The organism is Lysinibacillus sp. GW247-5R2A (genome assembly GCF_059424475.1).
Window position 1 is genome coordinate 57,672 of record NZ_JBWKZL010000015.1, and the last position, 51,490, is coordinate 109,161.

General features: G+C 38.1%; 42 protein-coding genes, 1 tRNA gene and 1 rRNA gene (1 of these 44 running past the window's edge). 19 read left to right on the forward strand and 25 right to left on the reverse strand.

Annotated features, from left to right (window positions below; genetic code table 11):
* Positions 1–768: the 5' portion of a glycosyl hydrolase family 18 protein gene (locus tag AC07YC_RS20170; RefSeq protein ID WP_419719868.1), read on the reverse strand. It extends 405 nt beyond the left edge of the window; 768 of the gene's 1,173 nt are visible here — the first part of the coding sequence; its start codon is at positions 766–768; its stop codon lies beyond the left edge, outside the window.
* A 650-nt stretch (positions 769–1,418) separates the two neighbouring features.
* On the opposite strand from AC07YC_RS20170, the gene AC07YC_RS20175 reads away from it, so the two are divergent.
* Positions 1,419–1,838: a hypothetical protein gene (locus AC07YC_RS20175; protein ID WP_494920260.1), complete on the forward strand. Its 420-nt coding sequence runs from the start codon at positions 1,419–1,421 to the stop codon at positions 1,836–1,838.
* Positions 1,839–1,851: 13 nt separating this feature from the next.
* Positions 1,852–6,936: a DUF4132 domain-containing protein gene (locus AC07YC_RS20180; RefSeq protein ID WP_494920261.1), complete on the forward strand. Its 5,085-nt coding sequence runs from the start codon at positions 1,852–1,854 to the stop codon at positions 6,934–6,936.
* A gap of 47 nt (positions 6,937–6,983) precedes the next feature.
* On the opposite strand, the gene AC07YC_RS20185 is transcribed toward AC07YC_RS20180, so the two are convergent.
* On the reverse strand, positions 6,984–7,715 hold the full coding sequence (locus AC07YC_RS20185; RefSeq protein WP_336637168.1) for a hypothetical protein: 732 nt from the start codon (positions 7,713–7,715) through the stop codon (positions 6,984–6,986).
* Entirely contained in the window at positions 7,708–9,045 is a 1,338-nt protein-coding gene (locus AC07YC_RS20190; RefSeq protein WP_494920262.1) for an AAA family ATPase, read from the reverse strand. The genes AC07YC_RS20185 and AC07YC_RS20190 overlap by 8 nt, the downstream gene beginning before the upstream one ends.
* 119 nt (positions 9,046–9,164) lie before the next feature.
* Between AC07YC_RS20190 and AC07YC_RS20195 the strand changes: the two genes are divergently transcribed.
* The 4 genes from AC07YC_RS20195 to AC07YC_RS20210 all read left to right on the forward strand — a co-directional run bounded on the left by AC07YC_RS20195 (position 9,165) and on the right by AC07YC_RS20210 (position 15,974).
* Positions 9,165–9,719, forward strand: a complete 555-nt coding sequence (locus tag AC07YC_RS20195) for a hypothetical protein (RefSeq protein ID WP_494920263.1) — start codon at positions 9,165–9,167, stop codon at positions 9,717–9,719.
* 557 nt (positions 9,720–10,276) lie between these two features.
* Positions 10,277–12,025 carry a methyl-accepting chemotaxis protein gene (locus tag AC07YC_RS20200; protein WP_336637165.1) on the forward strand — a complete coding sequence of 583 codons (1,749 nt, stop codon included), beginning with the start codon at positions 10,277–10,279 and terminating at the stop codon, positions 12,023–12,025.
* Positions 12,026–12,156: 131 nt separating this feature from the next.
* Positions 12,157–15,324 carry a non-ribosomal peptide synthetase family protein gene (locus AC07YC_RS20205; protein WP_494920264.1) on the forward strand — a complete coding sequence of 1,056 codons (3,168 nt, stop codon included), beginning with the start codon at positions 12,157–12,159 and terminating at the stop codon, positions 15,322–15,324.
* A gap of 77 nt (positions 15,325–15,401) precedes the next feature.
* Complete coding sequence (locus AC07YC_RS20210; RefSeq protein ID WP_494920280.1) at positions 15,402–15,974, forward strand: 4'-phosphopantetheinyl transferase family protein; 573 nt, start codon at positions 15,402–15,404, stop codon at positions 15,972–15,974.
* Between the two features lie 102 nt (positions 15,975–16,076).
* Here the strand turns inward: AC07YC_RS20210 and AC07YC_RS20215 are convergent, their stop codons facing one another.
* From AC07YC_RS20215 to groES, 6 genes are all read right to left on the reverse strand, one after another.
* Positions 16,077–17,087, reverse strand: a complete 1,011-nt coding sequence (locus AC07YC_RS20215) for an ABC transporter substrate-binding protein (protein WP_089987152.1) — start codon at positions 17,085–17,087, stop codon at positions 16,077–16,079.
* 13 nt (positions 17,088–17,100) lie between these two features.
* A complete protein-coding gene (locus AC07YC_RS20220; protein WP_494920265.1) occupies positions 17,101–17,862 on the reverse strand; it encodes an ABC transporter ATP-binding protein in 762 nt (253 codons plus the stop codon).
* A gap of 4 nt (positions 17,863–17,866) precedes the next feature.
* The gene (locus AC07YC_RS20225) at positions 17,867–18,946 is read right to left on the reverse strand and encodes a FecCD family ABC transporter permease (protein WP_494920266.1); all 1,080 of its coding nucleotides are present in this window, start codon (positions 18,944–18,946) and stop codon (positions 17,867–17,869) included.
* 219 nt (positions 18,947–19,165) lie between these two features.
* Positions 19,166–19,702 carry a DUF6241 domain-containing protein gene (locus AC07YC_RS20230; RefSeq protein WP_494920267.1) on the reverse strand — a complete coding sequence of 179 codons (537 nt, stop codon included), beginning with the start codon at positions 19,700–19,702 and terminating at the stop codon, positions 19,166–19,168.
* A 337-nt stretch (positions 19,703–20,039) separates the two neighbouring features.
* Complete coding sequence (gene groL, locus AC07YC_RS20235; RefSeq protein ID WP_336637162.1) at positions 20,040–21,674, reverse strand: chaperonin GroEL; 1,635 nt, start codon at positions 21,672–21,674, stop codon at positions 20,040–20,042.
* A 128-nt stretch (positions 21,675–21,802) separates the two neighbouring features.
* Positions 21,803–22,087, reverse strand: a complete 285-nt coding sequence (gene groES, locus AC07YC_RS20240; protein WP_336637161.1) for a co-chaperone GroES — start codon at positions 22,085–22,087, stop codon at positions 21,803–21,805.
* A gap of 168 nt (positions 22,088–22,255) precedes the next feature.
* Here groES and AC07YC_RS20245 point away from each other — a divergent pair, with 168 nt between their 5' ends.
* Positions 22,256–23,020, forward strand: a complete 765-nt coding sequence (locus AC07YC_RS20245) for a CPBP family intramembrane glutamic endopeptidase (protein WP_494920268.1) — start codon at positions 22,256–22,258, stop codon at positions 23,018–23,020.
* 75 nt (positions 23,021–23,095) lie between these two features.
* Here the strand turns inward: AC07YC_RS20245 and tatC are convergent, their stop codons facing one another.
* From tatC to AC07YC_RS20260, 3 genes are all read right to left on the reverse strand, one after another.
* A complete protein-coding gene (gene tatC / locus AC07YC_RS20250; protein ID WP_036120945.1) occupies positions 23,096–23,920 on the reverse strand; it encodes a twin-arginine translocase subunit TatC in 825 nt (274 codons plus the stop codon).
* A 16-nt stretch (positions 23,921–23,936) separates the two neighbouring features.
* On the reverse strand, positions 23,937–24,122 hold the full coding sequence (locus AC07YC_RS20255) for a twin-arginine translocase TatA/TatE family subunit (protein WP_008176991.1): 186 nt from the start codon (positions 24,120–24,122) through the stop codon (positions 23,937–23,939).
* A 165-nt stretch (positions 24,123–24,287) separates the two neighbouring features.
* A complete protein-coding gene (locus tag AC07YC_RS20260; protein ID WP_012291935.1) occupies positions 24,288–24,923 on the reverse strand; it encodes a redox-sensing transcriptional repressor Rex in 636 nt (211 codons plus the stop codon).
* Between the two features lie 244 nt (positions 24,924–25,167).
* Here AC07YC_RS20260 and AC07YC_RS20265 point away from each other — a divergent pair, with 244 nt between their 5' ends.
* Positions 25,168–27,111, forward strand: coding sequence for an ABC-F family ATP-binding cassette domain-containing protein (locus AC07YC_RS20265; RefSeq protein ID WP_494920281.1), 1,944 nt, complete (start codon positions 25,168–25,170; stop codon positions 27,109–27,111).
* A gap of 436 nt (positions 27,112–27,547) precedes the next feature.
* Here AC07YC_RS20265 and tsaD read toward each other — a convergent pair whose 3' ends face one another.
* From tsaD to AC07YC_RS20295, 6 genes are all read right to left on the reverse strand, one after another.
* A complete protein-coding gene (tsaD, locus tag AC07YC_RS20270; RefSeq protein WP_336637158.1) occupies positions 27,548–28,564 on the reverse strand; it encodes a tRNA (adenosine(37)-N6)-threonylcarbamoyltransferase complex transferase subunit TsaD in 1,017 nt (338 codons plus the stop codon).
* Positions 28,564–29,016, reverse strand: coding sequence for a ribosomal protein S18-alanine N-acetyltransferase (gene rimI, locus AC07YC_RS20275; RefSeq protein ID WP_336637157.1), 453 nt, complete (start codon positions 29,014–29,016; stop codon positions 28,564–28,566). The genes tsaD and rimI overlap by 1 nt, the downstream gene beginning before the upstream one ends.
* Positions 29,009–29,716, reverse strand: a complete 708-nt coding sequence (gene tsaB, locus AC07YC_RS20280; protein WP_336637156.1) for a tRNA (adenosine(37)-N6)-threonylcarbamoyltransferase complex dimerization subunit type 1 TsaB — start codon at positions 29,714–29,716, stop codon at positions 29,009–29,011. Before tsaB ends, rimI begins: the two co-directional genes overlap by 8 nt.
* A complete protein-coding gene (gene tsaE / locus AC07YC_RS20285; protein ID WP_336637155.1) occupies positions 29,713–30,162 on the reverse strand; it encodes a tRNA (adenosine(37)-N6)-threonylcarbamoyltransferase complex ATPase subunit type 1 TsaE in 450 nt (149 codons plus the stop codon). The genes tsaB and tsaE overlap by 4 nt, the downstream gene beginning before the upstream one ends.
* Positions 30,163–30,495: 333 nt before the next feature.
* Positions 30,496–30,834 (reverse strand): hypothetical protein, encoded by a 339-nt coding sequence (locus AC07YC_RS20290; protein WP_336637154.1) that lies wholly within the window; start codon positions 30,832–30,834, stop codon positions 30,496–30,498.
* 470 nt (positions 30,835–31,304) lie between these two features.
* A tRNA-Asp gene (locus AC07YC_RS20295) sits at positions 31,305–31,380 on the reverse strand.
* A 150-nt stretch (positions 31,381–31,530) separates the two neighbouring features.
* Between AC07YC_RS20295 and opp3b the strand changes: the two genes are divergently transcribed.
* Genes opp3b through AC07YC_RS20315 form a run of 4 tightly spaced genes read left to right on the forward strand, consistent with a single transcriptional unit; the run spans position 31,531 to position 35,854 of the window.
* Positions 31,531–32,460: an oligopeptide ABC transporter permease gene (gene opp3b, locus AC07YC_RS20300; RefSeq protein ID WP_036145808.1), complete on the forward strand. Its 930-nt coding sequence runs from the start codon at positions 31,531–31,533 to the stop codon at positions 32,458–32,460.
* A gap of 8 nt (positions 32,461–32,468) precedes the next feature.
* Complete coding sequence (opp3C, locus tag AC07YC_RS20305; RefSeq protein ID WP_494920282.1) at positions 32,469–33,488, forward strand: oligopeptide ABC transporter permease; 1,020 nt, start codon at positions 32,469–32,471, stop codon at positions 33,486–33,488.
* A 12-nt stretch (positions 33,489–33,500) separates the two neighbouring features.
* The gene (locus AC07YC_RS20310) at positions 33,501–35,492 is read left to right on the forward strand and encodes an ABC transporter ATP-binding protein (protein ID WP_494920269.1); all 1,992 of its coding nucleotides are present in this window, start codon (positions 33,501–33,503) and stop codon (positions 35,490–35,492) included.
* A complete protein-coding gene (locus tag AC07YC_RS20315) occupies positions 35,489–35,854 on the forward strand; it encodes a DUF3899 domain-containing protein (RefSeq protein ID WP_336637150.1) in 366 nt (121 codons plus the stop codon). Before AC07YC_RS20310 ends, AC07YC_RS20315 begins: the two co-directional genes overlap by 4 nt.
* Positions 35,855–35,895: 41 nt before the next feature.
* Here the strand turns inward: AC07YC_RS20315 and AC07YC_RS20320 are convergent, their stop codons facing one another.
* Positions 35,896–37,578 (reverse strand): peptide ABC transporter substrate-binding protein, encoded by a 1,683-nt coding sequence (locus AC07YC_RS20320; RefSeq protein WP_494920270.1) that lies wholly within the window; start codon positions 37,576–37,578, stop codon positions 35,896–35,898.
* Between the two features lie 135 nt (positions 37,579–37,713).
* Here AC07YC_RS20320 and AC07YC_RS20325 point away from each other — a divergent pair, with 135 nt between their 5' ends.
* Together AC07YC_RS20325 and rpoN are read left to right on the forward strand one after the other, a co-directional pair.
* Positions 37,714–38,778, forward strand: coding sequence for a M24 family metallopeptidase (locus tag AC07YC_RS20325; RefSeq protein ID WP_494920271.1), 1,065 nt, complete (start codon positions 37,714–37,716; stop codon positions 38,776–38,778).
* Between the two features lie 179 nt (positions 38,779–38,957).
* Positions 38,958–40,244, forward strand: a complete 1,287-nt coding sequence (rpoN, locus tag AC07YC_RS20330; protein ID WP_494920272.1) for an RNA polymerase factor sigma-54 — start codon at positions 38,958–38,960, stop codon at positions 40,242–40,244.
* A 61-nt stretch (positions 40,245–40,305) separates the two neighbouring features.
* Here rpoN and AC07YC_RS20335 read toward each other — a convergent pair whose 3' ends face one another.
* Genes AC07YC_RS20335 through AC07YC_RS20355 form a run of 5 tightly spaced genes read right to left on the reverse strand, consistent with a single transcriptional unit; the run spans position 40,306 to position 45,817 of the window.
* Positions 40,306–41,787: an aldehyde dehydrogenase family protein gene (locus AC07YC_RS20335; RefSeq protein ID WP_494920273.1), complete on the reverse strand. Its 1,482-nt coding sequence runs from the start codon at positions 41,785–41,787 to the stop codon at positions 40,306–40,308.
* A 3-nt stretch (positions 41,788–41,790) separates the two neighbouring features.
* Positions 41,791–42,708 carry a 4-hydroxy-tetrahydrodipicolinate synthase gene (gene dapA / locus AC07YC_RS20340; RefSeq protein ID WP_494920274.1) on the reverse strand — a complete coding sequence of 306 codons (918 nt, stop codon included), beginning with the start codon at positions 42,706–42,708 and terminating at the stop codon, positions 41,791–41,793.
* A gap of 26 nt (positions 42,709–42,734) precedes the next feature.
* Entirely contained in the window at positions 42,735–43,607 is an 873-nt protein-coding gene (locus AC07YC_RS20345) for a proline racemase family protein (protein ID WP_494920275.1), read from the reverse strand.
* Between the two features lie 12 nt (positions 43,608–43,619).
* The gene (locus AC07YC_RS20350) at positions 43,620–44,639 is read right to left on the reverse strand and encodes a proline racemase family protein (RefSeq protein ID WP_494920276.1); all 1,020 of its coding nucleotides are present in this window, start codon (positions 44,637–44,639) and stop codon (positions 43,620–43,622) included.
* Positions 44,636–45,817, reverse strand: coding sequence for an NAD(P)/FAD-dependent oxidoreductase (locus AC07YC_RS20355; RefSeq protein ID WP_336637143.1), 1,182 nt, complete (start codon positions 45,815–45,817; stop codon positions 44,636–44,638). Before AC07YC_RS20355 ends, AC07YC_RS20350 begins: the two co-directional genes overlap by 4 nt.
* A gap of 174 nt (positions 45,818–45,991) precedes the next feature.
* Between AC07YC_RS20355 and AC07YC_RS20360 the strand changes: the two genes are divergently transcribed.
* The 5 genes from AC07YC_RS20360 (at position 45,992) to AC07YC_RS20380 (ending at position 51,365) form a co-directional block, all read left to right on the forward strand.
* Complete coding sequence (locus AC07YC_RS20360; RefSeq protein WP_494920277.1) at positions 45,992–47,677, forward strand: sigma-54 interaction domain-containing protein; 1,686 nt, start codon at positions 45,992–45,994, stop codon at positions 47,675–47,677.
* Positions 47,678–47,817: 140 nt separating this feature from the next.
* On the forward strand, positions 47,818–48,084 hold the full coding sequence (locus AC07YC_RS20365; RefSeq protein ID WP_494920278.1) for a (2Fe-2S)-binding protein: 267 nt from the start codon (positions 47,818–47,820) through the stop codon (positions 48,082–48,084).
* Positions 48,084–48,425, forward strand: a complete 342-nt coding sequence (locus AC07YC_RS20370; protein WP_036120995.1) for a (2Fe-2S)-binding protein — start codon at positions 48,084–48,086, stop codon at positions 48,423–48,425. The genes AC07YC_RS20365 and AC07YC_RS20370 overlap by 1 nt, the downstream gene beginning before the upstream one ends.
* Positions 48,415–49,635 carry an NAD(P)/FAD-dependent oxidoreductase gene (locus AC07YC_RS20375; RefSeq protein WP_336637140.1) on the forward strand — a complete coding sequence of 407 codons (1,221 nt, stop codon included), beginning with the start codon at positions 48,415–48,417 and terminating at the stop codon, positions 49,633–49,635. Before AC07YC_RS20370 ends, AC07YC_RS20375 begins: the two co-directional genes overlap by 11 nt.
* A gap of 278 nt (positions 49,636–49,913) precedes the next feature.
* Positions 49,914–51,365, forward strand: a complete 1,452-nt coding sequence (locus tag AC07YC_RS20380; protein WP_336637139.1) for an alanine/glycine:cation symporter family protein — start codon at positions 49,914–49,916, stop codon at positions 51,363–51,365.
* A gap of 44 nt (positions 51,366–51,409) precedes the next feature.
* On the opposite strand, the gene rrf is transcribed toward AC07YC_RS20380, so the two are convergent.
* A 5S ribosomal RNA gene (gene rrf / locus AC07YC_RS20385) occupies positions 51,410–51,490 on the reverse strand; the annotation flags it as partial.

Consider the following 51,490-nt stretch of genomic DNA (forward strand, 5'->3'; position numbering starts at 1 on the left):
AACGGCCATCGGTGGTCCCGCAGAATAACCCCATTCATAGGTCATTAATAAAACAAAGTCCACTATCTCACCATGTGCCCTATAATCATGCCCCGCAGTCCAGGGACCTCGATCACTTGCACTTGTTTTTGGAGCCAAAGCAGTAGATACTGTGTATCCTTGAGCATGGAATCTCTCCACCGCTCTTCTTAAAAAATTGTTATAGGCTTCTCGTTGATCACCTGGTAAATTTTCGAAATCAAAATGGATATCCTTAACGTCCTCTAGCTTTCTAGCCTCCGCAAGAATATTATCAAAGAGCAAGTCCTGAACAGCTGTACTTTGAAAAATATCTCTCGCCAGATCTCCACTAAAACTGAAATTCTCCAGATTCGTAACGACCATTGCCAAGGAAGCCCCAGTATCATCCGCAATTTGAGTTACACCTTGACTAGGCGGCACACGTAAGGTACCATCCCGTCTGGCCTCGTAGCTAAATAAAGCTAAATATGTTAAAGAGGGACCCGCTTCCCTAGCTTGATTTAAAAGTACCTCACTAACCGAAGTACCTCTTGGCTCTAAGTATGCTAATGTTTCTGCTCTTGTTTTTGGTGGTTGCGGAATATATAATCTCATCCCAACAGCTAATGGTTGATTTGGGTTTATACCGTTGACTTGCGCAAGTGTTACATAGTTAATACCGAAGCGTTGTCCAATTGACCATAAACTATCTCCTGGCTGTACATAATAAAAACTACCAACAATAGGTATTACAAGAGCTTGCCCCACGACTAAACGATTTGGGTCTGGAATTTGATTGGCATCTACAATACTTTGAACCGTAGTCCCATACGCCTGCGCAATACCCCATAAAGACTCGCCAGCCCGTACAACATGTATTTGAATGATCTTGCCTCCTTCTAGCTTGATAAATCATACCTATAAAGTTTATGAGATAATTAAAGAAATAATGTCTTTCTAGAAACCATATAAAAATCCATTCATCAAAGTGGCAAGGGATTTTACAGTGGTATATTTTCTAACCTTCTAGCTTTATAGATTTGGCGAATAAATGCTCCATTATAATATGTTTAACATCATTATTTCGTTATATTTTCCACACAAGCGTTCACTTTCTATTACTCATCAATAGTAAAAGTAGCCTGAAATTTTTTTGTGTAATATCCTCTGCTTTCCATAGTATTTATATTATAGAGCGCAAATTGATACATACCTCTATGAAATTAATCGTACAAACGTTCTAATTTCAACAAATTCTTTTGCAAGCCTACCCCCTCTTTCTACCTTACTAATAATCCGTAACATGCTATTTTTTGTTACACATTTCCCAAAAATAATTATGCAACTAGCGTCGGATGCCTTATTCTTTTCACAGTTATCACTCTTGTATAATGAAATTATTGTAAGGAGGTGTTAGATTGCGTTTATTTTACCAACAAAAAGTAATTGGTAAGAAATCACGTAAGCTTCAACAGATTCCATTTTTCATTGAAGAGCCTGTCATAAATTTACAAGATTTACTTATTAAACTTGTCACACAACAGGTACAACAATATAACGAGAAAATGGTTGATACGCCACTCCATCTCTATTTAACCGACCAGCAATTAGAGGATGCGGCTGAGCATGGCAAAGTCCATTTTGGAGAGAAAAAAAGCGATTCATTCCAACCAGTAGACCAAGCTGTCTCTACAATGCTTCAAGCTTTTCAAGATGAGCTTTTCTTAGTACTTCACAATGAGGAGTCTATAGATTCGCTTAATTCGCCACTAACTGTACAGGAAGACGATGTTTTTACATTTATTAGATTAACCATGCTTGCAGGACGAATTTGGTAAGGAGGAATGTCTCATGACACTATCACATGAACAAAAAACATATTTTCAAAGTATAGTTGACACAGCACCGTCAACTATACAGCCATTAGCAGCCGCATTATTAAAGTATATGGACAATCGTGATTACGATATTGAAAAGCTTATTACAGAACAGCACGTTCAATCACTAGAGGAGCTATTTAGCGGACCATTACTAGAAGTGCTTATATTATTTTCTTCACAGGAACGCGCTCTCCACATTAAGAAACTAGCTTTACGTTTTGATGCTACGATGTTCCAAACCGATATGTTACGTCGATCATTTCGTTCAGCACAGCCCGTACAAGATCATCTTTTTCAATGTCTACAATTAATAGAAGAAATGCTGACATTCGAGGAAATTAGTCTGGAGGATTTACTAGCACACCATAGCCAATATGAGCATGGTACCTACCCGAACTATAGCTCCTATGTATTGAAAAACGAAAATGAAAAAGTAATGGGCTTTCAAGTATTTGAGCAGTTGCTTGCTGAAGAGTTATCCTTAGAAAATCCAATCATTGAAGATAAAGTAGAAAGTATTTTATTTGATGAGCACCGCAGTAGCTTTTTCGGTCATCCACTCATTCGTGGCATTTTTAAATCGAGCAATAGTCGGATGCATGAAGCGCTTGGAAAATTATTAGTAGCGGCTGCACGTCAAGAAGGGCTTCGACAAGCAATTGTAGAAAATATTGACCACGGGAATCTAGATGCACAGCTCTACATGATGAAACTTATTCAGGAGCATCAACTAACAAGGTTCTCCTCTGTTATACGAGCGGTCGATACATGGATGGGGCTTGGCTATAGTAGCTTCGAAAATCAAAAAATAACGGAGGAAGTTTTGTCCTTAGCCATCCAAGCGATGGAAGATGAACATTTCACTGAACAGTTGCTAAAAAGTGAACGGACCATTGATATTTACGTCGCATTATGGGCGACTTCTACAAAAGATTATACAAAGCTAGATGTGCTGTTGGCCGAACTTTTACAGCGAGACAAGCATATTCAGCTTACAACGCTAGCTTTTTTGAAGAACCTATCAAAAATATCCTTTACAGCGCCTTTCGTGAAGGAATTAATTGTAACAACGAAGGATATAGAAATTTTTGCATTTGCATGGGATAATTTCCTTCATGCCAACCACTATATCAATAGTGAATATGCAAGAGATGATGAGTGGGATAAAACACTTCAAAGCTTCATGAAAGACAATACACAGCTACAGGGCATAGAATATGCATTATTTGAACAGCTTGAATGGGCAAAAAATGAAATGACCAAAGATGGGTTATCCATTACAGGCAAGCCTCTATCCTTTGTCTTTGTTCACTTGTCATTCGAAGACCTAATTTCAACACAAATTGTACTTGCGTATCATTTACAGGATGAAGCGTTATTCCAACGAATCATTGCGCATGCAGATGCTTATCCACCATCAAGTAGGATCGGCTTATTGAATATTTATTGTCTGGATCCAATCACAAAAGGACAGCGTGAGTTTCTATTCAATTCATTACGAGATCGAAGCTCTATCAATCGTTCCCTTGCATTAAAGAAAATACATGCATTGACACCAACTAAAGAAGAAATAGCAAAAATCGAGGATCTTTTAGCCAATAAATCTGGGGCTCTGCGGAAAGAAGCCATTTCACTCTTGAAAATTCAACCACAGGATCATGTATTGGAAAGTGCTGAACGTTTAATAAAAGACAGTAAGCAGCTAAAGAGACTTGGTGGTCTTGAATTATTGTTAGAGGCATCTAAGGACTACCATTTAGCGAGCGAGCAAATTACGACATTATGCTCCCTATTACCAAAGATAACAAAAAATGAACAAGTACTATTAGAACAATTAGTAGCAAGAGATGTACCCGAATATAACGAAAGCAATGGCTTTGGTTTATATTCACCACATGCTCCTATTCCATACGATCGCATTGCTAATAGCGCGATCAAAATGAATGGTGAAGAGCCTTGGCAACAGCTTATACCTTTATATGTACAAACACCTACGCCTATTGAAAAATTCTTTCAATATGATTTAGATAAGCTACTCTCCAAGCTAGAACAACTTATTCAAATACTTGATGAATATGCTAATTTTGAATATGAAACTTATCAATGGAATGACACTAAAATGATGACTACTTTAGGGCAAAAATACAGTATCTTGGCCTCTAAAACAGACAGTCAGCGAAATGCCAGTCTAGATGTTTATCCTATACCAGAGGCCATAGTTCAGTGGATTAAATCATCATCCTTTAGCACTGAAGACTTAGCTTATTTCAACTTTTATAATCATCTATCAGAATACCCTGCTGCTCAAGACCTTTCTGAAGCAGCCCATATTCTTATAAAACCTTTCTTTCAATATGAAGAAATGAAAAAATATATTGCCCAATTTAACTCGATGAAATATCACTATACGCTTCAGCAAATCTTTTCAGTTTTGTCGCAAGATATCAAAAATATTTCAGGAGAGACACTATTGCATAAAGAAGCAGTTTCATTACTAGAACAGCATGCACCAGCATTTAATAGCTTTGAACAGGCAACTGGTATTGTGCTTCAGCTATTACATCAAATCCCTGCTGATCAGTGGCGAGTGGAAGTAAGAGATAAAGGCTATTACTACTATCAATCTACCTCTACAATTGTCGACTTAGATATTATTGATGCATTTGTCGATCGACTATCTAATTATGCAACTTATGAAGGCTATGCTAAAATGCTTGCCATCAATGAAGAGCTAACAAAGCGTATGCAAAAAGAAAAATATAGCCCAAGTCTATACGATCTATCCTTATTCCAATATTTAGATGCATTTAAAGTTGGTTTATTGACGCAAGACCATTTATATGAAGCTATTTTTACGAACAATCTTGCCTCAGAAATATTTACTGAACCAAGTAAACTGTTGGATCGCTACCAATCATTTGAAGACTTAGCTGATTTCCTTGCCATTCGTAAACAAGCGATTGATCGCATCTTAGCTATCGAGCTAAAGCGTGGCGATACTCCTACAGCTGTTACCAAGCTTGCTAGTAGCATTTCTTACTTTGAGGGAATCGATTATTTCCTGAAAATTTTACAGGCACTTGATGGTGAAAAGCTTTCACGAGGTTATATATGGCAGGCAGAGACGAAAAAGGATGTCTTCTCTCGCCTTTTAACTAGCTGCTATCCTCAAAAAGGAGAAACCGCACAGCAGTTAAAAGAAGCATGGCAAAAAACAGAGATTTCTAAAGAACGTTTAATTGAAGCTATGATGTATAACCAGCATTGGATTGACCTTGTCAGCGAGGTGATTGGCTGGGAAGGACTAAAGGAATCTGCTTGGTATTTTATTGCCCATACTACAGATTCTTTATCAGACTTTGCCAAAGATCAAATTGCCCTCTTCTCCAGCATAACGGCAGAAGATTTTCGTGATGGCGCCTTTGATTTAGCATGGTTCCAAAGTGCTTATCAAACACTCGGCTCCAAGAACTTTAAACTTGTATATGATGCGGCGAAATACGCTTCAGAAGGAGCCAACCACCGTCGTGCTCAGCTTTATGCAGATACAGCCATTGGCACACTTAGTCCAAAGCCATTAATGAAAGAAATTCAGGAAAAACGCAATAAAGATAAACTACGTGCACTTGGACTGATTCCGTTAAAAACGGCAGATGACAAAGATGCTCTACATCGTTACCAATTTATTCAACAGTTTTTAAAGGAAAGCAAACAATTTGGAGCTCAACGTAGGGCAAGTGAATCACGAGCAGCTAGTATTGCACTAGAAAATTTAGCCCGCAACGCTGGAGACGGAGAAGCTACTCGCTTCATATGGCGAATGGAATTATCAGCCTTTAACGATATTCAGCATTTATTTAAAGCACAGCCTATCGAACAAATAACAGCGCACTTACGAATTGAAGAAGATGCCGCTATTACAATAATCGTTGAAAAAGATGGTAAACGTCTAAAAAACATACCAGCTGCTTTAAAAAAGCATGCGGACGTTATTACTCTTCAAGAAGCTCGTAAAGATTTACAAGAACAATATAAACGTGCACGTCCAGCACTAGAGCAGGCAATGACATTAGAAACCAAATTTTCAGCGGAAGAGCTAATTAATTTGTTAGCTCACCCGATTCTTGCTCCGCTTTTACAAAAGCTTGTCTTTATTAGCGGCGAGCATGTTGGGATGATTACATCAAAGGGTTTACAAGTACTATCAGGGAATGTCGTGAATCTTGCTCCGACAACACCCTTAATGATTGCTCACCCTTACCATCTTCTTGAAAGTGGTCAATGGAGACAATGGCAGGCCTATATGTTCGAACACAAAATACAACAGCCATTTAAACAAGTGTTCCGTGAGCTATATCTTATAAATGCAGACGAAAAAGGTCTAAAACAGTCATTACGTTATGCGGGACACCAAGTCAATCCATCCCAAACAGTAGCCTTGCTAAAAACACGAGGCTGGCAAATTAGTTATGAAACTGGACCTCGTAAGGTGTATTACAAAGAAAATATAGTGGCATCCTTGTATGCGCAGGCAGACTGGTTTACTCCAGCAGAAATCGAAGCGCCTGCAGTCGAAGGTGTTTATTTCTACGATCGTTTAACAGGAAAGCATATCGTCTTAGATGATATTCCAGCTGCAATCTTCTCTGAGGTTATGCGGGATATGGACCTCGTTGTCAGCGTTGCCCATGTTGGTGGTGTCGACCCTGAGGTTAGTCATTCCACTGTTGAAATGCGGACTATTATCGTTGAGGAATTGGCAAAATTATTAAAGCTTTCCAATGTAGAAGTGAAGAAACAACATGTCCTTATTGAAGGTAAATTAGCAAGCTATTCTTTGCATTTAGGCAGCGGTGTGGTCCATCAAGTCGGTGGTTCGATGATACCAATTGTCGCAGTCCCTTCTCAGCATCGTGGACGCATATTCTTACCTATGGTGGATGATGATCCACGAACAGCTGAAATTATGTCAAAGCTTTTAATGCTCAGTGAAGATACTAAAATGAAGGACCCAGCCATTTTAGCTCATATTCGTAGCTATGAACAAACGCATTAAAAGGTACAAAACAAAAACAGGTGACGAAACAACATGCGTCACCTGTTTTATTGTACATTTGTTTTTATCATTTCAAATAAAAGAGGTACATTCGTTCCTCGCTGTAATGAATGGCTTCCTTCCATTAAAAACGACCAGCTTTTTTTCATTTTTTCCCTATAAGGTAGTTCAGCATCGACTGGCAAATAAGCCTTTAAATATTCTTCAATCGTACCAGACAAATTTTCTATAAACTCATCTGCCTTGTGGATTTTCTCGGTTGGGATTTCATTACGTTCATCCCATAGTACATGCTCTAAGTTTGTAGAGAAATAAAATAATTGATAAGGCACTTTCAAGCGATTAATACTAAAGTGGTCATTCGCAATTAAGATTCTGGCATTCCTCGCCTTCATCTCATTGCGTTGTTCAATTTGCTCTTTACGCTTATCGGACTTCACTAAAATGGCATCCTCTGTATAAAACAATTTTTGCTCGATATTCTCATCGACCCTGACGCATTCTGGTGCAATAAAACAACCGTCTGCATCTGTTATATGAATGACAGCAGTTAAATCCTTCGCTAAAAATTTATATTTATCTAAATAACTCTGAATTACGCGTATAACACTGTTTTTAATATTGGGGATGCGTTTATGGGCATCCCATTTTGTCAACACATCCTCACGCTGGACATCAAAACGTATCGTTGTATCCGCGAAGTAAGTATCCAAATAATCCTCTAAAATAATTTGCTCTGTCTGCCCCTCAACAATGATTAAAAGTACCTTTTTAGTCATGCTGCACACCTGCTTTACGAAAAGCACGTTTAATTTTAAATGTTTTGGTCTCTTTATAAACCTCTTCATCCTGTCCACCAAGCTGAATAGCTCTCAAGTAGACATCTCTGGCATTATTTATTTCTTTAATACCCTTTAGCTGCATATAACGGTGATTCTCATTCGTTGTCGTGAACCATAAATTTTTAATAGCTAGCACCTCTAACACTCGTAGATTATGGGATGTGAAAACAAGCTGTCCTTTTCCTTCCTCATCTATCACTGTTAACAACTCACCTAGCAAATATTCAAAAACACCTGAATCTAATTCATCAATAACGACACAAGCATTTGGATTGTTATATACGGCAATCAATACACTAAGAATCGAAATGATCTTCAATATCCCCTCTGACTCTGTTCGCAAGGGTAATTCTTGCTCTCCACGCTGCGATAAAAATTCAAAACGGATGCCTTGTCCCCCATCATCCATTGTCTGCTTTGTAATAATATTGATCTTAATAGTCAGACCTGGAATAATAGCAGCCAGCACTCGGTTACTCTGTTCAATCACTTCACATAAAGCATAGAATTCATCTTCTGGCAATAAGGCAGGACCCTTTAAGTCATATGGAATTTGCCCTCTTGTTTTCTCTAAATGGATACTAAATGGCATGATCCGTTCTTCAAATAGCGGGGCAATATTTTGGTTATTCACTACATGTAAATCTCGATTAAAATCAATAGCTATATTTTTGATTAGCTGAATCTCTTGTTCGGTCAACCGTTCCTGTAATAATGGCTTCAAATCCTTATGGAAAAGAAAAGATCTATATTCCTTTCTTGCTAATTGCTGAATAACAAGCAATTGAATACGTGCTTGTTCACTCATATCAGGCAAATTTGAGTTACGTATTTGGATACCTTTCTCTGTCATAGCCATTAACACCTTTGACCGTTTTCCTTTATCATTTTCTCTATACGACAGTCGTTCCAGTGTTGTATAGAGCCGATGCTGATCCTCCTGCAGCTCCACATAATAATGGACAAAGAATGTACCAAATTGATTCTCAACTAAAAATTCAAAATCGAGACTGGCTGTATCCTCACCTGCTAAAATTAACCGCTTTTCTTGCGGGGGTAGCTTCACTTCAGCCAGCCAACCTGAAATAAGGGCCTTCAATAAACCAAATGCATCTACAATGGTTGTCTTCCCAGAGCCATTTTGTCCGTAAAGACCAACCACATTTGCTTGTAAAAAGCTCTCGAAGCTAACTGCTAAAGTAACCTCACCATGTCGTACATTCCGTAAATTTTTTAGTTTAATTTTTTTTACTTTTATGATTGCCATTTACTAAACATCCTTTAGCTCTTTTCCCCTATTATAATGAAAATTGTTATATTTTATAACAATCTCATACTTAATTATCAATTAGCCTATAGCCTATAACACTCATAGTAGGTAGGCATATGTTAAAGAAACATGAAGAAAGGTGTGTTTCATTGGTTTATCCTAGATTGGCTCCTGAAGATTTTAATAGTCAATTCCGTCCAGGTATGAAAATATGGGTGACACTTCCTACAGGGACTTATTCAGGTACATTGATTCGAACATTTGGAACAGGAGGAAGAACAGCTGAAATCCAATTAGATAACGGTCAATTGGTGACTGTTGATGTTAGCCAAATAACGGCTGCTGGTACAGGAACACCTCCTGGCAACTCCTATCCACCACCCTATCCACCACCCTATCCACCACCTTATCCGCCGCCCTATCCGCCACAACCGTACCCACCAAGACCCTATCCACCACAGCCTTACCCACCACAGCCACCGAGACCCTATCCGCCGCAGCCTTACCCACCACAGCCACCAAGACCCTATCCGCCGCAGCCTTATCCACCACAACCACCAAGGCCTTATCCACCGTTTCCAGGGGGACAATTCCCGGGCTTCCCACCTCCATTATTGCCGGGACTACCAAACATATTGCCAGGTATTATCGGCAACCCCAGACAGCCATAAAAAATAAAAGGCTTTCTCTTTGTTCTTTTACGAATAAAGAAAAGCCTTTTTTTACATATTTATATTTTATTTCCATAATAAAAACGAAGAAAGGCAATAGCATTTTCTAGCAGAAATGACATTCCTTAATAGGCAAAAAGACTTAAAGAGAAATAAAAAAATAAGATTTTAGCCAAATTTTAATTAAACTAAAATTGACTCAGTTTTGAGCATACTTGTTTTTTATATTATTTCCCTTTTGAATTTTCATAAAAATATTGTCTAAGCTACAAAATACATAGACTATAACACTAAATATCTTCGTTTACCTATTTAAATCTACACTGCAAATAGTAAGTTTTCTGGGTTGTGAATCATTTTTTTTGGCAGTATAGTAGTTTATTGTTAGGGGATAATTAGATTATTTTTCACTGGTACATATTTATTGAGAATGCATCTGGAATTCTATGAATGACATCTAGACTTTACATTGAATTAGCTTTTATTTCATCGATAACAATACCTATTTCTCATCCTTAACATGAATTAATCGGTATAATATAATTAGGAGGAAAAGCATGAAAAAACGTAAGAAGCAGCATATGTCCATTAGTAAAAAAATAACCGCTATAATGGTAAGTATTTTATTACTGTTTGGGTTAGTTACTTTAGGTCTTTCTTATTATATAGTAAGAAATAGTAATTTAACAGATATGAATCAATCGCTTGATGACAAAGGTATGATCTTAGCCAAAACAATTGATGTGAACACATTGAAATCTATCTTAGATAATCCTTCAGATAGTAACTCCGATGCAATTCGACTGACGAAGGAAATGGATGCTATTAATGATTATTCAGATAGCATTACCAATCTCTTTTTAATTACAGTTGATGGTGAAAATATTAATGCCCCTGTCCTATCTTCTAGTATACTTGAACTAGGTGCTGAGTATAATCAGGACATGATTGCTATGGGTTTATCACCTGATTTCCTAGCGAGAATTAAAGAAGTTTTTGAGACAAAAGAAGCTACAGCTACAGATATCTATAGCGATGAGTTTGGTAGCTATAAAACTGGCCTTACACCAATTTTAGATGATGATGGAACTATGCTAGCTGCATATGCTATTGATTATGACGTTTCGATGGTAACTGGCAAGGCTATGTCAGAGGCACTTTGGACATTGGTAGTAACGGTTATTTTCTTAATTGGTTCATCCATTGCTGTGTATACTCTTTTAAGAAAAAAATTAACACCGATTCAACAGCTTTCCCTACAGTCTAAAAAAGTAGCAGAAGGTAATTTAGAGCTTGATCCTCTACCCGTTACTTCAACGGATGAAGTAGGAACGCTTACGCAAAACTTTAATTCGATGATTGAAAATTTAAAAACTGTTATTAAGAGTACAACAAATGTATCTGCACGTGTTTCAAACACAGCCAATATTTTGTCTACGAACATGCAGGAAACTTCTGATTCCTATAATAATGTAGCATCTTCCATGCAAGAAATTGCAAGTGCAGCTGATCTTCAAGTTCAAAGAGCCAATGAAAGTACCATTACAATAGAAGAAATGAGTATTGGAATTCAACGTATTGCTATGACATCCAATCAAATTTCGGAATCTTCTATCTTAGCATCTGAGGAAGCTGAAAGAGGGAATGAATCAACTAATAAGTCTGTCGCTCAAATGAATGCGATTAGTCAGGCAGTCAATCAATCAGCAGCATCTGTTAAATTGCTTGGCGATCATTCTAATAAAATTGAAGAAATTGTCGGCATTATTACCGGAATTGCCTCTCAAACAAATCTCCTAGCCTTAAATGCAGCAATTGAAGCTGCCCGTGCAGGAGAAGCTGGCAGTGGCTTTGCCGTTGTAGCTGATGAAGTACGTAAGCTAGCTGAACAGTCTGAGGCCTCTGCCCGAGAAATTTCCACGCTTATTTCTCATATTCAGCACGATACAAATGAATCTGTGAATGTCATGGTTCGTGCGGTAGAGGAAGTCGATCATGGTATTGTCATGATAAACGATTCAGAACAATCCTTTAGTCAAATATTAACATCTATTCATCATGTAACTGGACAAATACAAGAGCTGTCCGCAACTATTGAAGAAATGGCGGCTGGCATGGAACAAGTGACTTCCGCAGTTAAAGATATGGAGGACTTCTCCATCAACTCTAAAGATAGTACAAGAGCAGTAGCTGCAACGTCTGCCTCTCAGCTAAATACAGTACAGCGAGTGTCTGAGGAAGCTCAAGTACTATCCGAGTTATCTGATGAATTATTGAATGTTGTCAATACCTTTGTAGTGAAATAATAAGAGAAAGGGCTGCCCTTATACGGTATTTTTGGTCCCTTTGCTTCTACAGAATACCTTCTGCTGGAGCTAAAGGACTTAAAATTTCCTACATAAGTGACTGCCCTTTTCTAAAATAGGAGTTGTAATGATTGAATAATAAACGAGAATTTGATTGTCCTACATCACAGTTTAAAAAGCATTTTTCTAAACAAAATACGCTACTATCCAATCATACAAAGCTATTAAATGAAGAGGATACTTTAGCTTATCAAACACTAAATCGTACAATGGCTGACTATGATAAAACTATCACGATACCACAAGTATTTTATAAAGTAGCACAGCAATTTGCAGGCCGTATCGCTCTTTCCTATGAAGATGGCAAGATGACCTATCGTCAGTTAAATCAAAAATCTAATCAAGTTGCACATATGCTAATCGCCAATGGTCTACAAAAAGGTGACTATGTGGCTATTATTATGGACCGTAGTAAGGAAACTATCATCAGTTTGTTAGGCGTGCTAAAAGCTGGTGGTGTTTATATTCCTATTGATCCGAGTTATCCAAAAGAACGTTGCCAATATCTCTTACATGATACTGGTGCACCATTTATCATAACGAAAAACGAATATAATGATTTATTGAATGACCTAATACATAATGAGTTCCAATCACCCACAGTGCTAACAATCAATCAAATGGAGAGTGGTCATTCACAAGAGGATTTACCATGTAACTTACTTCCATCCGATTTAGCCTATATTATTTATACATCTGGTTCTACTGGTAAACCTAAGGGCGTTTTGCTTAAACATACAGCCGTTATTAACCTAATAACAGATAATCAAAGAATTTACCATTCGACTGAAGAAGATGTATTTTCTCAGTTTATTTCTTACAGTTTTGATCCCTCTGTAACAGAGACTTTCACCGCTTTCTTTTCTGGTGCAAGACTCCATATGCTCGCAAGTATTGAGCGTCTTTCAATAGAGGCATTTGCTGATATGATTGCACGAGAGCAAGTAACAACTGCAACTGTACCGAACGCTTTCTTTACACAACTAGCCACACATTTACCTAGAGATTATCGGGACAAGCTGATGACGCTACAATATCTTTCGGTAGGCGGCGAAGCCCTATTGCCTGCGATTGTCCAAAAGTGGCAGGAAAAATTCGGATATTCTACTGAAATTATAAATGTCTATGGACCAACTGAATGTACAGTTTTAACCTCCTACTTCAAGATAAAAAGTCAGTTAACAGACATGCAATCAAGTATTCCTATTGGCAGACCGATTGCCAATTATGAAATGTATGTGGTGAATAAGGATGAACAGCTTTGCCCAGTTCATGTAACAGGCGAATTATGTATTGCAGGAGCTGGTCTGGCGGCAGGATATTTACATCAACCTGAAAAAACAGCAGAGGTCTTTGTCCCTCATCTATTTAAACCAGATCAAAAAATGTATCGAACAGGTGATTTAGTCCGGCTATTACCTAGCGGTGTCATTGAATTTGTAGGACGGAAAGATTCACAAATTAAAGTAAGAGGCTTTCGTATTGAGCTTGGAGAAATTGAGACCGTTCTAAGCAATCATCCTATCATTCAGGAATCTGTGGTCATAGCTAAGAAAATGTCTGACGGCCAAAACCATTTATTTGCTTACTACACAGCGGCAAATGGTATACAGCTAGAGGAACAAGTTTTAAGAGACTACTTAAACAATCTTTTACCAGATTATATGGTACCTGAACGATTCATCGAATTGCTAGAAATGCCACTATCCCCTACTGGCAAAATCGATCGCAAGCAGTTGGCTACATTGGATGTAACATTATCACGGAGTCATCTATACGTTGCCCCTGAAAATGATACACAGCTTTTACTAGCGAATGCATGGGAGTATGTACTTGGCAACAGTCCAATAGGCATTCACGATAACTTCTTTCACATTGGTGGACATTCATTAAAAGTACTTGAAATTCTTGTCCAAGTGAAGAAGCATATACCATTCCTAAAGATTCAGGATTTTTTCCAATATCAAACGATTGCTGAATTAGATCAATACATTGGCAACTATCAGCCTGAAGATTTGGACGTGGAAACAACACCTAAAAACTTTGTCTATAAGGATTTAATGGAGCCTAGTAAGCTTCCAGTTTCAGAAACGGTGAAGCCGTTACCGATGACTTCGATTTTATTAACAGGTGCGACAGGTTATTTAGGAAGCCATGTATTATACGAGCTGCTAGTGACAACCAAAGCGCATATCTATTGTCTTATTCGACCAAGTGAAAAGGCCACTTTAGAGGATAAGCTAAAGGATAGTATGCAATTTTACTTTGGACATACCATCACTAAACATATGGAGAACCGAATAACCGTCATTCAAGGAGATTTAGGAAAGAAGAACCTTCATTTAACTAGCGAAGATAAAAAGGTTCTAATAGAAGAAATCGATGCCATCATCCATTGCGGAGCCGATGTACGTCACTTCGGAGAGACGGATCATTTTAATAACGTTAATGTCAATGGGACACGTTATTTACTTGAATTGGCAAAGGGTAAGCCCGGTATTCATTTTCATTATGTATCAACAATCGGCATTCCAGAGGAGCTCGCTGCCATTCAATGGGGCCCAGATGAGGCAAGAGGCGATTTCAACTACGATATGCAGCTTCATAGTGTCTATACACAAAGTAAGCTGGAAGCAGAAAATCTCGTAAGAAATGCTGTACTTGACGCGATTTCTATTTCTATCTATCGTGTAGGTAATTTAAGTTGTCATTCTGAAACAGGAAAATTCCAACGAAATATCAATGATAATGCCTTTTACCGTATGATTAAATCTATGCTTTACTTAGGTAAAACACCTTCCGTGCAATGGCATGTAGACTTCACACCGATTAATTATGCTAGCCAAGCATTAGTATACCTAGCTAATCAGCCAGCAGCAAATGGACATATCTTCCATCTATGCAATCCTGTATCACTTACTTATTTAGAATTAATCGACATGATAAAGGAATTTGGCTATGATTTACAAGTCATGACAAAGCAAGAGTATACAAATTGGCTATTACATGATGACCATTCTATCGAAGTACAAGAATATTTAGCTTTAGCTATTGCACAGCTAGAAGGTGATGGAGCTAGTGACTCACCATTTATCTTTAACTGCAAAAAAACGATTGAATTTCTAGCAAACGCAAGTATTGAATGTGCTGTACCAAATACAGCATTTATTCATCAAATGATTGAATATGGGATCGAAACAGGTTACTTCCCTGAGCCCAAACAAGTCAATATGCGATGAACAGAAATGATATACAGCTTTTTGCACTCCCATTAGGGGAACAGTTATCTTCCGAAGAATGGAATGCATTTACTATAATGCTCCCTTCTCATGTCCAAAAAAATATCAGGCAGTACAAGCAGTGGCAGGACCGTCAAAGAGCCTTGTTAGGTAACACCCTTATCAGGTGGGCGCTCCTCCCATTCTTGAGTAAGGCTGTATGCCATATTACTCAAGACATTTATGGTCGTCCAACTGTAGCGAATCACAAACAATGGGAAGGCGATTTTAATCTCTCTCACTCTGGTGATTGGATTGTTCTGGCCCTAACAACAAACGGGCGAGTAGGCATTGATGTTGAAGAAATAAAGCCCGTGAATAAAGATATTATGCACTATGCATTATCTAAACAAGAGTTCCATATGTCCCTTCATCAGCCTCTCCATGCTTTTTATGAACTTTGGACATTAAAAGAGGCTCTTTTTAAAACAGGCTTATTTCCTAACCTATCGCCTCACTTGCTTGATACTATTGATATTAAAACGACAAGAGCAGATCTTTCAACGCAATTACTTTATCTTGATCAACGTCATCCTGTCACCATATGCTGGAACAATAGCTCTACCAATGTAAAAATAACAACATTAAATAGACAGCAGCTTCTACAGTAATCAAACAAGGAGGAGAAAACTATCATTTCTCCTCCTTGTTTATGAACAAAAAAGCTGCCTATTATGTCTGTTTTATAGACCAATGGGCAGCTCCAATACAGTTTATTTAAATAAATCCGGATACATTTCTTTCGCTAAGGCTTCCATACCATCTATTGTATTATAGCCATAACCAAACATATAATTGTAATCTACAATATAGATTTGTTTGTTTTTAATAGCCTTCATGCTCGAAAGCTTAGGGTTAGCATAGATTTCTTCACGAACTTTTGTCAGATCAGAACCATCCCAGTTTGGAAGAATTAACACATCTGGATCAGATGCAATTAATGTTTCCACACTAACATCTCCTGTTTCATCTTTGAAAATATTATCTAGCTTAACCATTTTAAATGCGTCATTAAAGAATGTTTCATCATGTGCTGGGTATACAAAAAGTTCCTTTGGATCATTTGTATGCAAATAAGCAAATGTTTTTTCTTCTTTAATACTTTCTAATTTAGAAGTAATGTCTTGTTGTCGATCTTTTAATTCTTTAATGAAGCTAGTTGCCTTGTCTTGAACATTGAAAATTTCACCGATATTTTCGATGTCTTTATAAATAGAATCATACGTGCCACCTGTGATTGATGATTCTAAAACAAATGTTTTAATACCCATTTCGTTTAGTGAATCTACTGTGCCTACTCCCCATTCAGCATTATCAAATAAGCCACCACGACCAAATACTAAATCTGGATTAGTTCCTAATGTAACCTCTTTCCCTACATATTCATCACTTAATATATTTAATTTTGAGTATTCCTCTTCCACAGATTTATCGACAGCACCAAAGTTTGCACCAACACCAACGATTTTATCGCCTAGTCCTAAATGCAATAATAATTCTGCTGCTGGGCGTGTGTTTGCCATAATTTTTTCAGGTGCCTTATCGAATACTTGATCTTTCTTGTCCCAAGTCGAACCACCTTCAGCCTTTGTAAAGTTTTCAATAGTTAATGGATAATGCTCTTTTGTTTGTGCTTCTTCTGAAGTATTTTTGCTAGTATTACCGCAAGCTGTTAACGTTAATAAAGCGGCCAAACCAATTCCTAGTAATAATTTTTTCTTCATGTTGTTGCTCCTCCTATAGTCCATATGCAAATCCTAATCCATTCGTCACTGGATTAGTAAACGTTTGACACTTAATATGATATAAAGCTTCTATTATTTCGGGTGTTAAAACTTCCTCGGGCGTACCATGCGCATAAACCTCACCATCTTTTACTGCGTAAAGATAATCACAGTAATGTGCAGCCATTTCTAAATCATGAAGTGCTGCTAACACGCCAATATTTAAGCTTCTCACACAAGAAAGTATTTCAATTTGATAACGAATATCTAGATGATTTGTTGGTTCATCTAAGATCATAATTTTAGGCTGCTGGGCAATTGTTCTCGCTAAAATAACCCGTTGCTTTTCGCCACCAGATAATGAAAGGAAACTACGTCCCTTGTAAGCTTGTAAGTTCGTGCGTGCTAATGCCTCTTCGACAATTTCAAAATCATTTTGATTATCAGACTCTAACATTTTTTTATGAGGTGTTCTGCCTAACATCACCATTTGCTGAACGGTTAAATCAAAATGCATTTCATTGAATTGCCCTACCACCCCTAAATGCTGTGAGATTTTCTTTTCTGGGCTTTTCAAAACGTCTAAATCATCTAAAAAAACCATCCCTTTTTGTGGCACTAAGCTTTTATAAATACTTTTCAGTAAAGTTGACTTTCCGCATCCATTTGGTCCGATTAAGCCCACAAATTGCTGCTTGTTTACATGAATGGAGATGTTTTTTACAATTTCCTTCTTTCCTATCTTTACTTCTATTTCCTTCGCTACTAATTCCATTGTTCTACCCTCCGAAGTTGTAACCTTTTTTTACAATCATATAGATAAATAATGGTGATCCAATGACAGAAGTAATGATGCCAATCGGTAGTTCAACATTCTCGATTAATGTTCGAGACAAAATATCTGCCCATATCATGAAAAGTCCTCCTAAGAGTAACGTTCCTAGCATTAATCGTTTATGATCCGCCCCGAAAATCCCTCTCGTAATATGTGGAATAATTAAGCCAACAAAACCAATCATACCTGCATAAGCAACCATCGTTCCTGTTATTAGCGATGTGAGAATCATATACAATTTACGGTAAACACTTAAATTGATACCTAATGTGATAGCAGATTCATCTCCAAGTAACATCGTATTCAGCACTCGATGTTGAAAAAGAAATAATGCAGCTCCTAATGCGATGACGATTGCTAAAATCGGTGTTTTATCCCAGCTTGCAGAGGCTAAACTTCCCATAGACCAAAAAGTAACGGTTTTTATGCCCTCAGCATTATTGGCAAAAAAGATAATAAGACTTGAAAATGAGCTACATAATGCACCTATCACAACACCAGATAAGACGAGCTTTACCGATGTTGCTTTACCACCAATACTAGATAAAATTAGCACGGCCATAGAAGTAAGCATGGCTCCTGCAAATGCGCCAAAGGCAACCCCGAATTGTGCCAGCAATGCACTGCTGCCAAAGCCAACTAAAATGGCAAAGGTTGCACCCAATGATGCCCCTGAAGAAATACCAAGTATGTATGGATCAGCAAGAGGATTTTGTACAACTGCTTGCATCACAGCCCCACATAAAGCAAGTCCAATACCAATGAGCAGTGCAAAAATAACACGTGGCATTCTGACCTGTAAAATAATATTCAAATAGGACTCACTATCCACACTATCGAGTGTGCCAAACTTTCCATTAGATACAGCATGCAACAAGATATCCATTGATTGCTTGAAGGGTATACTGACCTGACCAATTGATACAGAAAAAACGGCAGATATTATAATGGAGCCGATTAATAGCAAGATGATGACATAATATATATTGCCCATCCCTATTCTGTTAGCTTCCTGATTATCCAAAATGTCACCTCTATTATCCAAATTATCTCAAATGATAACGATTATCATTATCATTATCATTATCATTTCGTATTGTAAGGGATAATCTAAGGAAAAACAACAGGAAAATTTTTTTTATTAGATTTTTTTATTAAAAAACACAAAAAACTAGCTCTCCATTTTTTAACTGCAGACTGGTAAAGGGCCGACAAATAAAAAAATAACACCCTTTGCTGAGTGTTATTTATCACATAAATCTGCTTTTAAATTGTGTTCAATATAAGCTCGCTCCTCTTCGGGTCTCAATAGACGCGTCGCTCTTCCTGAATTTCTTGATTCTTCGCCACCTTGCATCTCCCAAATTGCGTTATGATCCTCTACGGCATGAGAAAAATCACCCTTCGACCATCTTTCCAATATTGAAATGTAAAGTTCTTTATATTTATAATCGTTCATTTTGCATACAGCCAACAATCGATCAACTTTTTCTTGTGTGATTTCAGTGTGGCCCCATTTTACACTAGCTTCAACTTTTTGGTGGGACATGTTATGAATGGCTTCGTTTACTTTGTGTTCTATTAAATTGTCAGGATAAAGCAATTCTTCTTTTGTAACAGGTTTACTTTCAAGAATTACACCATCATTTTCAACAATTGCTTTTTCTTTTTCAGGGACAGGCTTCTCCATATGTTCAGTGGATTTAATATAACCAAATGCTCCACCGAAAATGATGAAAATGACAATGATACTGATAACCGATTTTGTTGTTCTCTTCATGTTATAGCCCCTCAGTAATTTTTTATCATTATATATTGGTTTATATTATGCAATCAGGATAATAATAACAGAAAGTTGTAACAGGGTTCAACATCTCTAAAACGGAGAGCACTTACACTATTGCATGAAATCAAGTCATAGTTCATCAAATGCTGTCACATGATTATAAGTAATATCCTCAGGATTTCAGTGAAACCTATCATCTAAAAAGTATTGATAGGCAATGTTAAGCAACAAAAAAACCACTTCTCTTGTTTACCGAGAAGTGGTTATTGTGATTGAAATTAATTATTTACATGACCAGTAATTATTTCACAAGATGGAAGTGAATAATCCCTTACATCATTCCTGGCATGCCGCCCATTCCACTCATATCTGGCATACCTGCACCAGCTGGTTCTGGAATGTCTGCAACTACTGCTTCTGTTGTTAAGAACAGTGCAGCTACAGAGGCAGCGTTTTGTAGAGCTGAACGAGTTACTTTCGCTGGGTCTACTACGCCTGCTTCCATCATGTTTACCCATTCGCCTGTTGCTGCATTGAAACCAATGCCAATTTCTTCACGTTTCAGGCGATCCACGATGATAGAGCCTTCAAGACCTGCGTTGTTAGCAATTTGACGAACTGGCTCTTCTAAAGCACGAAGGACGATTTTCACTCCTGTTGCTACGTCGCCTGCTTCAGATTCAGCCACTTTTTCAACTGCTGCATATACGTTAAGAAGTGCAGTACCACCTCCTGATACAATCCCTTCTTCAACAGCTGCACGTGTTGAGTTTAAAGCATCTTCAATACGAAGTTTACGCTCTTTAAGCTCTGTTTCTGTTGCAGCCCCTACTTTAATAACTGCTACACCACCTGCTAATTTCGCAAGACGCTCTTGAAGTTTTTCTTTATCGAATTCTGAAGTTGTTTCAGCAAGTTGTGCTCGGATTTGGCCAATACGTGCTTCGATTGCATCTGCACCGCCTACACCTTCAACAACTGTCGTATTGTCTTTTGTGACAACAACTTTTGCAGCACGACCAAGTGAAGAAATATCAGCTGATTTTAAGTCTAAGCCTAATTCCTCTGTAATCACTTGACCACCAGTTAAGATAGCGATATCTTCAAGCATTGCTTTACGACGATCACCAAAACCTGGTGCTTTTACTGCTACAGCATTGAATGTACCACGAAGCTTATTCACAACAAGTGTTGCAAGTGCTTCTCCTTCAACGTCTTCAGCAATTATTAAAAGTGGACGACCTTGTTGTACCACTTGTTCTAATAACGGTAATACTTCTTGGATATTTGTAATTTTTTTATCTGTAATTAAGATATATGGGTTATCTAGAACTGCTTCCATTTTATCTGTATCTGTTACCATGTAGTGTGACGCATAGCCACGGTCAAATTGCATACCTTCTACAACATCAAGCTCTGTTGTGAAGCCTTTAGATTCTTCAATTGTAATAACACCATCATTACCTACACGCTCCATCGCTTCAGCAATAAGTTGTCCAACTTCATCATCAGCAGCAGAAATAGCAGCAACTTGTGCGATTTCATCTTTATTGCTTACAGGTCGAGAAATTGAGTGTAATTCCGTTAATGCTGCAGCAACTGCTTTATCAATACCTTTACGGATACCTACAGGGTTTGCGCCAGCAGTCACGTTTTTCAAGCCTTCACGAATAATTGCTTGTGCTAGAACTGTTGCAGTAGTTGTACCATCACCAGCGATTTCGTTTGTCTTAGAAGCAACCTCAGCTACTAATTTTGCTCCCATATTTTCGTATGGATTTTCCAGCTCGATTTCTTTTGCGATTGTCACACCATCATTTGTAATCAGTGGTGAACCGAATTTTTTTTCTAATACTACATTACGCCCTTTTGGACCTAATGTTATTTTTACCGCATTTGCTAATTTATCTACACCTTGTAACATTAATGAACGAGCGTCTTCTGAAAATTTAATATCTTTTGCCATGAGAATTTACCCTCCTGAAATGGAATATTCGTTAAGCTTCTTCAATATATTTATATCAATTTCATCTTATTGTCACTTTTCGATCAAGAAACAGTAAGCTTTCACCTTAATTTAAGGTGCATCAAATATTATTCAATAATTGCAAGAATATCGCTTTCGCGTAAAATTAGGTATTCATTACCTTCAAATTTAACTTCTGTACCAGAGTATTTAGAGAAAATAATGTGGTCGTCAACTTTAACGTCAAGCTCTACACGTTGTCCGCTCTCTAAAACACGACCTGTCCCAACTGCTACAACTTTACCTTCTTGTGGTTTTTCTTTTGCAGAGTCAGGTAGTACAATACCGAATGCAGATTTTTCTTCTACCTCGATTAGTTCAATTACAATACGATCTCCTAGTGGTCTTAACAAGTGAAACAACCTCCTAATAATAATAATTGTTGAATTTATTAGCACTCTATAACATCGAGTGCTAACACAATTATTATGATAATCAATCACACTTTTTTTTGCAAGTCAGAACTTCGAAAAATTTTGTTTTCTTTCCATATTCATCTACAATAGAAAGGAAGCCTATGAATGGAAAGGATTTTGACTGTGACTAATTCTCCAAAAGTAACAAAACATAAAAAAACAGCTCTATATGTTTTACTGATTTATATCCTTATGCAAATCTCAAGCAGATGGTTGCTCTTACCATTTCACAAGCTCGTTATGAAGATGACTGGCCTAGCCTCTGAGCAAGCAGCACCGATAACTCAAGGGTGGTATATTGCGCTTAGCTTTGCCGTGGCGCTCATTTTAAGTTTAATCTTAACATCCCGTGATAAAGCCTTTTGGAACGTCTATCAAGGAAAAAAAGAAACTATACCACTCACAATTGTTTGGGGTATTCTTGGTTTCTTCCTTGTATTTTTTGGTCAAATGATTGGAGCAGCTATTGAAATGGCCATTTTTGGTATTGAAGGAGGCTCCCAAAATACCGCTGATATTGTCGCTATAGCTAAAGAAGCTCCTATTGCCATATTAGCGATCGTTGTATTTGGTCCCATTTTAGAAGAGTTCGTCTTCCGTAGAGTTATATTTGGATCACTTGTCCAAACAACAAACTTCTGGGTGGCGGCAATAGTAAGTGCAATATTCTTTGCAATTATCCACTTCGACTTCTCTCATATTTTACTTTATACAATTTGTGGTTTGATCTTCGCCTTTTTATATCACAAAACAAAACGAATTTGGACTTCCATTATTGCACACGTTATGCTGAATGGATTTGTGACACTTGTACAATTCTATGCAGAACCATTGCAAAAGTTTCTTCAAGAACTAGAAAAAATGCAATAAATTTTTGTAAAGCTCAATAAAGTTGTCAACAATACAAAAGCTCGGTGCCTTTATGTAGGTACCGAGCTTTATCTATTACTGTTTATTTAATTCTTCTATTTGTCGTCGTTGTTGCTCAAGTGCCTCTTCAATCTGGCGCTTTTGCTCCGCTTCCTGCTCTTCTTTTAATCGAATTTCCTCTGATTTTAAATATTTCCTATAACCTACTCGAGATATCATAATACTAATTTCATACAGGATAAATAGCGGCACTGATACCATTAAGTGAGACGCCAATTCAGGCGGTGCAATGAGAGCAGCACATACAAATAAACCAAAGTATGAATATTTACGAATACGAATTAGTAGATCTGGACTCAATATTCCTATCCGTGAAAAGAACAACACTACAATAGGTAATTGGAATAGAAAGCCGAATGGTATTGTGAGTTTAAATAAAAATGTAAAATACTCATGTATACCAATTGTTTGCTTAATATCTAAATCATTTGATAAATTCATCATGAATTTGATGACATACGGGAATAATAAAAAGTATGAAAAAGATAACCCTGCGATAAACAATAAAAATGAATATGGTATATAGCTTAAGGTTGCTCTTCGCTCTACTTCCCTTAATCCTGGACTAATAAACGACCACAATTGATACATTAATACTGGCGATGAAAGAATAAATGCAATTAAAAAAACAACTTGAATATAAATTGCTAGTGGTGTTACTACATCAAATGCATGGAGCTCAATATTATATTTTGCTCCTGTGGTTTGAAGGTATTTAACAAGTGGCTTTGCGACAAAAAAGGCGCCAGCCATAGCGAGAACAAAGAAAACGGCAACAATGAACAGCCGTTTTCTTAATTCTTCTATATGCTCAATGACAGTTAGATCTTTTGGATTCATTCCTCAACATCCTAACTTACTTATCTAGTTCTTTCTTTTTCTTGTCATCATCATCTTCGTCGGCTAAACCTTTAGTAGCATTTTTGAATTCACGTAGTGTTGAACCAAATGCTTTACCAAGCTCTGGTAACTTTTTAGGACCAAAAATTAGTAACGCGACAACTCCGATAATAATGAGGCTCATAGGACCAATACCGCCCATTACAGCCACCTCCTCTTTATATCCATCATTTTAACGCATATTTCGCCTTTTTGCTAACTAATTATATGTGAAAGTTTTTCGTCACTCTCACTGATTTTACCTTGTTATATTTAAAATTACTATTTGACAGAAACAGTGAACTCCACTATAAAATATGTAAAATTTTCACACTTCCTGATTCCGAATTAAATAAATAAGCGCTTGCAATTCTACCGATAAATCAATGGTTAAGAGCTGCATGCTATCTGGCACCGTTAAGCGCTCAGGCGTAAAGTTTAAAATTCCCTTTGCATTCATAGCCGCTAAACGATCTGCCATTTTTTGTGCAGAGCGTGGTGATACTGTCAAAATAGCTAGCTCTGCCCCGTATTCTGCATACTTTTCTTCCAGCAAATCAGGATGAAAAACAGGAATGTTACTAATCATTTTGCCATCCTTTGGCGCTTTTGAATCAAATGCTACAACAATATGAGTGTTGTGGTTTTTTTGAAAATTATATTTTAATAATGCACTGCCTAAATTCCCCACGCCAATTAAAGCTACTTTTGTTGTTTCATGTTGATCAAGCGTCTGGCTAAAAAATTGTAATAGATGCTGTACATCGTAGCCATAGCCTTTCTTTCCAAGAGCACCAAAATAAGAAAAGTCACGGCGAATGGTTGCAGAATCTATTTTCATCGCTTCACTCAGTTCCTTCGACGAAATACGTTCCATACCTTCTTGTGCAAAGTTTTGAATAAATCGATAGTAAAGAGGAAGTCTTTTTGTAGTGGCTTGTGGAATTTTTAATTCTTGTTTCAAACTTTCTCCTCCTTATGATAAAACTCAATCCATTTTACTGTACTAATTTTAATACATTTATCCTTAACTATATACAATATTTTTCAATCCACTAGCGTATTTCTCTTTAGTTAATGGCGCTTTGTACGCAGCTAACTAAAAAGAAATCGTTTCAATCTTACATGACTGCTTGGAATAAGTAAAGCACTGACATTGCATGCAAATCGTTCATCCATTACACTAAGGTAGAATTGAGGTGTCAAGAATGATTGTTTTACAGGTCAATCAACTAACAAAATCCTTTCTTGCAGATGAAATTTTAAGTGGTGTGAAATTAGAAGTTCAACACCGTGATCGCGTTGCCTTAGTAGGGCGCAACGGTGCAGGTAAATCTACTTTATTAAAAATAATCGCTGGTCAAATGTCCTATGACTCAGGGGATATCATTATTCCAAAGGGCATCCAGGTTGGCTATTTAGAGCAACATGCCGGATTAAATTCTACGTTAACTATTTGGGATGAAATGATGACCATTTTCGAACCCCTTTTAGCTCAAGAACAAACACTCCGCTCGCTCGAACAGCAAATGGCAGACCCTACTGTTTATGAAAATCCAACTCTGTATGCCAAAGTTATGTCGGAATACGATCAACTACAGCATACTTTTAAGGATGCTGGCGGCTATCAATATGAATCGGACATACGCTCAGTGCTTCACGGCATGCAATTCTATCCGGAAGACTACGATAAACCTATTAGCTCACTATCTGGTGGACAACGCACACGCTTAGCACTAGCTAAGCTTTTATTGAGTAAACCAGACCTACTAATTCTCGATGAGCCTACGAACCATTTAGATATTGAAACATTATCTTGGTTAGAATCTTATTTAAAGAGCTATGAGGGCGCTATTTTAATTGTTTCCCATGACCGCTACTTCTTAGACCAAGTTGTTTCCATAGTCTACGAAGTTTCACGTCATCGTGTCACAAAATTTACAGGCAACTACAGTGCTTATTTAGATGAAAAAGCTAAAAACTATGAACGGGATGTCAAACTTTTTGAGCGTCAGCAAGACGATAAGGCCAAGCTAGAGGATTTTATCCAAAAGAATATTGCACGTGCCTCTACAACAAAAATGGCACAAAGTCGACGGAAGATGCTTGAACGAACAGAGTGGATGGAATCGCCGGATGGTGATGAGAAATCCGCTAGTTTTGGTTTTACAATTGAACGTCCAAGTGGAAATGATGTGTTATCCGTTGATGATTTAACAATCGGCTATAACGATCAGCGCATATCTAGTGGGATTAAGCTACGTACTTTTCGCGAGGATCGGATTGCTCTTGTTGGACCAAACGGAGTTGGTAAATCGACATTACTAAAAACGATTGTGAAAGATTTAACACCTCTAGCAGGTGATATCCGTTATGGTACGAATGTACAAATTGGCTATTACGATCAAGAGCAAGCAAAGCTTTCAAGCAATAAAAGTGTCTTAAAAGAGCTATGGGATGAATGGCCGCTGATGAATGAAAAAGATATTCGTACCGTATTAGGACGTTTCCTATTTAGTGGAGAGGATGTGGATAAAACCGTCTCTTCATTATCAGGCGGTGAGAAAGCACGACTGGCACTTTCAAAATTAATGATGCAAAAGGCCAATTTTTTAATTCTCGATGAGCCTACGAACCATCTAGATTTAGATAGTAAAGAGGTACTGGAAAATGCTTTAATCGATTACCCTGGAACGCTTCTATTCGTCTCCCATGACCGCTACTTCATTAATCGTATCGCTACGAAGGTAGTGGAGTTGTCTGGAACTGGGTCGTTTGAATATTTAGGGGACTATGATTATTATGTAGAGAAAAAACAGGAGCTGTTGGAGCTAGCACAAATGAAAAGTACTTCCCAACCGCAACTACAGCAGGATCTACCTGATAAGTCCTCTACCTCTAAAATTGATAAAGAGGCAAAAAAGCGTGAACGGCAAATAAGACGTACTATCGAAGAATTAGAGGGCAAGATGCAAGAAACGACAGCCTCCATTGATAGATTAGAGGAAGCTCTCTGTGACCCTGCAATTTTTACAGATCATGAAAAAATTACCCAACTGCAAGACGAATTGGCTACTGAAAAGGAACAGCATGAGCTTTTAGAATTAGAGTGGCTAGCGTTAAATGAAGAATTAGAAAATATAAATATGTAATTTGATTTAAGCCGTGTGCATTGTCGCATGGCTTTTTTCTTTACTCTCCTTCATTTTTCATATATATTGGTCAAGTGCTATTTTTCGACAAAAAATGCCCACAGTTTTATTCACACCATAAATCTAGTAATACCAACATATCAACAGAGTTTTCCACACTGTCCACAATTAAAATTTATTTTATCCACACCACCCCGTGTAAAACATGCTACTATATATTGAATAATCACAAGTTATGCACAAGTTATCAACAATTTGTGCATAAGTACGCCTGTTCGGTATTTAGTTCGCTCTATTACCTGTGGATAATTTTCTGAAAAATTTGTCAATTAAAGTGTTTCATTGGATGTTTCTCTTCGCTACATTCATTTTTCATCATCAAATTTTCGACAATAAAAAAGAGATATCTTCAATAAGATACCTCCTTCATTTACTACTACACCCAGGATTTTAACTCCATTCCTGGACGACCATTCATCATTAGGTTTCCTCGGATTCCCGCTTCATACATTGGCATCGCTACTGCTCCAATCATTGCCGCATTATCTGTACACAATTTGAGTGGTGGTACAAAAAACGGAATCCCTTCCTCAGTGAACACTGCCTCTAATGAAGCACGTAAGCCTTTATTGGCTGCTACACCACCAGCTGCAATGACTTGCTTCACCTGATATTCGCGAGCGGCACGCAATGTTTTTGCGGTTAGTACTTCAACAACACTTTCCTGAAAGCCCTTTGCTACGGCTGCTGGTGAAATAGCTTCGCCACGTTGATCCATATTATGTTTATAATTAATGACTGCTGATTTTAAGCCACTAAAACTAAAATCATAAGATCCTTCCTCTAACCACACTCTTGGAAAAGGAACAGCCTCTTCGCCCTCATGAGCAAGCTGATCAATGCGTGGGCCACCTGGATAAGGTAAATTTAAAACTCGTGCCACTTTATCATAAGCCTCACCGGCTGCATCATCTCTTGTTTCACCGATAACCTCAAAGGAGCCATGTTCCTTCATATAAACAAGCTCCGTATGTCCACCTGATACAACAAGTGCCAATAATGGAAACTCCATTGGCTGGACTAGAGCATTGGCGTAAATATGACCTGCAATATGATGTACACCGATAATCGGTAAATTGTTGGCAAATGCAAACGCCTTAGCTGCGTTTATGCCAATTAGCAACGCACCGACTAAACCTGGGCCCTCCGTAACGGCAACCGCCTCTAAATCGGCTGGTTTTATATTCGCTTGTGCTAATGCTTCCTCAATAACCACTGTAATTTGTTCAACATGATGACGTGAAGCGATTTCAGGAACTACGCCTCCAAATCGCTTATGGCTTTCTATTTGTGAAGCAACAACATTCGAAATAATTTCATGACCATTTCGAATAATTGCGGCAGCTGTTTCATCACAGCTCGATTCTATTGCTAATATCAATCCATTATTCATTATAAATTCACCCACATGACAAGGGCATCCTCCCCGTTATCAGTATAATAGCCTTTCCGTATTCCACCATCTTGGAAATGAAGCTTGCGATAGAGATTTTGTGCAACTACATTGGTTACACGTACCTCAAGCGTCATGACTTCCATTCCATGTAAACGTGCTATATGCATAGCTTCACGCATTAATCCTTCGCCTATCCCTCTGCCACGAGCCTGCTCAATCACAGCTACGTTTGTTATTTGAGCTGCATCTATGACCATCCACATTCCACAAAAACCAATAATACTACCATCTTCATCTATAGCCAGTACATAATGCGCATACTGATTTTCATGCACTTCGTAGTAAAAGGAATCTAACGTCCATGGTACTGGAAATGAAGCCAATTCAATTTCATAAACTGCTGGCACATCGTCAGAAACCATTTTTCGATAAGTTACATCCCTACTCATGTTCCTTCTCCTTCTGTTCTTTCAGCCAGTTCGCCTCAGCCTCGGCAATCCGTTTATATTGTGGAACGAAGTGATGGGTAGCTTCGACACTTGGTAACTCCATTTTCGTCGCTAGATGGATGACTTCCGTTGCGCGTGGCAAGTCAATACTAAATGGTGCACGTACGGCATGATCACCAAGTATTTGCACAATATTCTCCCAAAATATATCAACATCTGTTCCTACAAACAGAATAGGTTGCTCTAATGCCTTTAAACGCACTAATAAATCATCAATATGTGCATGATGATCCTCCACAAATGCCTCTAATGTCTCACCTTGATAAACTGCCGTATAGACATTGCCTCTTCTAGCATCAAAAATTGGACAAATCAACCCGTTATAAAGGGTAGCGTTGGCAGCTAATGTTTTTAAACTAGATACGCCGACTAAAGGTGTCTGTAATGACCATGCTAATGTCTTTGCTAATGTCACACCTATACGGACACCAGTATAAGAACCTGGTCCTTCAGATACTGCAATCGCATCCAAGTCATTCGGCCTTACATCTATTCGTGCCATGACTTCTTCAATCGCTGGCATCGCACCTGCTGAATGCGTTAATTTTATATTTTGTACCATCTCGGCCACTACTTTGCCGTCCTTTACAACTGCAATGGAAAGTGGTGTATTTGCTGTTTCTATTCCTAACCAAATCATTTCATTAGCTCCTCACATAGTGCCTCATAGCGTTCTCCACGAGGTATCAACACAAAGCGTCGTTCATTTTCTCCGATTCGGTAAATCTCGATCGCTAGACGATCCCGTGGCAAATCCTGTTCGATTAAATGCGCCCATTCGACTACTGATACCGCATCTCCATAAAACAGCTCGTCCCAACCAAGGTCTTCATCACTTTCTGCTAACCTATATACATCTAAATGATTAAACGGTACTCTTCCCTCATACTGCTTAATAATGGTAAATGTAGGACTGTTGACTGTTCGTTTGACCCCCAGCCCCTTCGCCAAGGCTTTCGTAAATGTCGTCTTGCCCGCGCCTAGATCACCTTCTAATGTAATCGTATCTTGAGCTTCTAGCTTATTCGCAAGTTTGCAGGCAAAACGTTCTGTATCATCAACTGAATTCATGATTATTTCATACATATTCTTTATTTCCTCTCATCACTACATTACCTCTAGTTTACCTAAACTAGCCAAAATGTTCAAAGCATCCAATACCATTATACTTGCTTTGATTGCGCTCATTAAAAAGCTCTTTTAAAAACAGCAGTGAGGTGACACGATGAAAACAAAAACACGACTTCTTTTATGAAGACGTGTCAGACTGTACAATGAAAAAAGTAAAGCCCCTGATTTCCACTACCGGCGAACTTTCCAGTGAATGTGCTAAGAAGGACAAAAACCATCGAGAGTGAATTTTCCCGATGGCTTTTGTCTACATATTGAGAGGCCTTCTTTTACAAAGACATTTTACAATTATCGATTGGAATGGCCTTTTACAGCTATGATCTCTTTAGCTATTAATTTATCATTCTTAAATTTCACTATATAAGCCTGAGTCAACAAAGTTTCATCATTCCAACGGTATTCATTATTTTTCACCTTTTTACCTGCGCCACCTGCTGTCTCTACTACCTCAATATATGACATATCATTTTTTAATTTCTCAAATTCTACTTCGTTCATATTTTTTTGCCAGTGATACGTATTTGCTTCTTCAATCTCTATAATAGGATCTCCACAGCCTACCATCATAATCATGGAACCAATAAGCAAAGGTAAATAAAAATGGTTTAAGAAATGGTCTTTGCCCATATAAACACCTCCGTAGCCAATCCAATTACTTCTAATTTTTACCCGTCGTTTTAATTTTAGAAACATATCTCATTTTACCTTATAAAACCGTCATCATTTATCGGTAATTTTTACTATCTTTAGATAATGTTAAATATATACAATTGATTAGTTTCATTTCAATAACACAAGTGATTTCATTGGGATTGGGCGTATTTCGAGTGACAGTAGTGGGACCATTTAGGGCAATAGATGTTATTTTGTTAAAATCAATAGGAGGTAGGTCATAAAGCCTTCACCAAATGTAAAGCTTTTCACCTCTATGTTTCTCCCCTGTGAACTGGGTCTTCATAAAGTGACACTTTCACAAATGAAATACGTGCTTGAATAAATTTTATGGTTGACGGCTATGCGGCAAGAAAATTCTCATTCAATACAAAAAAGCTCTTATGACTGTAACAGTACATAAGAGCGAACATATCAATTTTAAATGGCGGTCCCGACCGGGATCGAACCGGCGATCTCCTGCGTGACAGGCAGGCATGTTAACCGCTACACCACGGGACCTCTTTAAGACATTTATAAATATATCATATAAGAAAAAGGTATGCAATATATATTTTCATATTTTTTCTTCTCTTATTTTTCTAACAATTGGCATCAATCTTGCAAATAAATTAATAGTTTCAACACACTATTTAGTAGGAGGTTGGTGCCATGGTTCGGTACATATTTACACGAATTGGCTATATGATTATTACGCTTTTTATTATTATCCTGCTGTCATTTTTATTAATGAAGGCTTTGCCAGGTTCACCATTTAATGATGAACGCCTTCCAGAGACGCAAAAAGAGCTACTTTACAAAAAATATGGATTAGACAAGCCCGTTCCTGTGCAATTTGGTATTTATTTAACGAATCTTGTACAAGGAGATTTAGGTGTTTCTTTTGTCTTTGATAATCGACCAGTGACTAAGATTATTCAGGAACGTATTGGTGCATCGGCTATTTTGGGCTTTCAAGCCATTCTAGTAGGTACAATTATTGGACTTTTTTTAGGCATTATAGCTGCTCTAAGACACAACACGATTATTGACTATGGCGCTACAATACTAGCCGTACTAGGCATATCCATCCCCTCATTTGTTTTTGCAGGTTTTTTACAGTATTGGGTTGGCGTTAAATTGGGCTGGTTACCCATTGCCTTTTGGAATGGCTTTGAGTACTCCATTTTACCAACCATTGCTTTAGCAGTTGGAGTAATTGCTACAATTGCTCGTTTCACGCGCATTGAAATGCTAGAAGTCCTTAGTCAAGAATACATTTTAACCTCAAAAGCAAAAGGATTATCAAAGCCTATTATCATTACAAAGCATGGGATTCGAAATGCCATGATCCCCATCGTGACTATTATTGGTCCGTTAACTGTGAACACTATTACGGGTTCACTTGTTATTGAAAAGATATTCAGTATTCCAGGTTTAGGTGAGCAATTTGTTAATTCAATTATTACGAATGATTATCAGCTCATTATGGGGACAACTATTTTTTATGCGGTATTATTTGTAACCGTCATTTTAATCATCGATATTTTATACGGCTTGATTGATCCCCGAATTCGTGTGACGGGAGGCGATAAGGCATGACCATAAAACTGACAGATGATACAGCGAAGAGTCATCCAAAGAAGTTATTTGAATATGCATCGCAAACTGATATTACAGATGATTTCACCTATCGTCCTGAGCAATCATTTTGGCAGGATGCTTGGCGCGGTTTGCGAAAAAATAAAGCAGCTATCGTTGGGCTATGTACGATTATCGTTGTTCTATTACTTGCCATTTTCGGACCTTTTATGAATAGCCACGGCTATGACGAACAAAATATTGCGCGTACCCATTTACCGCCAAAAATTCCTGTCCTTGAGAATATTTCTTTCTTAGGCTTGAATGGTGTCGATAGCCGCGGCATAGACCAATATGAAGCGAAAGGAGTTAAAGAATATTTTTGGTTCGGTACAGATGAATTAGGGCGAGATCTTTGGACACGTGTATGGGAAGGAACAAGAATTTCTCTGTATATAGCTTTTTTAGCAGCAACCATCGATCTCATTATAGGCGTTGCCTATGGGGCTGTTTCAGCATTTTATGGTGGTCGAACAGATACGATCATGCAACGTATTATTGAAGTATTAGTGGGTATCCCCGGACTAATTGTGAACATACTTCTGATCCTTATTTTAAAGCCAGGCATTATTTCAATTACGATTGCAATGGTGATCGTAGGATGGATTAGTATGGCTCGAATTGTTCGCGCACAAATACTGAAGTTAAAAACATATGAATATGTGCTTGCTTCACGAACACTTGGTGCTAGTAATCAGCGTCTCATATGGAAGCATTTAATTCCCAATACGCTTGGACCAATTATCGTTGCGACCACATTTACTATCCCAGGTGCTATTTTCACAGAGGCTTTATTAAGCTTTATTGGACTAGGGCTACAACCTCCAACCGCTTCTTTGGGGACTATTGTAAATGATTCATATAAATTATTAAGAATTTATCCACATGGCATGATTGTCTCATCTATTGTCATTAGTTTAATTATGATTAGCTTTAATTTACTCGGTGATGGACTGCGTGATGCATTCGATCCAAAAACTCGTAAATAGGAGGTGCTCTAAATGAAAAAAATAATAGAGGTAAAAAATTTAAGTGTTTCCTTCAACACGTATAATGGTGAGGTACAAGCCGTACGCAATATATCATTTGATTTATTTGAAGGTGAAACCTTAGCCATTGTAGGCGAGTCTGGCTCTGGAAAATCAGTTACGTCGAAAAGCCTTCTTCGTCTCAATCCAACCGAGTCCACCATGATAAAAAGCGGACATATTTTTTATGACGGACATGATATTTCATCTTCCAGTGAACAAGAAATTCGAGCAATACGCGGAGCTGAAATCGCTATGATTTTCCAAGATCCCATGACTGCCTTAAACCCTACGATGACGATTGGTCATCAAATTGCAGAAAGTATAAAAAAACATACGACTTTACGTGGCCGACACATAACTAACCGTGTTATAGAACTATTGCAACTTGTCGGTATTAAAGAAGCTGATAAACGATATAAACAGTACCCACATCAGTTTTCTGGGGGTATGCGCCAGCGAATAGTCATTGCCATGGCTCTTGCTTGTGAGCCACGTATCATCATTGCTGATGAACCTACCACAGCACTAGATGTTTCGATCCAAGCGCAGATTTTAGAATTATTAAAAAATCTACAACAAAAAATGAATTTATCCATTATCTTTATTACCCACGATTTAGGTGTTGTCGCTAAAATGGCAGATCGTGTTGCCGTGATGTATGCTGGAAAAATCATAGAGATTGGCTTAGTTGATGAAATATTTTACCATTGTCAGCACCCTTATACACAAGGGCTACTCGCAGCCATGCCTAATCCAGATATTCATACAAATTCATTGTATGCCATTCCTGGAACGCCACCAAACCTGCTTCATCCCCCTACTGGTGACGCCTTTGCAGCTCGTAATAAACATGCCTTGAAAATTGACTTTATAGAGGAGCCACCTATGTTTCAGGTCAGCGACACTCATTTCGCTGCCACTTGGTTATTGCATGAACACGCACCGAAAATAGTACCGGTTCACCAACAGCTTGCTCAAGTACAGCAAGAAAAGCGTCAGGCACCAGCTATCTTTGATAAAGAACATCCCTATTTATCTTTAAAAGAGGTTAAGCAGCACTTTTCTTTAAGTAAAAACACGATTAATAAAGCGGTAGATGGCATTACTTTCGATATTTATAAGGGAGAAATTTTTGGTCTTGTAGGAGAATCCGGATGTGGTAAATCGACAACGGGACGTTCCATTATTGGACTCCATACGATTACTAGTGGTGACATTCACGTTGATGGCCGTAATATCAATGACCATCAAACAAAAAAAGACAAGCTTGCCTTCAATAGCAAGGTGCAAATGATTTTTCAAGATCCCTATTCGTCTCTCAATCCACGTATGAAGATAATGGATATTATTGCAGAAGGATTGGCCATCCATGAAGTACCTAAAAGTGAATGGAAGTCAAAAATATATGAGCTATTAAACATAGTCGGATTAACAAAGGAGTATGCAAACCGTTATCCTCACGAACTTAGTGGTGGCCAGCGTCAGCGTATTGGTATTGCACGTGCTCTAGCTGTAGAGCCTGAACTCATCATTGCAGACGAGCCTATCTCTGCATTGGACGTTTCCATTCAGGCACAAATAGTGAATCTGCTAAAAAAGTTACAACAAGAACGTGGGCTGACCTATCTTTTTATTGCACATGATTTGTCGATGGTGAAGTATATTAGTGATCGTATTGGTGTGATGTATCGAGGGAAAATCGTTGAGCTAGCGGACAGTCAAGAACTCTATGATCACCCTGTACACCCTTACACAAAATCATTATTATCGGCCATCCCATTACCAGATCCTAAGCTAGAGCGAGACCGCAAACGCATTATTTTTAATGAAGCTACCTATCAAGCTAACCGAAATACTGCAAGTGAAAGCTTTGTTGAGATACGGCCTGGTCACTTTGTTATGCTGACAGAAGAGGAGCTTGTTCAATACCGTTCAGCACAAGAAGGAGGTATATTACGTTGAAATTAAAGACCTTCCTCTTACTTGCTAGCTGTATAATCATAGTCTCCCTCAGCTATACCTGGCTACTCCACCAACCAATCACTTTTTTAACGATAATTAACAACATTTTCCTTGTCTCACTTACTGCTACAATGGTAGGTGCTTCATTGGCTGTTGTACAAGGTGGGCTTTTTAATGGTATCGCCTATAGTTTCAAACGTTTTTTTGCACGTGTTACTAAAAATGGTGTCTATGCCTTTGAATTAGATGGAGATTTAGAATATGTTCATGCTCCGACCTATACCTTCACTTATCCGCTACTGCTGGCAGGTATACTTGGCTGCTCCGTGACAGCCATTTTATCTATAGTTTTCTATCTATAAATGAAACATGCTGTCCTCTCGAGAAAAGAGGACAGCATGTTTTATTTTACAATTTCTACCCATTTATAGCTTATGTCAGCTGAGAATGGATGCTCATATAAATTTTTCACATATGGTTTTGTCAAACGACTTAGCCCTTTTTGGAATGTTGGGGCAAATGCTACATCTTCCATCATTAATTTTTCGGCTTGCTGCATAAGTTCCCAACGCTCGGAAACATTAGAGTTAGTTTTTGCTTGTTTAATAAGTGCATCAACTTTTTCATTTTTATAGTTAGATTGATTATAATAAGCCGTTGACTCAAATAATTCAATATAAGTCATAGGGTCTTGATAATCAGGGCCCCAACCACCATAGTCTAAATCAAAATCAACAGCCCCTTCTAATGCAAGCTTTTGCTTATTTGGCTGCATATTAATTGTTAGCTCTAAGCCTTCTAAATTCGTCTCCAATTGGTTTTTAATGAATTCAGCGGCTTTTTTAGATTCTGCACGGTCATATGTTAAAAACTCCAGCTTTACTTGGTCAACACCAAGTTCCTTTAAGCCAGTAGCCCACGCTTCCTTCGCTAGCTCGATATTTGTTTTATTCATATCGCCGTTGCCATCACGGAAATCATTCCCCTTGTCATCTGTTGATAATCCCTGAGGTACTAAATAGTAAGCAGGAATGGAACCGTCCTGTAATATCACATCAGCGAATCCTTGTTTGTCCCATGCCATATCAATGGCCTTACGAATGTTTAGATTAGATAAATATTTATTTTCATGATTCATACGAATAAAATACGTATTTGGCTTTAAAAACGTTGAATACTCTGGACTGTCTTTATATTGAGCAACATATTCACTAGATAACTCGGCAGTGTCTATTTCACCAGCTTCATAGAGATTGACAGCCGTTGCCGTATCTTTCACTATTTTCTGCGTGATTTTAGTAAGCTTTACCGTGTCCTTATCCCAATAGCTTTCATTTTTGACGAACGTCCATCCTTGCCCATGTTGCCAAGACTCCATCATGAAAGGTCCATTATAGATCATATTTTCCGCTTCTAGCGCGTATTGATCGCCTTGGGACTCTGTAAATTCTTTATTTAATGGGAAGAACGGTGCATACGTTGTTAAGCTAATAAAGTATGGAATCGGCGTATTTAGCTGCACTTCTAACGTTTCATCATTTATTGCTTTAATACCGATTTCCTCCACCTTCCCATAAAGAGGATCTTCTTCTGTTTGCACATTGGCAGCATTTTTTATATCTAGCATTAAGTATGAATAGATTGCTTGAGTTTCGGGATTTATAGCTCTTTTCCATGCATACTCAAAATCATGTGCTGTCACTGGAGTCCCATTACTCCACACAGCATCTTTACGTATTTTAAATGTATATACTGTACCATCCTCAGAAACTTCATGTGACTCTGCCATACCTGGAATGGGTGTATTTTCAGGACCTATACGATATAATCCCTCAAATACTGAGTTCATTGCCGTCACAGCAAGCGCATCTACACTCCCTAAAGAGCTCATCGTCGTTAAATCACCTGTTGCCACTAAATGAAGTTCCTGTGCGGCAATTTTGTCGTCCCCATCAGAAGATGCATGGTCTGTTTCATTATTATTTGTAGTATTTCCAGAAGTGGTGTTATCTTTGCCGTAACAACCGACCAATACAACGAGCATTAGTGCTAACAATACGAAGAGCCATTTTGTTTTTTTAGCCATCCTCAAAACCCCTTTAATTTTATTGCACGAAAGAAATCGCACTATAAAAATCTATGCAATTTCCATGCCGATTCTAATTTTTTTAAAATTGGCACAGATTTTGCATTATACTTTCATTAAAGGGGGAATGACAACATGTCAAAACTAGAACAATTACGAAATGCTTTACAAGCACAAGGTACAAGCGCAATTATCATTACAAATGCTCAAAACCGACGGTATTTAACAGGATTTACAGGAAGTGCAGGAACGGTTGTAGTAACTAACACACGAGCACTTTTATTGGTGGACTTCCGCTATACACAGCAAGCAACAGAGCAAAGTAAAACATTTGAGGTTCATGAAATTGATCGCAGCCGTTTATATGAAACGATTCAAGAAATTTTAGAACAGGAATCCATTCAAACTGTTGGCTTTGAACAACATCACGTCACTTACTACACGTATCAATTAATGGCTAATAAATTAACAGCAACATTAAAGCCTTTATCTACTATAGTGGAAGATTTACGTATGATTAAGACACCAGAGGAAATTGAAATTATTAAGAAAGCAGCTTGGATTTCAGATGAAGCCTTTAAGCATATTTTGACATTCATTAAACCTGGTGTTACAGAAATCGAAATTGCCAATGAGCTAGAATCCCATATGCGTAAAAATGGTGCTACTGGCGCTGCATTTGATATGATTGTCGCTTCTGGTCATCGCTCTGCTCTACCACATGGCGTGGCATCTTCGAAAATTATTGAGCAAGGTGATATGCTTACACTTGATTTTGGCGCTTATTATGAAGGCTATCGTTCTGACATGACAAGAACTATTGCTGTCGGCGAGCCCCCTGAACAATTAAAAGAAATATATCAAATTGTTTATGACTCCTTGCAACACGCCCTTTCTAATATGAAGGCTGGTATTACTGGACGACAGGCAGATAGCTATACACGTGACTATATTACAACTAAAGGCTATGGAGAAAATTACGGACATGGAGCAGGTCATGGCATCGGTCTAGATATTCACGAAAATATTTTCATGTCGACAGTTTGTGAAGACGTTTTAGAGGAGAATATGGTGCTTACAGTTGAGCCAGGCATTTATGTTCCACAAGTTGGTGGTGTTCGTATAGAGGATGATGTCATCATTACAAAAGACGGTGTTGAAATAATTACACACTCACCAAAGGAACTCATTATTTTATAATTTCTTTACACGTACCCTATAGATGTTTAATTTTTTTACACTTTTTAAAACCATTCATTTCAACATTTTGAGCTTATTATTGAAAGCTAATGGTTCATTTCGTTGCACATGTCAAAGTTTCTTGTCACTATATTTTTCTAAGTTAGTTAGATAGATTGATAGAGAATCGAGGTTTAAGTATGCAACTTTCTATTAAACAAACACAAGATTTACAACTCGTTATGTCTACCCAACTTCGTCAGGCAATCGAGCTACTCCAATACTCAACTCAGGAGTTAGAACAATATATACGTGAACAAGAGCTCGTTAATCCGTTAATCGAGCTAAGTGAACCAACACTTAAAGAGCATCTACAGATTCCAAAAACGAGTAACGGACACTATAACAATTGGCATCTTTCTACAAAATGTGAAAAAAATATTCGTGATGAGCTGTTCCAGCAGGTCAGGCTAACATTTGATCATGAAAAGGACATTCAGCTCTTAAAACATATTATTTATCATTTAGATGACAATGGTTACTATGAGCAACCTATAGAAACTTCTTATAATGACCTAGAAATAGAAAAGGGCATTCATTTATTACAAACGATTGGTCCTTTAGGAATGGGGGCACGCAATTTAAAGGAATGTTTACTATTACAAACTATTTATTGTCCTAACAGCCCTGCTCATGCCGATACTATTATTTCTAATTATCTAGAAGAGCTTGCTCACAATAATTGGAAGAAAATATTAAAAGAGCTGGATATATCACTAAATGACTTACAAATGATCTATCTTTTTATACAATCCTTACAGCCAAAACTAAGCTCATTATTTTATCAGGAATTGGTACATACGACGATACCAGATATTATTGTTAATATTGTTGACGGTGGGATCACCTTTTCATTGAACGATTATTATTTACCAAAAATTAGTATTCACGCTGACTACTTTCCTTATATAAAAGCTCATTCCTCAGAAAAGAGTTATTTTAAAAAACACTTTGCTGACTACCACTGGCTAGTGAACAGCATTGAACAACGTCGAAATACAATGATCAACATTATGAAGGCCCTTATTGACAAGCAAAAAAGATTCTTTCTGGATGGCTTCGACGCCATGCAACCACTTACGTTGCGTGAAATTGCTGACCAAATAGATGTTCATGAATCGACGGTAAGTCGTATTACAACAAATAAATATGTACAAACTGCTTTTGGCACCTTTGAATTAAAGGAATTATTCAGCTCTAAATTGTCGACAGCCAATGGTCAGAGTGTGTCACAAATAAAGGTGAAGTCTTTGCTGTCAGACTATATTAAGTCCGAAGATAAGGCTAAGCCCTTCTCCGATCAAAAAATAGCTGAATATTTTAACGCTGCTTTAGGCATTGAAATTTCACGACGTACCATAGCCAAATATCGCGAGGACATGAGTATTCCGTCCTCCGCACGGCGTAAATTAATACCCTTTCAGTAACGAAAAAAGGAGCTACCTATTGAAGATAGCTCCTTTTCCTTCTTTCATGCAAACTCACTTATTATTGCTTCATATTAACAAATACACTTTTCACCTCAGTGTAATTGGACAATCCATATTCACCGCCCATTTCACGACCAATGCCTGATTGCTTGTAACCTCCAAATGGCATCGTTTCCCATTCTAACCCAAAATCATTAATCCATACTGTCCCTGCTTGTAGTTTACTAGCAATATAATGTGCCTTTTTCACATTTTCAGTCCAAATGCTTGCAGCAAGTCCATACTTACTGTTATTAGCGCGTGCAATTACTTCATCTACTGTTTCAAACGATAGAATGGACATAACAGGTCCAAAAATCTCTTCTTGGGCAATTGTCATCGTGTCCTGTACATCAGCAAAGATAGTTGGTTGGACAAAATATCCCTTTGGCAGTGCTCGAGCACCACCAGCTACTAAGCGAGCACCCTCCTCTTTTCCTTTTTCGATAAAATGAAGAACAGTGTTTAATTGCTTTTGTGACACTAATGGACCCATATCTGTTTCTAGGTCTAAGCCTGGCCCTACCTTCAATGCTTTAGCCTTTTCTGCGAGTCGTTCAATAAATTGATTGTATAGACTACTATGCACAAATACCCGTGTACATGCGCTACAGTTTTGGCCATGATTGTACATCGTCCCAGCAAATGTTCCTTCTATTGCTTCCTCGACATCTGCATCTGGTAGCACAATAGCAGGAGATTTCCCCCCAAGCTCTAATGTTATACTTTTTACATCATCAGCAGCCTTTTTCATCACATGTATTCCGGTCTTTGTTGATCCAGTGAAGGCTACTTTTGCTACACCCTTATGAGTAACAATCGCTTCGCCCGCTTCTCCCGTACCTGGTACAATATTTACTACACCGTCTGGAAAACCAGCTTGTTTCATTAATTGCCCCACATATAATAATGACAATGGCGTTTCAGCCGCTGGTTTGATGACAACCGTACATCCTACAGCTAACGCTGAACCAAGCTTCCATGCCGCCATGGCAAGAGGAAAATTCCAAGGAATAATTTGACCTACAACTCCAACGGGCTCATGTACAATGTAATTCAAGTAATCCTTCGACACTTGTACAGTCTGGCCTGTAATTTTTGTTGCCCAGCCCGCATAATAACGAAAATGCTGAACTGTGCCATCCACATCATCTGCAAGAGCAATTTTATATGGTTTTCCATTGTCTAATGATTCAAGCTGCGCTAGCTCTTCACGATGTTCTTCTAGTAAATCTGCCAGTTTATAAATAATTCGTGAGCGTTCAGCTGCCTCCATCGTTGACCATTCACCAGCAAATGCTTTTCGAGCAGCTTCTACCGCAAGATCAATATCTTCTGTCTGTGCTTCGCTTACTACCGCAATGACCTCTTCATTAGCAGGATTTAAAACATTCAATACTTTACCTGATTGAGCTTGCACATATTCACCATCGATATACAAGCCGATCGTGGACTGTAGAAATTCCTTTACTTGTGGTTTTAATGTCAACACTGCCTCCATCTTTCATCCCCCTTTGCATTCATATTGTTCAATTGCCAGTACGTCTAAATTAGTCATAATTGCTTTAAGTTGGGCATCTTCTTCCTCTGTTAGTGGGAGTCGTGGTAAACGACAAGGCCCTCCTGCCCACCCTTTTAGTTCCATTGCACGTTTAGTAATTTGTACATATTTACCCGATCCCTCTAAAAAAGCACATAAAGGTAATAAGCGATCGTAAATTGCCCAAGCTGCCTCTAGGTCCCCCTCTTGTACTTGACTATATAATTTTGTCACAAGCTCTGGCACAATATTTCCAGATACAGAAATCCACCCAACAGCCCCAACTAAAAATGATTCGATAGCTAAATCCTCTGAGCCACAAAATACTTTTATATTATCTTGACCTTGACGTACGATATCACGTGCTTTTCCAATATTGCCGCTTGATTCTTTAATATGTGTAATATTCGAAACATCTCTACCTACTTTTAAAATCGTTTCTAAGCCAATATCTACCCCCGAAGTAAACGGATTATTATAGATCATAATAGGGAAGCTTACCGATTCGGCTACTGATTTAAAATGAACATATATTTCATCATCTTTTGGATGTGCGTAATAGGAATTAATTAATAATGCTGCATCTGCTCCAGCCTGTTCTGCCTGCTGTGTATAGACAATTGCCTCTGCAGTTGTTTCAGCTGCTGTACCAACAATCAATGTAATTCGCCCTTTAATTTGATCTACAGCTACTTCTACTGCTTTAAACCGTTCTTCTTTCGTTAAACTCACAAATTCACCTGTACTACCGTTAATAGCAATACCTGTGACCCCTGCTTCAATAAAATGTTCAATATTTTGACGGAAACCATCCCAATTAATATCCGTTTGATTTTTCATCGGGGTTACTAATACAGGAAATACACCTTCTAGTTGTTTCATCTTTATTCCTCCTCTATCCTCTTTCATTACACAATGATAAATCCACGCTGCAAAGGATCTTCACGGTCCACTACAAATTGATGGATTCCTGTGATATAACCTGTTAATGCAATTTCGTAGCCAGCTTCATGCTTTTGTATGATTTCAATGCTGCTACCAAAAATACTGTCATTTTTTTTGACGGCGTCTTCCCCTAAAACTGCTATTAACGCCAGTGTACTGTCTACACCAGGTGAACGTAATATATAGCCATCTCTTTCAAAGGTAACGGACCTAACATAGCCATCTAATTGTTCATACATAATGACCCCATCTGCCGTACTATATTTCTCACTTTCTAGTAATCCCCACGTACTGATTTCTGCTAATTCTTCTAAAACAATAGCTTTAATTTGCCGTGTTTTTTCAACCACCACGTAGCGTCGTTCATTATCAATAATGACTTGCTCACCTTCTAAATGTGCTGGCTTCACTATTAAATGAACGGATAATACGGCATCTCTCTTTTCAGAAAGTTTGACATAGGCTTCATAGACGCCCTTGACTGTTTCAATAGAGTAAGTATTATTTTTTGAGAGTTCTATTGTGCCTTGCTCAATCAATGCTGTCATTGTGGCAACAAGTGCCTCATACTTAAAATTTGTAGAAGCTGCATGCTGGAAAAATAATAAGCGATAAGAAGCAATCGTGGATGGTAAAATAAGGCATCCATTCATCCCACGATGTCCTCTAGGCTCATTTAAAAGCTGTTGTTTTGTAACTTCAAAATGTGTATTTAACTGATGATCCGCTTCCAAAATATCTTCATGCATAAGCATGATTGGGGATTGCACAATGATGCGAAAGGCTTCTCCCACTACTTGTGTATCTATCGTTTGAAAAGACTTATGAAAATTCATGTTTATCCTCCCTTAGTGATCCATTGGCGGAATCATCAAATAGCCCTCTTTTAGTGGGTCCTGATCATTGTAAAAGAAACGATGCATCCCCATTACCCATGCTGATCCTGTTATCTCCGGAATAACAGCTCTTAAACCACTAATAGTTACTTCTTCTAATACACGTGCTTTAAACATTGTCCCCACAATACTTTCATAAACGAAGGACTCATGGAGAGCGAGCTTATTTTTTAAGTAGAGTGTAGCAATTTTGGCAGATGTACCAGTGCCACAAGGAGAGCGGTCAATTCCTCCTGGCGGAACAACAACTGTATTTTTTAAATCTGCTGCTGGGTTGACTGGATCTGTATAAAACTCAATATGTGTAAGCCCATAGATAAACGAGAATTCAGGATGGACAATATCCTCCTCAGCATTTACAGTATTGCGGAGGCGAATAGCCGTGTTAATAATCTTCGTCGAATTGTCTACAGCTAAGTCTAGATTGATTTTTCTAGCATCAATAATGCCGTAAAAGTTCCCTCCATATGCTATTTCACACTCCACTACCCCTAGCTCAGCATCATTGATTTCAATCGTTTTTAATAAAAAGGATGGTACGTTTTTAAAGGTCACTTCCTTCGCTACTCCATCTTCCACATTAATTTGCACATCAATTAAACCTGCAGGTGTGTCCAATTTTATGTTTGTATAGGGTGTAGTGACCTCTATTAAATTTGCTTCAATAAGTGCTGTACAAACCCCTATTGTGTCATGTCCACACATTGGTAAATAACCACCTGTTTCTATATAAATCACGCCAATATCGGCTTCGGGGTGGCAAGGATCTGTAATGATAACACCTGACATTACGCTATGCCCTCGTGGCTCATTCATAAGAAATTTTCGAATCCAGTCATAGTTCTCTTGCATAAATAACATTTTTTCTGACATAGTTTTGCCTTCAAGCTTGGGCATACCACTTATTAATGAACGTGTTGGATTTCCACCCGTATGAGTATCAATCGTCGTAAATAGCTTTTGAAAATTCATTTATGAAGGACTCCTTTCTGAAAACGACTAAGATGAACCGGTTCAGTAGGGATGCATGTATCTTTGTGCTGGAGTAATTCTTGGATAAGCTTTCCGGTAACTGCAGCTAAGCTAATGCCATCTCCCTCATGACCCGCTGCAATATAGAAGCCAGGTACTTCTTCTACTTCACAAATAATAGGCAAATGATCTTCTGTCCAAGGCCTTAATCCTGCATATGTACGAATAATCGACATATCAGCAATTTTTGGATAAAAACGCACTGCACGTCTAGCAATCATCTTTGCCACATCATGATTCACCCTCGTGTCAAAGCCTACAAATTCACGACTACTCCCTATTAAAAAATTCTGTGCCTCTGTCGGTTCAAACACTAAGGCTACTCCATACTTTTCAATATCCGCATCCACCTTACGCTCTCCACCAAACTTTGATATTAAATAACCAAATTCCATAACTTTTCTTAACCCAACTGGTTGCTGACGTGATGCGACCAGTATATGCCCTTTGCGAGGTTTAATGGGAATATCAACACCAAGCATTTGTCCAATAAACGGTGCCCAAATTCCGCAAGCATTAATGACTTTATTGGCGGTTATCCATCCATCATTCGTTTCAAGTAAAAATGTATGATCTGGCTGTTTTTTAATATGCTTGACCTCTGTTTGTTTTTTTATCTTTGCCCCTAACTTCTCAGCTGAATGAAACATAGAAAATGTCAGCATGTATGGGTTCACTGTTGAATCAGTTTTACATTCCAATCCACCGTATAAGTCTTCTGCGAAGTATTTTGATTCGTTCCGCAAATCCTCACGATCTAACATGGTAAAATCTAAGCCCGCCTCTTGTTGTCGATTAACCCATTGTTGTGCAGCCTCCATCTCTAGCTCACTTTCACAAACAAGGATGCTGCCCGGATTTCTGTATTCAAAGCTCATATCTAACTCTCTATTTAGTTCATGAACCAACTTTTGACTAACTAAAGACATTTGACTGTCAAAGCCAGGGTCTTTATCGATTGCTAAAATATTGCCATCACAACGAGAAGAAGTCCCACTCGCAAGTTCGTTTTTTTCAAGTATTGTGATATCTAGGCCGGCCTTTGCGCAATAATAAGCTATTGCTCCACCAATAATGCCACCGCCAATAATTACAATATCATGATGGGATTTCTTCATATCTCCCTCCTCCTTTCTATTCATGACTGTATGATGCAAAAAACATGCCAATCTATCAAACTGGAATTTGTTTGATAAACTAGCCACTATGTGTCAATATTATTTATATTATTCAAAATAATTGGACAAATGATCAATAAGGGGGGACTTATCTTGCATCCATATCATTTAATAATGAATAAAATAGTAAAACGTAACTTTGCTATTACAACTACTGACGACATTGTGACCAAAATTAGCGATGTCAGCAAACAATATTTTGTGATAGAAAATAATAAACCCTATGGAGCAATTCGCGGTAAAAGAAAAAATGATGTTCACTATGTTGCCTGTCATACCATCCAGTCGAATTGCCCGCTTAAAATCGCCATTGAATATATGAAGGACTACGAATTTTTATTAGTTTGTAATGAGGAAAAGCAATATTTAGGATATTTATGGAGAGAGTCCTTAGCATACGACCTTGCCTATGAATTAGAATGCGGAAATGCTTATTTACAAGCCATTTTAAATACTATTAATGAATCATGTACGGTCATAGATGCTGAACAAAATGTTATTTATTGGACAAAGGGTGCCGAAAGCATTTTTTCAGTATCCGGAGAAAATATTATCGGTAAGCCAATCACTCACTTTTTCAAAGAAGATCAACTAGAAATTTTACATACTTTACAGCATAGAAAATCTGTCTATCAACAGCAGCATTTTCCACGGGAGGACCTCGTCGTCATGATTAACTCGAATCCCGTTATGCTGCATGATAAGACAATTGGAGCGGTGGTTGCTGAAACAGATATTACCCATGTCAAAAAATTAAACGAAGAGCTTCATATTACCTCTGAGAAATTGTTAAATTTAGAGAAACAGATGAATACGAATGGCCTAGCCTTTGACCCATTCACCCTTATTCGTGGTAATAGTCCAAAGCTTAAAGAAGTATTAGAAAAAGTAAAAAAGGTCGCAAAAACCGAGGCAAATATTTTAATTTACGGAGAGAGTGGCGTTGGTAAAGAACTGTTTGCACGTGCAGTTCACGCTATTCGAGAAAAATCTGAGGCACCCTTTGTTGCTATAAATTGCGGGGCCATTCCAAGCGGCCTGTTTGAAAGTGAGATTTTTGGCTATGAAAAAGGAGCTTTTTCTGGCGCCCACCAAAAGGGAAAAAAAGGAAAAGTGGAGCTTGCACGTGGAGGCACTTTATTTTTAGATGAAATTGGTGAGATGCCGCTAGAAATGCAAGTCAAGATTTTACGACTGCTCCAGGAAAAAACTTTTTACACAGTTGGCGGCACAAAGGAAATGGACGTCGAATTTAATTTAGTAGCAGCTACTAATAGAGATTTGAAGCAATTAGTGGCAGAAGGCAAATTTAGAGAAGATTTATATTATCGACTGAATGTGGTGAATTTCACCGTCCCCCCTCTTAGAGAACGGGCATCAGATATATTAGAAATAAGCAATTACTTTTTATATGAGAAATCAATTAAATATAATCGACCTATTCAAGGTATCCCAACTGAAATAGCAAATGTTCTTTTAAAATACCATTGGCCAGGCAATGTGCGTGAATTATCTAATGTTATCGAGCGACTCGTTGTTTTTTCTGATGAGGGGGCCATTCATATGGAAGACCTCCCTACTGATATTTTAGCGATGATGCCAAAGGATGAAACATTGGACGTTAAGAGGGAGTTTCCTCTTGGGACAGAGCTCTACAATCAGCTTGAACATTATGAACGAGAAATAATATTAGACCAGCTCGCCAAAGTAAATGGTAATAAAAAAACATGCGCTAAAATTTTGGGTATTACTCGTGCCACTTTATACAACCGTTTAAAAAAATTAAACATAGATGTCTAGTTTTTTTAAATACATGTCAATATTTTTATACACATATTTCGCGTCCACCTATATTTGCTTTTCGTAGTTATTATCTTTTCTTTGGCATAGTTTTTGCATTATGTACTATGTTAAGTATTTTTTATAGTAGAGGTGGAACTATGCAAAATAAATCTATGATTGTATGCCGTTGTGAAGAAATTAGTTATGATGATTTAGTGGAAAGCGCATCAAAATATAAGTGCTCTGCACGAGAACTGAAATTACGAACGCGTGCAGGTATGGGCCATTGTGGCGGTCGTACATGCCGGACTATGGTAGATACTATTGCCAATCTTCATCACCCTCGTAAAAATGATGAGGTTTCATTAAAACATCAAGCCCCTATTCGACCGGTACGATTCTCCGACTTAGGGGAGGTTAACTGATGACAGAACGTATATTAAACCACCCCATTTTAGGGAACATAATACAAAGAGAAAAAGTGACCTTTACTTTTGACGACCATGAGTTTGAAGGTTACCAAGGGGAGTCTCTAGCGGCTGCCTTGCTAGCACAAGGAATACGGACTTTACGCTTGCACGAAGAAACTGGGCAGCCTCGAGGTATTTATTGTAATATTGGACATTGTTTTGAATGCCGTGTCACTGTAAATGGCTTAGAGGGCGAACGAGCATGCTTAACCCCTCTCTCAGATGGGATGGTTGTAAAAAGTGGACAGACACTTCCTACGACAGTAAGAGACTGGAGGAAGAATCATGAACAATAAAGTAGTTATTATTGGAGCTGGTCCTGCTGGGCTTGCGGCGGCCATTACATTAGCGGAAAAAAATATTGCAGTCCTTGTTATCGATGAATATTTATATGCGGGAGGGCGATTGCTTGGACAACTATATGAAGAAAAGCCAGGAACATGGTGGAATGGCATTGTAGAATCTGAACGTTTAGTAGAACGAGCTAAAGCAGTCCATGTTGAATTTTTATTACAAACAAGTGTATCCGACTTAGAAAAAATAGATGAAATGTGGATCATCCATACAACTAAAGGTGTATTTCGCACCCAACATCTGCTACTAGCTACTGGAGCTGCCGAATCGCCTTTCCCAATTCCAGGTTGGACGCTACCAGGGGTAATGTCTGTTGGAGCAGCACAAGTTATGACAAATGTGCATCGCGTGAAGCCGGGTAAACGTGGCGTCATTGTAGGAGTTAATGTACTTTCTTCAGCTATTGCGATGGAATTACAATTAGCAGGGGTTCAGGTAGCCGCTATTACATTACCCCCTGCTAACTTGTTAACAGAAGGGAATAGCAATCCCTTAGAAGTTATGAACTCATTATTGCATGTAGCTCATATGGCTCCCTCCCCTTTTGTTAAGATGGGTAGCAAATTCATGAAAAATGACTTTATGAAAAAACTCGGTATTACCTTTTATCCTAAAAATGGTGTGAAAATGTGGGATATACCTATTATGTTGCGTAAAGCGGTTATTGAAATCGTAGGTAAAGATCAGGTCGAAGGGGTCGTTTTAGCAACTGTGAATACAGACGGCTCTATTGTGCAAGGTAGCGAACAACGTATCAAAGCTGATTTTATTTGTATCGCTGGTGGCCTTTACCCTCTAGCAGAGCTTGCTTCTGTAGCAGGTTGTCCATTTCATTATATCGAACAATTAGGTGGGTTCATTCCTTTACATAATGAACAAATGGAAACTAATTTAGAGGGATTGTATGTAGCTGGAAATATTACAGGAATTGAAGGAGCCAAGGTAGCATTAGCGCAGGGAGAAGTTGCAGCACTTACAATTGCTCAGCGCCTCAATGGAGGAGCATCCAATCATGATATTAAGCTTGCCATTCAAGCTGTTGAAAAAACAAGAGCCACTGCACATATTCAATTTCATCCAGAAATTTTAGCTGGTCGACAGCAGATGAAACAAATTTGGAATGAAACTGTTGGGTCTCTTACTATTCATTAAAAAACTATATGAAAGGGTAAAAGTCTTTTTCTCATCTTCATGAGTAAAAGGCTTTTTTGCTTTATGGCATAAAACATGCAGTACATAGGGTGAGCTTAAAAATTATGAAGGGAGGCTTTCGCCATTTAAACAATCGTCTAACCTAAAGCCGTATACTCACCTCAAATTATATGGTAGGCATAATTGGCGTGATGAAATGAATGCTGGTGATGTATAGTGCACAAATTGTAGAGTGATAATTAAAGATTTTGATTTAAGAAAAAAAGGGGGATACATCTATGGAGACAATCGTTAATACATTGGTCGATTATATTTGGGGAAATGCACTTGTATACTTAGCATTAGGGGTAGGTCTTTACTTTACTGTCCTAACAAAAGCTGTTCAATTTCGTTATATTCCTGAGATGATTCGATTATTACGTGAACGTAAAGAGTCAAAAGAAGGAATCTCATCATTCCAAGCATTTTGTATGGCATTGTCTGGGCGAGTTGGTGTTGGCAATATCGCAGGAGTGGCTACGGCAATTGCTGCTGGTGGACCAGGCGCAGTATTTTGGATGGGTGTTATGGCATTTCTAGGGGGTGCAAGTGCATTTATTGAATCAACACTTGCCCAATTATATAAAGAAAAGGCTGATGATCAATATCGCGGTGGTTCTCCATACTATATCGAAAAGGGTTTAAGACTAAAGGGTTTTGCTATATTTGTTGCATTTGTTATCTGTCTTTCATATGGTGTTCTAGTACCGGGAATCCAGGCGAACACAATTGCCACTTCATTTAATACGGCTTTTCATATTCCGCCCTTTATCACAGGTGCCCTAATCGTCATTCTTTTGGGATTAATCATATTCGGTGGTGTAAAACGCATAGCACGTGTTGCAGATAAAGTTGTTCCTATTATGGCACTTGCCTACGTAATTTTAACACTCATCATATTAGGAGCGAATGTAAGTGAAATTCCAGATATGGTTAAACTTATACTGACAAGTGCCTTTGGTACAAATGCAATTTTTGGAGGCATAGTGGGGACTGCTATCGCCTGGGGTGTAAGACGCTCGGTATTTTCAAACGTAGCTGGAGCAGGAGAAGCAACATTTAGTTCTGCCGCTGCTGAAGTATCTCATCCAGCTAAACAAGGGTTAGTCCAAGGGTTTTCCATCTATATTGATACAATCATTGTCTGTACGGCTACAGCTTTAATGATTCTCATAACAGGTATGTATAATGTTACTCCTCCTGGAACAACGACACCGTTAGTTGAAAATATCCCGGGCGTTGTAGCAGGTACTGCTTATACACAAGCAGCAGTATCTACAGTATTTAATGATTTTGGAAGTGGATTCGTAGCTATAGCAATTTTCCTCTTCGCATTCACTACTTTAATGGCATATTATTATATTGCCGAGACAACTATTGTGTATTTAGATAAAAAGCTTCGCTTCCCATTTTTAAAATTAATATTAAAAGTGATCTTCTTACTAGTTGTTTATGTTGGAAGTGTTCAATCTGTCAGTCTTATGTGGGGTCTTGGAGACATTGGATTTGGAAGTATGAGTTATTTGAACTTTATTGCTATTGTATTATTAACGAAACCAGCGATTCGAGTTTTACAAGATTATGATCGACAAAAAAAGGCTGGCCTCGATCCTATTTTTGATCCAAGAGAAGCCGGCATTAAAAATGCCGAGTTCTGGATAGAATATAGCAATAAGCATAAAAAGAAATGAATAGAAATAAAAAAACAGTCAGCACACAGCTGACTGTTTTTATTGCCTAGCGACGTCCTACTCTCACAGGGGGAAGCCCCCAACTACCATCGGCGCTAAAGAGCTTAACTTCCGTGTTCGGTATG

Coding starts and splice junctions, on each gene's coding strand:
- AC07YC_RS20180 (WP_494920261.1), top strand. CDS start 1,852: ATGACACTATCACATGAACAAAAAACATATTTTCAAAGTATAGTTGAC.
- AC07YC_RS20185 (WP_336637168.1), bottom strand. CDS start 7,715: ATGACTAAAAAGGTACTTTTAATCATTGTTGAGGGGCAGACAGAGCAA.
- AC07YC_RS20190 (WP_494920262.1), bottom strand. CDS start 9,045: ATGGCAATCATAAAAGTAAAAAAAATTAAACTAAAAAATTTACGGAAT.
- AC07YC_RS20195 (WP_494920263.1), top strand. CDS start 9,165: ATGTTAAAGAAACATGAAGAAAGGTGTGTTTCATTGGTTTATCCTAGA.
- AC07YC_RS20200 (WP_336637165.1), top strand. CDS start 10,277: ATGAAAAAACGTAAGAAGCAGCATATGTCCATTAGTAAAAAAATAACC.
- AC07YC_RS20210 (WP_494920280.1), top strand. CDS start 15,402: ATGCTCCCTTCTCATGTCCAAAAAAATATCAGGCAGTACAAGCAGTGG.
- AC07YC_RS20215 (WP_089987152.1), bottom strand. CDS start 17,087: ATGAAGAAAAAATTATTACTAGGAATTGGTTTGGCCGCTTTATTAACG.
- AC07YC_RS20220 (WP_494920265.1), bottom strand. CDS start 17,862: ATGGAATTAGTAGCGAAGGAAATAGAAGTAAAGATAGGAAAGAAGGAA.
- AC07YC_RS20230 (WP_494920267.1), bottom strand. CDS start 19,702: ATGAAGAGAACAACAAAATCGGTTATCAGTATCATTGTCATTTTCATC.
- groL (WP_336637162.1), bottom strand. CDS start 21,674: ATGGCAAAAGATATTAAATTTTCAGAAGACGCTCGTTCATTAATGTTA.
- AC07YC_RS20245 (WP_494920268.1), top strand. CDS start 22,256: ATGGAAAGGATTTTGACTGTGACTAATTCTCCAAAAGTAACAAAACAT.
- tatC (WP_036120945.1), bottom strand. CDS start 23,920: ATGAATCCAAAAGATCTAACTGTCATTGAGCATATAGAAGAATTAAGA.
- AC07YC_RS20255 (WP_008176991.1), bottom strand. CDS start 24,122: ATGGGCGGTATTGGTCCTATGAGCCTCATTATTATCGGAGTTGTCGCG.
- AC07YC_RS20265 (WP_494920281.1), top strand. CDS start 25,168: ATGATTGTTTTACAGGTCAATCAACTAACAAAATCCTTTCTTGCAGAT.
- tsaD (WP_336637158.1), bottom strand. CDS start 28,564: ATGAATAATGGATTGATATTAGCAATAGAATCGAGCTGTGATGAAACA.
- rimI (WP_336637157.1), bottom strand. CDS start 29,016: ATGAGTAGGGATGTAACTTATCGAAAAATGGTTTCTGACGATGTGCCA.
- tsaB (WP_336637156.1), bottom strand. CDS start 29,716: ATGATTTGGTTAGGAATAGAAACAGCAAATACACCACTTTCCATTGCA.
- tsaE (WP_336637155.1), bottom strand. CDS start 30,162: ATGTATGAAATAATCATGAATTCAGTTGATGATACAGAACGTTTTGCC.
- AC07YC_RS20290 (WP_336637154.1), bottom strand. CDS start 30,834: ATGGGCAAAGACCATTTCTTAAACCATTTTTATTTACCTTTGCTTATT.
- opp3b (WP_036145808.1), top strand. CDS start 31,531: ATGGTTCGGTACATATTTACACGAATTGGCTATATGATTATTACGCTT.
- AC07YC_RS20310 (WP_494920269.1), top strand. CDS start 33,501: ATGAAAAAAATAATAGAGGTAAAAAATTTAAGTGTTTCCTTCAACACG.
- AC07YC_RS20320 (WP_494920270.1), bottom strand. CDS start 37,578: ATGGCTAAAAAAACAAAATGGCTCTTCGTATTGTTAGCACTAATGCTC.
- AC07YC_RS20325 (WP_494920271.1), top strand. CDS start 37,714: ATGTCAAAACTAGAACAATTACGAAATGCTTTACAAGCACAAGGTACA.
- rpoN (WP_494920272.1), top strand. CDS start 38,958: ATGCAACTTTCTATTAAACAAACACAAGATTTACAACTCGTTATGTCT.
- AC07YC_RS20335 (WP_494920273.1), bottom strand. CDS start 41,787: ATGGAGGCAGTGTTGACATTAAAACCACAAGTAAAGGAATTTCTACAG.
- dapA (WP_494920274.1), bottom strand. CDS start 42,708: ATGAAACAACTAGAAGGTGTATTTCCTGTATTAGTAACCCCGATGAAA.
- AC07YC_RS20345 (WP_494920275.1), bottom strand. CDS start 43,607: ATGAATTTTCATAAGTCTTTTCAAACGATAGATACACAAGTAGTGGGA.
- AC07YC_RS20350 (WP_494920276.1), bottom strand. CDS start 44,639: ATGAATTTTCAAAAGCTATTTACGACGATTGATACTCATACGGGTGGA.
- AC07YC_RS20355 (WP_336637143.1), bottom strand. CDS start 45,817: ATGAAGAAATCCCATCATGATATTGTAATTATTGGCGGTGGCATTATT.
- AC07YC_RS20360 (WP_494920277.1), top strand. CDS start 45,992: ATGAATAAAATAGTAAAACGTAACTTTGCTATTACAACTACTGACGAC.
- AC07YC_RS20365 (WP_494920278.1), top strand. CDS start 47,818: ATGCAAAATAAATCTATGATTGTATGCCGTTGTGAAGAAATTAGTTAT.
- AC07YC_RS20370 (WP_036120995.1), top strand. CDS start 48,084: ATGACAGAACGTATATTAAACCACCCCATTTTAGGGAACATAATACAA.
- AC07YC_RS20375 (WP_336637140.1), top strand. CDS start 48,415: ATGAACAATAAAGTAGTTATTATTGGAGCTGGTCCTGCTGGGCTTGCG.
- AC07YC_RS20380 (WP_336637139.1), top strand. CDS start 49,914: ATGGAGACAATCGTTAATACATTGGTCGATTATATTTGGGGAAATGCA.